This is a genomic window from Streptomyces sp. NPDC034099 (genome assembly GCF_055575415.1).
The window spans coordinates 1-56,576 of the sequence record NZ_JBVISR010000024.1; the positions used below are offsets into that span (position 1 = coordinate 1).

General features: G+C 73.5%; 44 protein-coding genes and 3 pseudogenes (1 of these 47 running past the window's edge). 23 read left to right on the forward strand and 24 right to left on the reverse strand.

Annotation, left to right across the window (positions count from 1 at the left end; genetic code table 11):
* Nucleotides 1-456: 456 nt before the first annotated feature.
* Both ACZ56V_RS37630 and ptsP read left to right on the forward strand, forming a co-directional pair.
* The gene (locus tag ACZ56V_RS37630; RefSeq protein ID WP_115741075.1) at nucleotides 457-906 is read left to right on the forward strand and encodes a PTS sugar transporter subunit IIA; all 450 of its coding nucleotides are present in this window, start codon (nucleotides 457-459) and stop codon (nucleotides 904-906) included.
* A gap of 86 nt (nucleotides 907-992) precedes the next feature.
* Nucleotides 993-2,663, forward strand: a complete 1,671-nt coding sequence (gene ptsP / locus ACZ56V_RS37635) for a phosphoenolpyruvate--protein phosphotransferase (RefSeq protein ID WP_356371923.1) — start codon at nucleotides 993-995, stop codon at nucleotides 2,661-2,663.
* Nucleotides 2,664-2,735: 72 nt separating this feature from the next.
* Here the strand turns inward: ptsP and ACZ56V_RS37640 are convergent, their stop codons facing one another.
* Together ACZ56V_RS37640 and ACZ56V_RS37645 are read right to left on the reverse strand one after the other, a co-directional pair.
* A complete protein-coding gene (locus ACZ56V_RS37640; RefSeq protein WP_468948178.1) occupies nucleotides 2,736-3,638 on the reverse strand; it encodes a hypothetical protein in 903 nt (300 codons plus the stop codon).
* Nucleotides 3,639-3,759: 121 nt separating this feature from the next.
* Nucleotides 3,760-5,736, reverse strand: coding sequence for an acetoacetate--CoA ligase (locus ACZ56V_RS37645; protein WP_468948180.1), 1,977 nt, complete (start codon nucleotides 5,734-5,736; stop codon nucleotides 3,760-3,762).
* A 213-nt stretch (nucleotides 5,737-5,949) separates the two neighbouring features.
* Between ACZ56V_RS37645 and ACZ56V_RS37650 the strand changes: the two genes are divergently transcribed.
* Nucleotides 5,950-8,322: a glycoside hydrolase family 31 protein gene (locus tag ACZ56V_RS37650; RefSeq protein ID WP_468948182.1), complete on the forward strand. Its 2,373-nt coding sequence runs from the start codon at nucleotides 5,950-5,952 to the stop codon at nucleotides 8,320-8,322.
* Here the strand turns inward: ACZ56V_RS37650 and ACZ56V_RS37655 are convergent.
* Entirely contained in the window at nucleotides 8,313-8,849 is a 537-nt protein-coding gene (locus ACZ56V_RS37655; protein ID WP_398918411.1) for an NUDIX domain-containing protein, read from the reverse strand. The two genes, ACZ56V_RS37650 and ACZ56V_RS37655, sit on opposite strands and share 10 nt — an antisense overlap.
* Nucleotides 8,850-8,897: 48 nt before the next feature.
* Nucleotides 8,898-9,722: a M15 family metallopeptidase gene (locus tag ACZ56V_RS37660; protein WP_398918409.1), complete on the reverse strand. Its 825-nt coding sequence runs from the start codon at nucleotides 9,720-9,722 to the stop codon at nucleotides 8,898-8,900.
* Nucleotides 9,723-9,871: 149 nt separating this feature from the next.
* On the opposite strand from ACZ56V_RS37660, the gene ACZ56V_RS37665 reads away from it, so the two are divergent.
* Complete coding sequence (locus ACZ56V_RS37665) at nucleotides 9,872-11,497, forward strand: EAL domain-containing protein (RefSeq protein ID WP_467381816.1); 1,626 nt, start codon at nucleotides 9,872-9,874, stop codon at nucleotides 11,495-11,497.
* Between the two features lie 46 nt (nucleotides 11,498-11,543).
* A pseudogene (locus ACZ56V_RS37670) lies at nucleotides 11,544-11,723 on the forward strand (glycerol kinase); the annotation flags it as partial.
* Between the two features lie 18 nt (nucleotides 11,724-11,741).
* On the opposite strand, the gene ACZ56V_RS37675 reads toward ACZ56V_RS37670, so the two are convergent.
* From ACZ56V_RS37675 to ACZ56V_RS37690, 4 genes are read right to left on the reverse strand one after another with little or no spacing between them, the layout of a single operon-like run.
* On the reverse strand, nucleotides 11,742-12,347 hold the full coding sequence (locus tag ACZ56V_RS37675) for a GTP-binding protein (RefSeq protein ID WP_398918404.1): 606 nt from the start codon (nucleotides 12,345-12,347) through the stop codon (nucleotides 11,742-11,744).
* 49 nt (nucleotides 12,348-12,396) lie between these two features.
* Nucleotides 12,397-12,792 carry a DUF742 domain-containing protein gene (locus ACZ56V_RS37680; RefSeq protein WP_076973432.1) on the reverse strand — a complete coding sequence of 132 codons (396 nt, stop codon included), beginning with the start codon at nucleotides 12,790-12,792 and terminating at the stop codon, nucleotides 12,397-12,399.
* Between the two features lie 10 nt (nucleotides 12,793-12,802).
* Nucleotides 12,803-13,237 carry a roadblock/LC7 domain-containing protein gene (locus ACZ56V_RS37685; protein ID WP_398918402.1) on the reverse strand — a complete coding sequence of 145 codons (435 nt, stop codon included), beginning with the start codon at nucleotides 13,235-13,237 and terminating at the stop codon, nucleotides 12,803-12,805.
* A complete protein-coding gene (locus tag ACZ56V_RS37690) occupies nucleotides 13,234-15,915 on the reverse strand; it encodes a sensor histidine kinase (protein ID WP_468948186.1) in 2,682 nt (893 codons plus the stop codon). Before ACZ56V_RS37690 ends, ACZ56V_RS37685 begins: the two co-directional genes overlap by 4 nt.
* Nucleotides 15,916-16,341: 426 nt before the next feature.
* Here ACZ56V_RS37690 and ACZ56V_RS37695 point away from each other — a divergent pair, with 426 nt between their 5' ends.
* Nucleotides 16,342-16,875, forward strand: a complete 534-nt coding sequence (locus tag ACZ56V_RS37695; protein ID WP_398918419.1) for a hypothetical protein — start codon at nucleotides 16,342-16,344, stop codon at nucleotides 16,873-16,875.
* A 33-nt stretch (nucleotides 16,876-16,908) separates the two neighbouring features.
* On the opposite strand, the pseudogene ACZ56V_RS37700 reads toward ACZ56V_RS37695, so the two are convergent.
* Together ACZ56V_RS37700 and ACZ56V_RS37705 are read right to left on the reverse strand one after the other, a co-directional pair.
* A pseudogene (locus ACZ56V_RS37700) lies at nucleotides 16,909-18,105 on the reverse strand (NAD(P)/FAD-dependent oxidoreductase); the annotation flags it as partial.
* Nucleotides 18,102-18,425, reverse strand: coding sequence for a bifunctional 3-phenylpropionate/cinnamic acid dioxygenase ferredoxin subunit (locus ACZ56V_RS37705; RefSeq protein ID WP_356371933.1), 324 nt, complete (start codon nucleotides 18,423-18,425; stop codon nucleotides 18,102-18,104). The gene ACZ56V_RS37705 and the pseudogene ACZ56V_RS37700, both read right to left, overlap by 4 nt.
* A gap of 309 nt (nucleotides 18,426-18,734) precedes the next feature.
* Here ACZ56V_RS37705 and ACZ56V_RS37710 point away from each other — a divergent pair, with 309 nt between their 5' ends.
* From ACZ56V_RS37710 to ACZ56V_RS37730, 5 genes are all read left to right on the forward strand, one after another.
* Complete coding sequence (locus ACZ56V_RS37710) at nucleotides 18,735-19,478, forward strand: IclR family transcriptional regulator (RefSeq protein ID WP_467382045.1); 744 nt, start codon at nucleotides 18,735-18,737, stop codon at nucleotides 19,476-19,478.
* A 172-nt stretch (nucleotides 19,479-19,650) separates the two neighbouring features.
* Nucleotides 19,651-20,736 (forward strand): S-(hydroxymethyl)mycothiol dehydrogenase, encoded by a 1,086-nt coding sequence (locus ACZ56V_RS37715; RefSeq protein WP_356371934.1) that lies wholly within the window; start codon nucleotides 19,651-19,653, stop codon nucleotides 20,734-20,736.
* Nucleotides 20,733-23,186 carry a GcvT family protein gene (locus ACZ56V_RS37720; protein WP_467381820.1) on the forward strand — a complete coding sequence of 818 codons (2,454 nt, stop codon included), beginning with the start codon at nucleotides 20,733-20,735 and terminating at the stop codon, nucleotides 23,184-23,186. Before ACZ56V_RS37715 ends, ACZ56V_RS37720 begins: the two co-directional genes overlap by 4 nt.
* A 21-nt stretch (nucleotides 23,187-23,207) precedes the next feature.
* Nucleotides 23,208-24,356: an N-methyl-L-tryptophan oxidase gene (solA, locus tag ACZ56V_RS37725; protein ID WP_468948189.1), complete on the forward strand. Its 1,149-nt coding sequence runs from the start codon at nucleotides 23,208-23,210 to the stop codon at nucleotides 24,354-24,356.
* Nucleotides 24,353-25,483: an aromatic ring-hydroxylating oxygenase subunit alpha gene (locus ACZ56V_RS37730; RefSeq protein WP_468948191.1), complete on the forward strand. Its 1,131-nt coding sequence runs from the start codon at nucleotides 24,353-24,355 to the stop codon at nucleotides 25,481-25,483. The genes solA and ACZ56V_RS37730 overlap by 4 nt, the downstream gene beginning before the upstream one ends.
* On the opposite strand, the gene ACZ56V_RS37735 is transcribed toward ACZ56V_RS37730, so the two are convergent.
* From ACZ56V_RS37735 to ACZ56V_RS37750, 4 genes are all read right to left on the reverse strand, one after another.
* Nucleotides 25,480-30,150 (reverse strand): hypothetical protein, encoded by a 4,671-nt coding sequence (locus tag ACZ56V_RS37735; protein ID WP_468948193.1) that lies wholly within the window; start codon nucleotides 30,148-30,150, stop codon nucleotides 25,480-25,482. The genes ACZ56V_RS37730 and ACZ56V_RS37735 overlap by 4 nt on opposite strands.
* A 57-nt stretch (nucleotides 30,151-30,207) precedes the next feature.
* Entirely contained in the window at nucleotides 30,208-31,089 is an 882-nt protein-coding gene (locus tag ACZ56V_RS37740; RefSeq protein ID WP_104633935.1) for a hypothetical protein, read from the reverse strand.
* An 85-nt stretch (nucleotides 31,090-31,174) separates the two neighbouring features.
* On the reverse strand, nucleotides 31,175-32,701 hold the full coding sequence (locus tag ACZ56V_RS37745) for a hypothetical protein (RefSeq protein ID WP_398918391.1): 1,527 nt from the start codon (nucleotides 32,699-32,701) through the stop codon (nucleotides 31,175-31,177).
* A gap of 117 nt (nucleotides 32,702-32,818) precedes the next feature.
* A complete protein-coding gene (locus ACZ56V_RS37750; RefSeq protein ID WP_104633937.1) occupies nucleotides 32,819-33,514 on the reverse strand; it encodes a GntR family transcriptional regulator in 696 nt (231 codons plus the stop codon).
* 129 nt (nucleotides 33,515-33,643) lie between these two features.
* Between ACZ56V_RS37750 and ACZ56V_RS37755 the strand changes: the two genes are divergently transcribed.
* The 3 genes and pseudogenes from ACZ56V_RS37755 to ACZ56V_RS37765 form a co-directional block, all read left to right on the forward strand.
* Nucleotides 33,644-34,966 carry an MFS transporter gene (locus tag ACZ56V_RS37755; RefSeq protein WP_467381827.1) on the forward strand — a complete coding sequence of 441 codons (1,323 nt, stop codon included), beginning with the start codon at nucleotides 33,644-33,646 and terminating at the stop codon, nucleotides 34,964-34,966.
* Nucleotides 34,963-35,796, forward strand: coding sequence for a putative hydro-lyase (locus tag ACZ56V_RS37760; RefSeq protein WP_468948197.1), 834 nt, complete (start codon nucleotides 34,963-34,965; stop codon nucleotides 35,794-35,796). Before ACZ56V_RS37755 ends, ACZ56V_RS37760 begins: the two co-directional genes overlap by 4 nt.
* 24 nt (nucleotides 35,797-35,820) lie before the next feature.
* Nucleotides 35,821-36,264, forward strand: a pseudogene (locus ACZ56V_RS37765) (5-oxoprolinase subunit C family protein); the annotation flags it as partial.
* 247 nt (nucleotides 36,265-36,511) lie between these two features.
* Here the strand turns inward: ACZ56V_RS37765 and ACZ56V_RS37770 are convergent.
* The 4 genes from ACZ56V_RS37770 to ACZ56V_RS37785 form a co-directional block, all read right to left on the reverse strand.
* Complete coding sequence (locus ACZ56V_RS37770; RefSeq protein WP_468948199.1) at nucleotides 36,512-37,669, reverse strand: glycosyltransferase; 1,158 nt, start codon at nucleotides 37,667-37,669, stop codon at nucleotides 36,512-36,514.
* Nucleotides 37,666-38,790, reverse strand: coding sequence for a glycosyltransferase family 4 protein (locus ACZ56V_RS37775; protein WP_468948201.1), 1,125 nt, complete (start codon nucleotides 38,788-38,790; stop codon nucleotides 37,666-37,668). The genes ACZ56V_RS37770 and ACZ56V_RS37775 overlap by 4 nt, the downstream gene beginning before the upstream one ends.
* A 137-nt stretch (nucleotides 38,791-38,927) precedes the next feature.
* Nucleotides 38,928-40,346, reverse strand: coding sequence for a HEAT repeat domain-containing protein (locus ACZ56V_RS37780; RefSeq protein WP_467381831.1), 1,419 nt, complete (start codon nucleotides 40,344-40,346; stop codon nucleotides 38,928-38,930).
* A 335-nt stretch (nucleotides 40,347-40,681) separates the two neighbouring features.
* Nucleotides 40,682-41,074 carry an ankyrin repeat domain-containing protein gene (locus tag ACZ56V_RS37785; protein ID WP_356365002.1) on the reverse strand — a complete coding sequence of 131 codons (393 nt, stop codon included), beginning with the start codon at nucleotides 41,072-41,074 and terminating at the stop codon, nucleotides 40,682-40,684.
* 201 nt (nucleotides 41,075-41,275) lie between these two features.
* Here ACZ56V_RS37785 and ACZ56V_RS37790 point away from each other — a divergent pair, with 201 nt between their 5' ends.
* Nucleotides 41,276-41,470: a hypothetical protein gene (locus ACZ56V_RS37790; protein ID WP_003977410.1), complete on the forward strand. Its 195-nt coding sequence runs from the start codon at nucleotides 41,276-41,278 to the stop codon at nucleotides 41,468-41,470.
* A gap of 53 nt (nucleotides 41,471-41,523) precedes the next feature.
* On the forward strand, nucleotides 41,524-43,302 hold the full coding sequence (locus ACZ56V_RS37795) for a P-loop NTPase family protein (protein WP_468948204.1): 1,779 nt from the start codon (nucleotides 41,524-41,526) through the stop codon (nucleotides 43,300-43,302).
* 156 nt (nucleotides 43,303-43,458) lie between these two features.
* Here ACZ56V_RS37795 and ACZ56V_RS37800 read toward each other — a convergent pair whose 3' ends face one another.
* Complete coding sequence (locus ACZ56V_RS37800; protein WP_468948206.1) at nucleotides 43,459-44,958, reverse strand: SCO1417 family PLP biosynthesis transcription factor; 1,500 nt, start codon at nucleotides 44,956-44,958, stop codon at nucleotides 43,459-43,461.
* A gap of 101 nt (nucleotides 44,959-45,059) precedes the next feature.
* On the opposite strand from ACZ56V_RS37800, the gene yczE reads away from it, so the two are divergent.
* From yczE to ACZ56V_RS37820, 4 genes are all read left to right on the forward strand, one after another.
* Nucleotides 45,060-45,725, forward strand: a complete 666-nt coding sequence (gene yczE / locus ACZ56V_RS37805) for a membrane protein YczE (RefSeq protein ID WP_398918379.1) — start codon at nucleotides 45,060-45,062, stop codon at nucleotides 45,723-45,725.
* Entirely contained in the window at nucleotides 45,722-46,489 is a 768-nt protein-coding gene (locus ACZ56V_RS37810) for a glycerophosphodiester phosphodiesterase (protein WP_398918377.1), read from the forward strand. The genes yczE and ACZ56V_RS37810 overlap by 4 nt, the downstream gene beginning before the upstream one ends.
* Before the next feature lie 53 nt (nucleotides 46,490-46,542).
* Nucleotides 46,543-47,898 (forward strand): MFS transporter, encoded by a 1,356-nt coding sequence (locus tag ACZ56V_RS37815; protein WP_104633950.1) that lies wholly within the window; start codon nucleotides 46,543-46,545, stop codon nucleotides 47,896-47,898.
* A 277-nt stretch (nucleotides 47,899-48,175) separates the two neighbouring features.
* On the forward strand, nucleotides 48,176-48,550 hold the full coding sequence (locus ACZ56V_RS37820) for an RNA polymerase-binding protein RbpA (protein WP_003977404.1): 375 nt from the start codon (nucleotides 48,176-48,178) through the stop codon (nucleotides 48,548-48,550).
* Between the two features lie 82 nt (nucleotides 48,551-48,632).
* On the opposite strand, the gene fxsA is transcribed toward ACZ56V_RS37820, so the two are convergent.
* The 4 genes from fxsA to ACZ56V_RS37840 form a co-directional block, all read right to left on the reverse strand.
* Nucleotides 48,633-49,220, reverse strand: coding sequence for an FxsA family membrane protein (gene fxsA, locus ACZ56V_RS37825; RefSeq protein WP_467381837.1), 588 nt, complete (start codon nucleotides 49,218-49,220; stop codon nucleotides 48,633-48,635).
* A 46-nt stretch (nucleotides 49,221-49,266) separates the two neighbouring features.
* Nucleotides 49,267-50,190 carry a polyprenol monophosphomannose synthase gene (locus ACZ56V_RS37830; protein WP_398918371.1) on the reverse strand — a complete coding sequence of 308 codons (924 nt, stop codon included), beginning with the start codon at nucleotides 50,188-50,190 and terminating at the stop codon, nucleotides 49,267-49,269.
* Between the two features lie 525 nt (nucleotides 50,191-50,715).
* Entirely contained in the window at nucleotides 50,716-52,320 is a 1,605-nt protein-coding gene (locus ACZ56V_RS37835; RefSeq protein ID WP_467381839.1) for an amidohydrolase, read from the reverse strand.
* Between the two features lie 89 nt (nucleotides 52,321-52,409).
* Nucleotides 52,410-52,850 carry an Lrp/AsnC family transcriptional regulator gene (locus tag ACZ56V_RS37840; RefSeq protein ID WP_019983923.1) on the reverse strand — a complete coding sequence of 147 codons (441 nt, stop codon included), beginning with the start codon at nucleotides 52,848-52,850 and terminating at the stop codon, nucleotides 52,410-52,412.
* Nucleotides 52,851-53,117: 267 nt separating this feature from the next.
* Between ACZ56V_RS37840 and ACZ56V_RS37845 the strand changes: the two genes are divergently transcribed.
* Nucleotides 53,118-53,555, forward strand: a complete 438-nt coding sequence (locus ACZ56V_RS37845) for a hypothetical protein (protein WP_104633954.1) — start codon at nucleotides 53,118-53,120, stop codon at nucleotides 53,553-53,555.
* Nucleotides 53,556-53,720: 165 nt separating this feature from the next.
* Complete coding sequence (locus ACZ56V_RS37850; RefSeq protein ID WP_468948212.1) at nucleotides 53,721-54,038, forward strand: hypothetical protein; 318 nt, start codon at nucleotides 53,721-53,723, stop codon at nucleotides 54,036-54,038.
* Here the strand turns inward: ACZ56V_RS37850 and ACZ56V_RS37855 are convergent.
* Nucleotides 54,001-55,176 carry an acyl-CoA dehydrogenase family protein gene (locus tag ACZ56V_RS37855; protein ID WP_468948214.1) on the reverse strand — a complete coding sequence of 392 codons (1,176 nt, stop codon included), beginning with the start codon at nucleotides 55,174-55,176 and terminating at the stop codon, nucleotides 54,001-54,003. The two genes, ACZ56V_RS37850 and ACZ56V_RS37855, sit on opposite strands and share 38 nt — an antisense overlap.
* A gap of 367 nt (nucleotides 55,177-55,543) precedes the next feature.
* Here ACZ56V_RS37855 and ACZ56V_RS37860 point away from each other — a divergent pair, with 367 nt between their 5' ends.
* Nucleotides 55,544-56,576: the 5' portion of a glycoside hydrolase family 18 protein gene (locus ACZ56V_RS37860; protein ID WP_468948216.1), read on the forward strand. 212 nt of this gene lie beyond the right edge of the window; only the first 1,033 of its 1,245 coding nucleotides appear in the window; the start codon lies at nucleotides 55,544-55,546; its stop codon lies off the right edge, out of view.

The window sequence follows — 56,576 nt, forward strand, 5'->3', positions numbered from 1 at the left end:
AAGTACCGATCAGGTCGGGGTATCAACATATCTGGCGTTGACTTTTGGCACGCTGTTGAGTTCTCAAGGAACGGACGCTTCCTTTGTACTCACCCGAGATAATCTCGCGGGCTTTCCTCCGGGCGCTTCCCTTCGGTGTTTCCAACACTATCAGGCTTTCCCGGTGCTTCTGACCACCGTCCTGCGGACATGCAGAAGGTGATCCAGCGATAGGATCTGATGAGTTGGGTACTGCCGGGGCGAGGACGCCTTGCTGCGCATGCTCAACCTCAGGCAGGACTAACGACTCTACACCGGGCCGCAGAACGGGTGCAAATCCGTGAGGAGTGTGGTCTAGACCTCTAATCGGAACACTCATGCGGAACCGGTACTTCCTATGACATACCCTGCTGCTCAGTGTGCCGTCCGGGACAGGCAGTGACGGCCCGTACAGATCTCCGCCCTGGGAGGCTTCCCATGACCACCGTCTCGTCCCCGCTCGCAGGACGCGCCATCGGCCTGGCCGCTGTGCCCGATCCCGTCTTCTCCGGGGCCATGGTCGGCCCGGGCACCGCCATCGACCCCGTTCGGGAGCCCTCCGAGGCGGTGGCCCCGGTCGACGGCGTCATCGTTTCCCTGCACCCGCACGCCTTCGTCGTCGTCGACGAGAGCGGACACGGTGTGCTGACCCATCTCGGCATCGACACCGTGCAGCTCAACGGCGAGGGCTTCGAGCTGCTCGTGAACAAGGGGGACACCGTCGTGCGCGGTCAGGGCGTGGTGCGCTGGGACCCTGCCGCGGTCGAGGCCGCGGGCAAGTCTCCGATCTGCCCGATCGTGGCCCTGGAGGCCACCGCCGAGGCGCTCACCGACCTCCGTGAGGACGGCGACGTGAAGGCCGGCGAGAGCCTCTTCCTCTGGAAGTGACGTCCGTGCCGTCACACGGCGGCATCGACGGCTGGTAGGACAACCACCGCGGCGGCGGGACCCGCCGCATGATCGGGACGGGTGAGATGGAGACAACGCTGCGAGGCGTCGGCGTGAGTCACGGTGTGGCGATCGGTGAGGTTCGGCACATGGGGACGGCGGTCCTGGAACCGCCGGCGAAGCAGATCCCGGCCGAGGACGCGGAGCGTGAGCAGGGGCGCGCCCGCAAGGCCGTGGAAGCTGTGGCGGCCGATTTGATGGCGCGCGGCAATCTGGCCGGAGGCGAGGCCCAGGCCGTGCTCGAGGCGCAGGCCATGATGGCCCAGGACCCCGAGCTGATGGCCGACGTGGAGCGGCGGATCACCGTCGGGAGCACCGCCGAGCGCGCCGTGTACGACGCCTTCGCCGCGTACCGTGCCCTACTGGCCGGTGCCGGTGAGTACCTGGCCGGCCGCGTGGCGGACCTCGACGACGTGCGGAATCGTATCGTCGCCCGTCTGCTCGGGGTGCCGATGCCGGGTGTCCCGGACAGCGACGAGCCGTACGTGCTCATCGCGCGGGATCTGGCGCCGGCCGACACCGCGCTGCTCGACCCGACGCTCGTGCTGGGTTTCGTCACCGAGGAGGGTGGGCCGACCAGTCACAGCGCGATTCTCGCGCGGGCGCTCGGCGTGCCCGCCGTGGTAGCCCTGCCGGGCGCCGGTGAGCTTCCCGAGGGCACCGTCGTCGCGGTCGACGGCAGTACCGGGGAGATCTTCGTGAACCCGGGTGAGGAGAAGAAGGCACGGCTGACGGCCGAGGCCGCCGAGCGCAAGGCCGCGCTGGCCGCCGCGACCGGGCCGGGTGCGACCTCGGACGGTCACAAGGTGCCGCTGCTGGCGAACATCGGTGGTCCCGCCGACGTGCCCGCGGCGGTCGAGGCGGGCGCGGAGGGTGTCGGCCTGTTCCGCACCGAGTTCCTGTTCCTCGACGACAGCGAAAACGCGCCGTCGGAGGAGAAGCAGGTCACCGCCTACCGCCAGGTGCTGGAGGCGTTCCCGGAGGGCCGGGTCGTCGTGCGGGTGCTGGACGCCGGCGCGGACAAGCCGCTGGACTTCCTCACCCCGGGTGACGAGCCGAACCCCGCACTCGGAGTGCGGGGCCTGCGGACGCTGCTCGACCACCCGGACGTGCTGCGTACGCAGCTGACGGCGCTGGCGAAGGCGGCGGAGGGGCTGCCGGTCTACCTCGAGGTCATGGCGCCGATGGTGGCGGACCGGGCCGATGCCAAGGCGTTCGCCGACGCCTGCCGGGAGGCCGGGCTGCGGGCGAAGTTCGGCGCGATGGTGGAGATTCCGTCGGCCGCGCTGCGGGCCCGCTCGGTGCTGCAGGAGGTCGAGTTCCTGTCGCTGGGGACGAACGACCTCGCGCAGTACACCTTCGCCGCCGACCGCCAGGTGGGCGCGGTGTCCCGGCTGCAGGACCCCTGGCAGCCGGCGCTGCTCGACCTGGTCGCGCTGTCGGCGGAGGCGGCGAAGGCCGAGGGCAAGAGCTGCGGTGTCTGCGGTGAGGCCGCTTCGGATCCGCTGCTCGCGTGTGTGCTGACCGGTCTCGGTGTCACCTCCCTGTCGATGGGTGCGGCGTCGCTGCCGTACGTGCGGGCGACGCTGGCGAAGTTCACGCTGGCGCAGTGCGAGCGTGCCGCGGCTGCCGCCAGGGCCGCGGACAGTGCCGAGGAGGCGCGGACCGCCGCGCAGGCGGTGCTGTCCGGCGAGTAGGGGCCGGGTGCGGTTGCCGTTGTCGCCGCGGTGCGGGGCGTTCCACCTTCGGGTGGGGCGCCCCGCACGCGTTCAGTGGTGGTGTCCCGGCGGCAGGCGGTCGTCTCCGAGGTCGGGCGGTGCGCAGTAGTCGACGTTGGACTCCGGGGAGACGAGGTCGCCGGACTCGACGTCGGTGCAGTAGGCGTCGAAGACCTCGGCGGCGGTGAGCGGTTGGAGGCCGTATCCGCGCAGGCGCCAGCCGTGGATGCGGTCGGGGCCGTTCGGTGGGCTGACGCGCATCACGAGTCCGCCGGGGCTGTGGGTGGCCAGGCCGAGGGCGAGGACGCTGGTGAACTCCAGGGCCTCGGCCTCGTCGAAGTGCGGGATGCCGTCGGTCTCCTCGTCGACGAGGAGGGCGGAGACCAGGGTTTCGTCCGGGTGCCCGGAGACGCTGCAGACCAGGTGTCGGCTGCCCGGTGGAGCCGTTTCGAGGACGCGGCCCAGGAGTCGGGAGGCCCGGGTGAAGGCGGCCCGGCCGAGGTCCTCGCCGCAGGTGGCGCAGCTGCCCAGGCGGGCGAGCACGCTCGACGTGTACTCCCAGGTGGCCTGGCGGACGGCTTCGTCGACGAGGGCCGGGAGCAGGTCGGTGAGGGGCTGGCCCTCGTAGGGCACGGTGGGGCCGTGGGCGGCGAGTTCGGCGGTGAAGCGGGCGCGGCTGGCGACGGCGTCGGCGTCGAGGCCCGCCGCCGTGCAGAAGGCGGCGTACTCCTCCGGGTCGAAGAGCGCGACCGTGGTGTGGGTGCCCTGTGCCGCGCGGGCCCTGAGGAGGGCCTCTACCTGGTGGAGGTAGGCGGCGTGGTCGTGGAAGGTGAAGCTTCGGTAGCGCCGCATGGCGCGGAAGTCGTGTTCGTCGGTGAGCAGTCCGATGGTGCCCGCGATCTCGCGGCGCAGCACGCGTCGCATGGTGTGGTCGGTCTGGTCGGTGTGCGCCATGTTTCCCCCTGTGCACGGTCGATCAATGCTCACTCACAGTAATCGGAGGCACTGACAACGGCGTCGGGCGGGCGCGGGGAGCCGGCCGCCGCCCGGGGCGGCCGGCTCGTCGGTGTGCTGGTCAGGAGCGTTTGCGGGCGAGGTCCTCGTAGAAGTGGAGCAGGTCGAGGTTGTCGATGGAGCCGGGGTTGACGGCCTTTTCCAGCGGGGTGCCCTGGAGGAGGCGCTTGACCGGGACCTCGATGCGTTTGCCGGTCAGGGTGTGCGGGATGCCGGGCACCTCGATGACCTCGTCGGGGACGTGGCGCGGGGACAGGTTGGCGCGGATGGTCCGCTTGATGCGGTCGAGGAGGGCGTCGTCGAGGGCGGCTCCGGGTGCGAGGTGGACGAAGAGGGGCATCCAGTAACCGCCGTCGGGCTGTTCGATGCCGATGACGAGGGATTCCCTGATCTCGGGGAGTCGCTCGACGGCTTCGTAGATGTCGGCCGAGCCCATGCGGACGCCCTGCCGGTTGAGGGTGGAGTCGGAGCGTCCGTGGATGACGACCGAGCCGCGTGAGGTGAGGGTGATCCAGTCGCCGTGCCGCCAGACGCCGGGGTAGGTGTCGAAGTAGCTGTCGTGGTAGCGGCTGCCGTCGGGGTCGTTCCAGAAGCGGATCGGCATCGAGGGCATGGGCTTGGTGACGACCAGCTCGCCGACCGCGTCGGTGAGGGGGTTGCCGCTCGGGTCCCAGGACTGGAGGTCGGTGCCGAGGCCGGGGGCCTGGAGTTCACCGATGTGCACGGGGAGGGTGGGGACGGCGCCCGCGAAGCAGGAGCAGACGTCGGTGCCGCCGCTGACGGAGGCGATCCACAGGTCGGCGCCGCTCGCGGCGAACTCGTCGTGCAGCCAGCGGAAGCCGTCGGGCGGGAGCGGGGAGCCGGTGGTGGCGACGCACTGGACGGCGGAGAGGTCCAGGTCCCGGGCCGGGTGCACCTCGGCCTTGCGGCAGGCCATGACGTAGGCGGCGGAGGTGCCGAAGAGGGTGGCACCGGTGCGTTCCGCGATGCGCCACTGGGCGTCGGTGGACGGGAAGCCGGGGCTGCCGTCGTAGAGGACGATCGTGGTGCCGGTGAGCAGGCCGGAGACGAGGAAGTTCCACATCATCCAGCCGGTCGAGGTGTACCAGAAGAAGCGGTCCTCGGGGCCGAGGTCGCAGTGCAGGCCGAGCTGTTTGAGGTGTTCGACCAGGATGCCGCCCTGGGACTGGACGATGGCCTTGGGCAGGCCGGTGGTGCCGGAGGAGTAGAGCACCCACAAGGGGTGGTCGAAGGGCACCTGCTCGAAGGCGGGCTCCGTGTCGCCGGCCGTCAGGGTGTCCCATTCCAGGGCGCCGTCCGGGGCCCCGGTGCCGAGGAGCGGGATGTGGATCACCGCGCGCAGGGTGGGCAGTTCCCGGCGCAGTTCGGCGACGGTGTCGCGGCGGTCGTGTTCCTTGCCGCCGTACCGGTAGCCGTCGACGGTGAACAGGACGACGGGTTCGACCTGCTGGAAGCGGTCCAGGACGCTGCGGGCGCCGAAGTCGGGCGCGCAGGAGGTCCAGACGCCGCCCACGGCGGCGGTGGCCAGGAGGGCGACCACGGCCTGCGGGATGTTCGGGAGGTAGCCGCTGACGCGGTCGCCCGGGCGTACGCCGAGGGCGCGCAGTCCGGCGGCGAGAGAGCCGACCTGGCGGCGCAGTTCGGCCCAGGTGACGGGGGCCGGCTCGTGGGTCTCGTCGACGTACAGGAGGGCCGGTTCGTCCGCGCGGGTGGCGGCCGCGCGCAGGGCGTGTTCGGCGTAGTTCAGCGTGGCGCCGGGGAACCACTGGGCGCCGGGCATCGACCGGTCGCCCAGCACGCGCGCGTGGGGGGTCGAGAAGTGGACGTCGAACCACTCCGTGACGGCTTTCCAGAAGGTGTCCAGGTCGTCGACGGACCAGCGGTGCAGGGCGGCGTACCCGCCCTCGGCGGGGGCTGCGTGGTGCTCGGCCGCCCAGGTCTGGAACCTGGTGATGCGTGCCTGGGCGATGCGTCCCGCATCCGGCTGCCAGAGCGGCTGGGGGTTCTCGGTCGACATGGGGCGGCTCCCGGACTGTGCGCGTCGTGTGCGTCCTCCGCGCACGGGCTGGGGTGTGCGCGTGACGCGGCTGACAGGGACGATGCCATGTGATCGACTTCCGCACCAGGGCGCGCCCCACATAGTCGGTGACATGAAGATGTGGTCCGGTCACGGGTGAACGGCAGTTGAACGACGCCTCTGTGCGCGCTGGTCGATGGCAGGGTGAGCAGCATGGACGGTCGTGACCTGGTGCGTTCGATGAAGACGGTCGGTTCCGCGGGCGTGGCGCAGGGGTTGCGTACGGTTCGGGCGGCGTGGCGCAGGCGGCGTGTCGATGCGGCGGGGCTGCCGCCGCGGGGTGCGGAGCGGGCGCGGGTGCCGGGTCCGATGCGGGAGGTGGAACCGGGGCCCGGGGGTGGTGTGGTCCGGTTCGACCGCTCGGAGCTGCGCATCCTCGTGGCGGTGAACGGAGCCGTGTTCTGGGGCTGGGACGGGGCGGGGCCGGAGCCTTCGTACGCGTTGGCGGGCCGTTGTCCGGAGGCTGATCCGCGGGCGGTGCTGGAGCCGGACAAGGACGGCGGCTGGCGGGTGGTGGCGGAGCGGGCGACGGTGGCCGTGTCCCGGCACGGCGCGGTCGAGGTGCGTACGCCGGGGGGTGTGGTGCTGCGCCGTGAGCTGCCGCCCCGCTGGTGGGAGCCGGTCGACGGCGGTCCCGCGCGCTGGACGCAGCGGTCGGAGGTGGCGGCCGACGCCCGGTTCTTCGGGCTCGGCGGGCGGTCTGCCGGGCCCCGGCTGCGCAACGGCACGTACCGGCTGTGGAACACCGGTCCCGGCCTGCCGTTCGCCGCCGACGAGGACGCGTCGTCGGTCACGATGCCGGTGCAGCTGGTGGTGGCGGACGCGGGGACCCACCTGGTCTTCCACGACAGCGCGTGGGACGGCACGGTGGCGTTGCGGGAGGGTGCGGAGGGAGCCGGGTCGGGGCACGACCGGCCGGGGCGGAGTGTGCTGCGGATGGACGGCGGTCCGCTGCGTTGCTGGGTGACGGTGGGTACCCCCGCGCGCGTGCTGCTGGCCTGGGCGTCGCTGACCGGGGCGCCCGCGCTGCCGCCGACGTGGGCGCTCGGGCATCACCACGCGCAGGCGGGTGTCGGCGACGAGCAGGAGCTGAGGCGGGTCGTGGCCGGCCATCAGGAGCGTGAGCTGCCACTGGACGCGGTGCATCTGGGCATCGGGCACGGCGCCGGCCGGCGGGTGTTCACGGTCGACGAGGAGCGGTTCCCGAAGCTGTCCGTGCTCGCCGAGGAGCTGCGCAGGGAGGGCGTGCGGCTGGTGTCGGCCGTCGAGCCCGCGGTCGCGGCCGCGCCCGGCAACGCGGTGTACGACGGCGGGACGCGCGCGGACGTGTTCGTGCGGGACGCCACCGGGGCGGTCGTGCGGGGTGTAGGGCGGCCCGGGGACGTGGTCTTCCCGGACTTCACGCACGCGGGTGCGCGCGAGTGGTGGGGCGGGCTCTACGAGGAGCGGCTCGGGCGGGGGTTCGCCGGAGTCTGGCACGACCTGGACGCGCCCACGTCGTTCGCCGCCTTCGGGGAGCCGACGCTGCCGCGGTCGGCCCGGCACGCGCTGGAGGGCAGGGGCGGCGACCACCGGGAGGCGCACAACGTCTACGCGTTGGGCATGGCGCGGGCCGGGTACGAGGGGCTGCGGGCGCTGACGCCCGACGAGCGGCCGTTCGTCGTCTCCCGTTCCGGATGGGCCGGCCAGCAGCGCTACGGCGGCGTCTGGTCCGGGGACGTGGCCACGGGCTGGCCGGGGTTGCGGGCGTCGCTGGCGCAGGTGTTGGGGCTCGGGCTGTGCGGGGTGCCGTACGCGGGTCCTGAGGTGGGCGGGGCCGACGGGAGTCCGTCGGCCGAGCTTTATCTGCGGTGGTTCCAGCTGGCCGCCTGTCTGCCGTTGTTCCGCACCTCCGGCGGTTCGGGGCGGCGGGAGCCGTGGGAGTTCGGGGCCGAGGTGCTGGAGCACGCGCGCGTGGCGCTCGTCGAGCGGCGGCGGCTGCTGCCGTACTTCGTGACGCTGGCGCATCTGGCCCGGCGTACGGGTGCTCCCTATGTGCGTCCCCTGTGGTGGCAGGCGCCGGAGGACCGGGCGTTGCGGGACTGCGAGGACGCCTTTCTGCTGGGCGACTGTCTGCTGGTGGCCCCGGTGCTCAGTGCCGGGGCGGACCGGCGAGCGGTGCGGTTGCCGCGGGGGCGCTGGTACGACGTGGTGACGGAGCGGGCGTACGAGGGTCCGGCGCAGGTGCTGGTCGACGCTCCCCGGGCGCGGATTCCGGTGTTCGCGCGCGCGGGAGCGGTGGTTCCGGTGCGCGGGGAGGACGGGTTGCCGGAACTCGAGGTGTGGGCGCCCGCGCGGGGGCGGACCGGCGGTGGGCTGGTCGTGCCGGACGCGGGCGACGGCTGGGCGGAACCGGAGATCGAACGGTACGTGTGCCGCTGGGAGGGTCCTCGGGTGGTCGTGGAGCGGGAGGGCGAGGACGGTCTGAGCGAGCCGTCCTGCCCCGTCCGCGTCCGGGGGCTGGCCGAGCGCGCGGCTCAGATGTAGCGGCCCTCGAAGAAGGCCCGTACGGCCCGGGTGTGGAGCGGGAAGGCGAGCTCTTCCGGCCTGCGCAGCAGGTGCCATCCCTCGGTCTCGTCCGTGGCGGTGGAGGGCGGCAGTTGCTCGGCCGGCCGCTCGGGCAGCAGCCCGAAGAGCAGCAGGTGGCCGTCGGGCGAGCTCATGGCGTCGGCGAGCCGTACGTCGCGGCCGGCCGCGTCGATGCCCGTCTCCTCCTTGAGTTCGCGGACGACGGCCTGCCGCCAGTCCTCCCGGTCGTCGACGTAGCCGCCGGGCAGGGCGACGCCTCCGCGTGCGGGGGTCACGGTGCGGGTGATGACGACCAGGGCGGTGCCCTGTGTGTCGTACACGGGCTGGAGGGCCACCGCGACCGGCAGCGGGTTGCGGTAGGCCGCGGTGCCGCACGCGGGGCAGGTGCGGGGCCAGCCGGAGACGCCCTCTCCGTAGGGCGATCCACAGCTCGAACAGTGGGAGTCGGGCGCGGAGTTGGGAACGGAGGTTTCATTTTCGGACACGCGGCGGACTGTATCCGATCAGCGGAGGGGGCGGCTCCGGCAGGCCGGTCAGCGGCGGCCGGCGAGCGACGTCGCGGAGACCGGGAAGTCGAAGTAGGTGTCCGGGTAGGACTCGGGCTTGTAGGTGAAGTGCCACCACTCCTCGGGGAGGTTCACCAGGCCGGCGTCCTCCAGGGTGTTCTTGAGCAGCAGCCGGTTGGCGCGCTGGACGCCCTGGATGCGGGGGTCGAGGGTGTGCGAGCGGGTGTCGAAGCAGTCGTAGCCGGTGCCCATGTCGACGGAGTTGTCCGGGAATCGCTCGCCCTGCGGCGCGAAGCAGGGCACCAGGGGCTGGCCGGGGTGGTACGGGCGGGTGGGCCTGGCGGGGAGCCGCACGAGGGTGAGGTCCATGGTCGAGCCGCGGCTGTGGCCGGACTTCTCCGCGATGTAGCCGTCTGCGAAGAGGCGGGTCTTGTCGACGTCCGGGTAGAACTCGGCCTTCATGTCCTGGTCGCCGAGGTCTTCGGCCCAGCGCACGAAGTGGTCGACGGCGCGCTGGGGCCGGTAGCAGTCGTACACCTTGAGGGAGTAGCCCTGGCGCAGCAGCCGGGTCTGGGCGCGGTGGAGGGCCTCGGCCGCGGGGCGGGTGAGGATGCACAGGGGCTGCCGGTAGCCGTCGACGCGCTCGCCGACGAAGTTGTGCGCGGTGACGTAGCGCATCTCCTCGATGATCGTCGGGTCGACGCTCCGCAGGGCGACGAAGTCCTCCGGGGCCCTCGGTTCGGGCCGCGCCTGCGCGGTGGCGGGGGCTGCCGTGGCGGGGAGGGCGGTGGCGGCGAGCAGGGCGGCGAAGGTGGTGACCAGCCCGCGGAGCGCGGTGGAGAATCGTGTCATGTCCCCTGCATCTATCAGGGTGGGGCTCCGCGTGGGAAGGGGGCGGGCCCGCGACACGCCGGACCGACGCTGCGTGAGCGCGCCGGAATCCTGCGTGAACGTCGCGTGAACTGGACCCGGTTGGGAGGCCGCCGCGCCATCCTGCTCCCGTGCGCTCCTGGACGGACACTCTCCGCTTCGCCTTCCAACCGGTGGTCAACCTGATGACCGGCGGGGTCGCGGCGCTGGAGATACTGGCCCGGCCGGAGACCGGCGACGTGCTCGCCGAGGCGCGCCGCGATCCCGAACTCGACGGTCTGCTCGCGGTGTCGGCGCTGCGCGCGGCGGTGCGCCGGGAGACGCTGCTGCCGCTGCACGTCAACGTGTTCGCGGGCACGCTCGCCGACCTCGGAGGGCTCCAGCCCCTGCACGACGCCGTGCGCGAGGCGGGCCGGCTCCCGTGGGAGGTGACGCTGGACGTGTGTCCGCCCTACACGCACGTGCCGCGGCGGGCCCTGCTCGACGCCGTGGCCGTGCTGCGGCGGCAGGGCTTCCGGATCTCGGCGGACGGGGTAGGTGACGGGGACGCGCCGTTGCGGCTGCTGACGGATCTGGCGCCGGAGTTGGTGAAGCTCGACGCCTCGCTGCTGGCGCGGCCGGCGGCCGTGCGGGCGATGCGGGTGCTGTGCGAGGAGTCGGGGGCGCTGCTGGCCGTCGAGGGCGTGGAGACGGAGGCGCACTGCGCCGTCGCGCGGGCGGCCGGGGCGCAGTTGGCGCAGGGCGAGCTGTTCGCGCCGCCCGCGCGGCTGCCCACGGTGGACGTCTACGTGCCGCCCGGCTCCCCCGGCCTCGCGCCGGCGCCTCGGTCGGGGCCGCCGGTACGGCAGTTCGTCCGGCCGGCCGCGTTGTTGCCGGCGACGGCCTCGGCAGGGCGGGTGCGGGCGCTGCTGACCGGGGCGCCGGACGTGTCCGGGGTGCTGCTCGTGGACCGGGACGGGGTTCCGGTGCGCTCGGTGCACCGCTCCCGCTTCCTGCTGTCGATGTCGGGGCGCTACGGCCACGCCCTGTACGCCGACCGGCCGGCCGCCAAGCTCGGCGACCCGCCGCGGACGGTGGGCGTCGACGCGACGGCCTGGGAGGTGCTGGACGTGGTGGCCGTGGGCGGCCCCGACCGTACGTCGGACGACGTGGCCGTCGTGGACGCGCGCGGGCGGTGCGTGGGCGTCGTACGGCTCGCGGACCTGGTGCGGGCGCTGGCGGAGAGCCGCGTGGAGGAGGCGGCCGGGCTCAATCCGCTGACGCGGCTGCCCGGTTCGGACGCGATCACGGCCGAGGTGGACCGGCGCATCGCGGCCGGGCGGGCGTTCGCGCTGAGCTGGCTCGACGTGGACCGCTTCAAGCAGGTCAACGACGGAGCCGGGTTCGCCGCGGGCGACGAGCTGATCCGAGCGGTGGGACGGGCGCTGCTCCAGGCGGCGGCCGGGGAGACCCGGGTGGGGCACATCGGCGGTGACGACTTCCTGGTGCTCACCGATCCGGAAGGGCTGGATCCGCTGGCCGCCTCGGTGCTGGACGTACCGTGGTCGGCCGGCGGACGGCCCGTGACGCTGTCCCTGGCGACGGTCCTGTGCGCGCCCGGCAGCGTGCCGGACCACCGGCGGGCGGCGGCCCGCCTGGCGCCGTTGAAGAAGGCTGCGAAGGCGCTGCGCGGGGCGAGCTGGGTGGTGGGCCGGGCGGACGCCCCGGGTCACGAGGTCCGGCGCGGCACGGACCGGACGACGGCGCCGGCGGGCTGAGCGGTCGACCGCAACCGCCGTACGCCGGCCGTCCGGGGGCGCTCTCCGGGCGGGCGTGCCGGGCGTGCCGGTGATCCGCCCCCGGGTCCCCGGGACGACCCGTCCCGATGCCGCCTACGCGGCCGGCCCGGCCACCGGTGTGTGGGGCGGCCTCGACGAACTCGGGGCGCACTGGCGGCGGAACGCCGAGTGGCCGCCCGTCAGCCGCTCTTCGGCCGACGACCGATCACGTGCCGGCGGTCGCTCACGTCGTGACGGCTCGGCGGCGGTCCGCCGCCTGGGCCATCGCGTGCTGGACGACGCCGATGAGGACCTCCTTGACGGACTCACGGTCCCGGGCGTCGCACATCACCAGGGGCACGTCCTCGTCGAGGTCGAGGGCCCGGCGGACGGTGTCGGCCGGGTAGCGCGCCGATCCCTCGAAGCGGTTGACGCCGACCACGAACGGGATGGAGCGCCGCTCGAAGTAGTCGACGGCGGCGAAGCAGTCCTCCAGGCGCCGGGTGTCGGCCAGCACGACGGCGCCCAACGCGCCCTCGGACAGCTCGTCCCACATGAACCAGAACCGCTCCTGGCCGGGCGTGCCGAAGAGGTACAGCACCAGGTCCTCGCGCAGGGTGATCCGCCCGAAGTCCATGGCGACCGTGGTGGTGTGCTTGCCCTCCACCCCGCTGACGTCGTCGACGGGCCGCCCGGCCTCGGTGAGTAGTTCCTCGGTGCGCAGCGGCCTGATCTCGCTGACCGCGCCGACGAGGGTGGTCTTGCCCACGCCGAACCCGCCGGCCACCAGGATCTTGAGGGTGACGGGCTCGACCGGCGGCTTGCCGCGCTGGGAACGCCCGAAGATCATCGGTTTCTTCTCCTTAACGTGCCGCCGCCCGACCTGAACGGGGGCCGGCTCACAGCGCCCTCAACCCGTTGATCACGTCGCGCAGGATGTTCTCGTCCGGCAGCTCGGCCGGGGGCACGGGCCGGTTGACGTGGACGAGTTCGATGTCCACGAGGTCGCCGACCAGCACCCGTACGACCCCGACGGGGAGGTCGAGTTCGGCGGCGAGTTCGGCGACCGACTGCGGGGTGTCGCGGCACAGGCCGACGATGTCCACGTGCTCCGGGGAGAGCGTGACGTCCGCCTCGGGGTCGTCCGCGTGGGGTTCCGTGACGACCACCGCGATCAGGTCGAGGCGGTGCTGGGCCGCGCTGGTGGTGCGGCCGCGCGTCATGGCGTACGGACGGACGACGGGACCGGCCTCGTCGTCGAACCAGTGGTTTCTTCCCTGACCGTCTGCGCTCATGTCATCCCACTTACCCGCCCGAGGGCGGATCGGTGCGGGGCGCGGTACCCAGGTGCACGCCGACCCGCTTGACGAGCAGGGTCATCTCGTAGGCGACCTGTCCGACGTCCGAGTCGGCGTCGGACAGGACGGCCAGGCAGCTCCCGTCGCCGGCGGCGGTGACGAACAGGAAGGCGTCGTCGAGTTCGACGACCGTCTGCCGGACGCTGCCCGCCTCGAAGTGCCGGCCCACGCCCTTGGCGAGGCTGTGGAAGCCGGACGCCACGGCGGCCAGGTGCTCGCTGTCCTCCCTGGTCAGGTCCTTGGACACGCCCGTTGCCAGGCCGTCCCCGGACAGGACGACGGCCTTGCGGATGCTCGCGACACGGTCCACCAGGTCGTCGAGGAGCCAGTTCAGCTCCCCGGACTTGGTCGCGGTGTGGCCGGTCGCCTTCGGTGCGGTCATCGACCGTCCCCCTTAGTCGTTCCTCGTGGTGCTGATGGTGCTGTGCCGCCGGGTGGGTCCTCACCCGTGGCGTTCTCCTTGCGGCCGCGCTGCCAGCCGCGCTGGAGCGAGGCCATACGGCTGCGTACCTCGTCGGCGTCGCGGTCGGCGGGGTCGGAGCGGTCCTCGGCGGCCGGTTCGGGGCTCTGCCTGAGCTGCGGGGCCAGGCTGGCCTGCCGTACCCGTCGGGGCAGCGCGCCGGTCCCGGCGTCCGCGGACGGAGCGTCCCCGCGCGCGGAGGGCGCGCCGCCACCGCGTTCGGCGGTGGGGTCGGCGGTGTCCTTCGGGCGACGGCGGGCGGGCAGCGCGGGGAGTTCGTCGGCGGTGTCCCGGGCGGTCCGTTCGGGGACGGGGCGCCCGTGCGAGCTGACCAGCTTGGGGGTGCGGCGGCGGGGCAGCGCGACCGGCGCGCTCGCCTCGGTTCCGTCCTCGGCCGCCGGCTCGTCACCGTCACGGGAGTCGGGGCGTCGTGGTCCGCTGCGGCGGGCGGCCTGGTCGTCGTCGGCCGCGGCCAGGGAGCGGCGGGGGCGGAACAGGCCGCCGTGTTCGCTGTCCTGGTCGTCGAGGGCGTCCAGGTCGACGGGCGCCTCCAGCTCGACCGGGCCGTCCAGCAGCGCGGCGGGGCGCTCAGGGAGGCGTGCGGGCACGTGGGAGAGGGCGGAACGGCGGCTCGCCTCCCGCTCCTTGTCCTTGACGTGCTGGGGGCGGTCGAGGCGGAAGCCGACGCCGTTGGTGTCCGGGGCGTCGTCGCTGAGCAGCGCGTCGGGGACGAAGACGACCGCGGTGGTGCCGCCGTACGGCGAGGGCTGCAGGGAGACCCGGACGTTCTGCCGCTGGGCGAGCCGGCTGACCACGAACAGGCCGAGCCGGTCGGTGTCGGACAGCTCGAACTCGGGTGTCTCGGCCAGCCGGAGGTTGGCGTCGAGCAGGGCGTCGGCGGCCATGCCGAGGCCGCGGTCGTGGATCTCCAGGGTGAAGCCGTTGGCGACGCGCTCGCCCAGCACCTGCACGGCGGTGTGCGGCGGCGAGAACACCGTGGCGTTCTCCAGGAGTTCGGCCACCAGGTGGGTGAGGTCGGCGACCGCGGGTCCGGTGACGGCGACGCGCGGCAGCCTGCGGACCTCGATGCGCTCGTAGTCCTCGACCTCGGCGACGGCGGCCCGCACCACGTCCATGAGCTGGACGGGCTTGCGCCACTGCCGGGAGGGCGCGGCGCCGGAGAGAATGACCAGGCCCTCGGCGTGCCGGCGCATACGGGTGGTCAGGTGGTCCAGGCGGAACAGGTCGGCGAGTTCCTCGGTGTCCTCGGTCCTGCGTTCCATGGTGTCGAGCAGGGTGAGCTGCTTGTGCAGGAGCACCTGGCTGCGGCGCGCGAGGTTGACGAAGACCTCGGAGACGCCCGCGCGGAGTTCGGCCTGTTTGACGGCGGCCTCCACGGCGGCCCGCTGGAGGGTGTTGAGGGCCTGGCCGACCTCGCCGATCTCGTTCCGGTCGTACTCCAGGCGCGGCACCTCGGTCTCGACGTCGACCTCCTCGCCCGCCGACAGGCGGCGCATCACGCTGGGCAGCCGGACGCCTGACGCCTCGTGGGCGTCCAGGCGCAGCTGCTTGAGGTCGCGGATGAGGGAACGGCCGATGCGGACGGACAGGAAGAGGGAGTAGAGGAGGGCGATCAGGCCGAGCGCGCCGGCGACGACGGCCTTGGCGATGGTGCTGGTGGCGACCGGGTCGACACGGTCCTGATAGCGGTCGGCGGCGTTGTCGTCGAGGTCGCCGAGTTCCTTGAGGACGTTCCCGGCCGCGGTGTCCCAGCTCTGGGCGGTGACTCCGCTCGGCGTGCCGGTGCCGGTGCCGGAGGAGACGGCGGCCTGCTCGGCGACCCGGAGCGGGGCGGAGGAGGCGTTCTTCCAGAAGCGCTGGTAGCGGCCGCGTTCGGTGGCGGGCAGCAGCGGCAGGTTGATGTCGTACATCACGGTGCGCTGCGCGACGAGGTCGGAGACGTCCCGGATCTCGGCGCGGGTGAGTCGCCCGGTGACCAGGGCGGAGCCGAGGAGGGCGTCCTCGCGCGAGAGCAGTTCGCGGGCGCGGGAGACGTTGACGAGCGCGCGGTACTGCTTGTCGAGGCCCACGTCGTCGACGACGTTGAGGTTGGCGAGCAGGTCGTGGCAGGGGTCGACCAGGCGGTTGTAGAGGCCGAGGGCCTGGGCGCGGTCGACGGTGCCGTCCTCGACGCTGCGGCGCAGGGAGCCGAGGCCGTGGAAGGCGTCCAGTACGGCGGTGAGCCGTTCTTCCCCGGCCTGGCCGAGGTCGTCCCGCACGTCGGCGTCGGCGGCGTTGCGGCGGATCTCCGCGACGGCCTCGTCGGTGGCGGTGCGGCTGCGCTGCAGCGCGGCGAGCCCGTCGGAGGCGCGGGGGTCGGCGAGGTGGACGAGGGTCTGGCGGCGTTCCTGCTGGAGGACGCGGACGGTGTCCTCGATCGGGTAGCCGATCTCCTCGACGACGGTGGAGACGCTGAACAGCCGGGCCGCCTCACGGCCCGTCAGGATCGTGGCGAAGGCCCAGATCGCGGTCAGGGACACCAGCGGCACGAGGAGCAGCGCCACGATCTTCCGGCGGATCGACTTCCCGCGAAAGCGCATGGCCTCCCCCAGCTCGACCCCCACCGGCGGGGGGTACACATGTGCGTCAACAAACGGCGCGAGCCTACTACTGACGCACAGGTAACTCGAAGACCCGTCCGGAGGCCGAACTTCCGCGCCCAGGGTCGGCGATGGTCAGTTGTCCGGCCATTGCGGGAGATTGCCTCCCGGGATCGACGGGCGGACGCGGGGTCGGCGGGACGGCCTGACGGGCGGATTGGCCGAAATTATTCGACTGCGCGGGATTTTCGGGAATCTTGGGGACCCGCCGTTCGTCCTTCACTACGGGAAATGGAGGCGGAATCGGCCACAGGAGCCGCGTCCCGCCCCCGGGCGGCGTAAAGCAGCGCAAGCCGGGCAGCCAGAGGGGAGCCGTGTCTTCGGACACGGACGAGCGGGCTGCTGGCGGTGGGGAGTGACATGTTGATGGGCACGGCGGAGCGGAGCGGGGCGCCCGCGGACGAGGGTGCGACCGAGGTGACCGCAGGGACCGCACCGGTCCCCGAGGCGCCGGATCGCGACACTCCGGTGACCGGGCGGGAGACCCGGGCGAGCGGGCGGCAGTCGGCGTACCGGCCGTTGTGGCGCGAGGAGCCCGCGCGGCGTCGCCGGTTGCCGGATCCGGTGCGTACGGCGGCCGTGCGCGCGGTGCTGGTCGTCGCGGTGACGCTGATACTGGCGATGGTGGCCTTCCTGAGCACGCTGGCGGAGTCCTGGCTGGCGTTCCCGATGGTGCTCGCCAGTGTGGCGGGCACGGTGGTGGCCACCTGGGGCGTGCTGGACGTGTGGGTGACGCGCCAGGTGTGGAACCAGCGGCACGGTGTCGTGTCGGAGCCGAGCAGCACCGCGCGGGCCATGCGCCGCGAGCGTCGCCGGGCGAGGCGTCAGGCCCGGGCCGCCGAGCGGGGCCAGGAGCGGATAGGCCGGCGGGGCGGCGCGGGACAGCTGTCGCATCCCTGAGCGGCCGGGCGGCGGCCCGCGTACGGCGCCGGTCGCCGGCTGCACCGGCACCCGGTCGGCCTCGTGGGCGAGCTCGCGCCGGGCCCTCATGAAGGAGCGGGGGCGGTCCACGGCGAGCACGGCGGTGGTCCGGCCGTTGCGTTCGTAGCGGGCGAGGAGACCGTCCTCGCCCGGAGCGCCGTCGCTCGCCCCGCCCTCGACGACGCGGACGGAGTCGCCCTCCCGTCGTCGGCCGGCGAACTGGAGGCGCGCGCCGTACTGGTCGGACCAGAAGTACGGCACCGACCGCGCGCTCTCCACCGTGCGTCCGGCGAGCAGGTTGGCCACGGCGGCCCGGGGCTGCCGGGTGGCGGAGGTCCAGTGCTCCGCGCGGGTGCCGCCGACGCGGGCCACGTCACCGACCGCGACCACCTGCGGCAGGGACGTGACACAGCCGTCGTCGCACAGGACGCCGTCGTTCAGGACCAGTGCAGAGCCCGCCAGCCAGGCGGTGTTGGGCATGGCACCGATGCCTACGATCACCACCTCGGCGGGCAGTGTCCGGCCGTCGGTGAGGGTCACCCCGGTGACGGTCGCACCGCCCCGCAGTGTGCTCACGGAGGCGCCGGTGACCAGCCCGACGCCGCCGCGCCGGTGCAGCGCGGCGCACACCGCGGCCAGTTCGGGCCCGAGCTGGGGCACGAGCGGGAGCGGAGCGGCCTCGACGACGGTGACCTCGTGCCCGAGGGCGGCGCACGAGGAGGCGGTCTCCGCGCCGATGAACCCGCCGCCGACGACGACCACCCGGCGTGGCCCGCGGGTGAGTTCGGCGCGCAGGGCGCGTGCGTCGTCCAGGGTGCGCAGGGTGTGGACGCCGGACGGGCGGTCGCCGGACGGGCCGCCGCCGGTCAGGCGCCGGGCCGAGGCGCCGGTGGCGACGACGACGCCGTCGGTGGAGACGGTGCGGCCGTCGTCGAGCAGGACGGTACGGCCGGGGGCGTCCAGGCCCCGGGCACGGACGCCGAGCAGCCACTCGGCGTCCAGGTCGGCGGTCTCCTCGGCGTCGGTGAGCGCCAGCCGCTCCTCGTCGGCCAGGCCGGTGAGGTACTCCTTGGACAGGGGCGGCCGGTCGTAGGGCCGGTGCGGTTCGTCGCCGACGACCACCAGTCGGCCGTCGAATCCCTGGGCCCGCAGTTCCCGGGCGGCGTACAGGCCGGCCAGCGAGGCGCCGACGACGGTCACGGTCCTCATGCGGCGCTTCCCTCCTCGGCGGCGAGGTGGACGTGGACGACGCCGTCGTCGACGGTGACCCGGTGGGTGCGCACGGGCCGGCGGGCCGGGAGGCAGGTGGGCCGACCGGTACGCAGGTCGAACGAGGCGGCGTGCAGCGGGCATTCGACCAGGCAGCCCTCCAGCCAGCCCTCGGACAGGGAGGCGTCCTGGTGGCTGCAGGTGTCGTCGATGGCGTGGAGATCGCCGTCGTCGGTGTGGAAAACGGCGATCGGCGGATTCGTCGCGACGCGGGCGGACTCGCCCTTGGGGAGGTCTTCGAGACGGCAGACGGGAATCATGGTGCTCCCCTCTCGGTCCGGAACGCGTGTCCCGCCGGGCCGCGGGACGCGTACCCTTCCGGGATCCGGACGCTTCGGTAACATGATGTTTCACATGGCGCACTGGAGAGCGCTATGCGCAACAGAATCCGGGGCGGGTGCCCGTGGCGTCAAGGGCTTCCCGCAGATGCGGTCCCCACGGGGCCGTCAGGTGGTGAGAGTTGAGCCATGACCCGCACACAGAGGCAGCCCGACCATGGTGAGGACCACGTGCCGAACAAGCAGGGCGGCGGCAGCGGCGGCAGCGGCGGCAGGGGCGCGGCGAGCGCCGTGCAGTCGGTGGACCGCGCCGTGAGCGTGCTGGAGATCCTCGCCCGGCACGGCGAGGCGGGCGTCACCGAGATCGCCGACGAGCTGGAGGTGCACAAGTCCACGGCCTTCCGGCTGCTCGGTGTGCTGGAGAACCGCGGCCTGGTGGCCCAGGAGAAGGAGCGCGGCAAGTACTACCTGGGCGCCGGCGTGCTGCGCCTCGCGGGAGCGGCGGCGGTGCGCCTGGACATCTCGCAGGAGGGCGTGCCCGTCTGCCGCGAACTCGCCGACGAACTGGGCGAGACGGCGAACATCGCGGTCCTGGACGACGACGCGGCGGTCAACGTCATGCAGGCCCGCGGCACCGCCTCCGTGACCGCGCAGAACTGGCTCGGCCGGCGGACCCCGCTGCACGCCACCGCCAGTGGCAAGGTGCTGCTCGCCCATCTGCCGTCCACGCTGCGCGAGGGCCTGCTGGCCCGCCCGCTGCACCGGTTCACCGAGCACACCGTCACCGGCGCGGCGGTGCTGCGCGGGGAACTGGAGACCGTGACCGGGCAGGGCTACGCGATCACCCAGGAGGAGCTGGAGATCGGGCTGGCCGCCGTCGCCGCCCCCGTCCGGTCCCACGACGGCAAGGTGATCGCATCGATCAGCGTCTCGGGCCCGGTCTACCGGCTGACGCCGGACCGGCTGCCCGACCTGGCCAAGCGCACCCTGGCGGCGGGGGTCGAACTGTCCCGCCGGATGGGCTGGGGCGGCTGACCCGACGCCGGGGACGGCACGGGCGGAGGGCGGTCACGGCGCTGGTTTCAGCCGTCCCGTGTCCTTTTGCCGAGGGTTAACCCGCACCCCTTGACGACCACTTGATGGCATTCCCACTATGTTCCTCATCGCGCAACCCATCGTGCAATGCGCAACAGCAGAGGAGCTTGTCGTGCCACACGAGGTCCGTGCCGTAGTCGCTGTGAAGAGGGGCGCACCCGTGGAGGTGCGGACGATCGTCGTCCCGGACCCGGGGCCCGGCGAGGTGCTGGTCGCCGTACAGGCCTGCGGGGTCTGTCACACGGATCTGCACTACCGGGAGGGCGCGATCACGGACGACTTCCCGTTCCTGCTGGGCCACGAGGCGGCCGGCACGATCGAGGCGGTCGGTGAGGGCGTCGGCGGGCTCGCGCCGGGCGACTACGTGGTCCTGGCCTGGCGGGCTCCCTGCGGTGACTGCCGGTCCTGCCGGCGCGGCCGTCCCTGGTACTGCTTCGAGTCGCGCAACGCCGCACAGCCGATGACCCTGCCGGACGGCACCCCGCTGACCGCCGCCCTCGGTATCGGGGCCTTCGCCGAGAAGACCCTGGTCGCGGCCGGGCAGGCGGTGAAGGTCGACCCGGCCGCCCGGCCCGAGGCCGCCGGTCTCGTCGGCTGCGGGGTGATGGCCGGTTACGGCGCCGCCGTCAACACGGGCGGTGTGGGCCGCGGTGACTCGGTCGCCGTGATCGGCTGCGGCGGCGTCGGCGACGCGGCGATCGCGGGCGCCGCCCTGAACGGCGCCGTGAAGGTCATCGCGGTCGACGTGGACGGCGGGAAACTGGACCGGGCGGAACGGTTCGGCGCCACGCACACCGTCGACTCCCGCGGCACCGACCCGGTCGAAGCGGTCCGCGCGCTGACCGACGGACACGGCGTGGACCTCGCGATCGACGCCGTGGGGCTGCCGGAGACCTTCCGCCAGGCGTTCTACATGCGCGACCACGCGGGCGTACTGGTCCAGGTCGGGGTGCCCACCCCGGACACGACGGTCGAACTCCCGCTCCTCGACGTGTTCTCGCGCGGCGGCGCGATCAAGTCGTCCTGGTACGGGGACTGCCTGCCCAGCCGCGACTTCCCGTTCCTGATCGACCAGTACCTGCACGGGCTGCTGGACCTCGGCGCCTTCGTCTCGGAGACGACGGCGCTGGACGGGGTGGAGGAGGCGTTCGCAAAGATGCACCGCGGCGAGGTGCTGCGCTCGGTGGTGGTCCTGTGAGCACCCGTGCCCCCGGTCGTCCGCCCCGCGTGGTCGTCATCGGCGCCGGCATCGTCGGCTGCTCGCTCGCCGACGAACTGACCGCCCGCGGCTGGACGGACGTCACCGTCCTCGACCAGGGCCCGTTGCCCGCTCCCGGCGGCTCCACCTCGCACGCGCCCGGCCTCGTCTTCCGGACCAGTCCGTCCCGCACCCTGACGGCCTTCGCCCAGTACACCGTCCAGAAGTTCACCGCCCTCGCCTGGGACGGCGTCCCGTGCTTCCAGCAGGTCGGCGGCCTGGAACTGGCGACCACCCCGGAGCGCCTCGCCGACCTGCACCGCAGGGCCGGGTACGCCACCTCCTGGGGTGTGCACGGCGAGATCGTCGGCGCCGCCCGCTGCCGGGAACTGTGGCCGCTCCTCGACGAGTCGGTGATCCTCGGCGGCTTCCACACCCCGGGAGACGGCCTGGCCCGCGCCCTGCACGCCTGCCGCGCCCAGCTGGACCGCGCCGTCGCTCGGGGCGCGCGTGTGCTGGACCGGCACACGGTCACCGGCATCGAGCATGCGGACGGCGGGGTCACGGGAGTGGTCACCGACCGCGGCACCTTCCCCGCCGACCACGTCGTCTCCGCGGCGGGTTTCTGGGGGCCGGTCGTCGGCCGCATGGCCGGGGTCGACGTCCCGCTGCAACCGCTCGCCCACCAGTACGCGCGGACCGGGCCGCTGCCCGGACTGAGCGGTGCCACGGCGGACGCCTCGAAGCCGATCCTCCGCTTCCAGGACCGGGACCTGTACTTCCGGGAGCACGGCGACCGGCTCGGCATCGGTTCCTACGCCCACCGTCCGCTGCCCGTCGACCCGTTCGCCGTCCCCGGCTACGACGAGGCCCGCGCCCGGGACATGGACATGCCGTCGTCGTACCCCTTCACCCCCGAGGACTGGGCGCCCAGCTGGGAGGACTGCCGCCGGTTGATGCCCGCCCTGCGCGGGGCCGGGATCGAGTCGGGCTTCAACGGCGTCTTCTCCTTCACCCCGGACGGCATGCCGGTCCTCGGCGAGTCCCGTGCGCTGCGCGGCTTCTGGCTGGCGGAGGCGGTCTGGGTGACCCACTCGGCCGGGGCCGCCAGGGCCGTCGCCGAGTGGATGGTGGACGGCCGCCCGTCGCTCGACGTGCACGAGTGCGACCTCACGCGGTTCGAGGAGGCGCAGCGTTCACCGGCGTACATCCGTGAGCGCGGTGCGCAGCAGTTCGTGGAGGTGTACGACGTCGTCCACCCGCTCCAGCCGGTGGAGCGGCCACGCCCGCTCCGGGTCAGTCCCTTCCACGCCCGTCAGCAGCAACTCGGCGCGTACTTCCTGGAGGGCGGCGGCTGGGAGCGCCCGCACTGGTACGAGGCGAACGCCCCGCTCGCCGCGGACCTCGGGCTGCCCGGCCGCGACGCCTGGTCGGCCCGTCACTGGTCCCCGATCGCGGCGGCGGAGGCGCGCGCCACCCGCCAGCGGGTCGCCCTGTACGACATGACCCCGCTGCGCCGCCTGGAGGTCACCGGTCCCGGAGCCCTGGACTTCCTCGACCGCATGACCAGCAACAACCTCCGCAAGAAGCCCGGAGCGGTCACCTACACGCTCCTCCTGGACGAGACCGGCGGCATCCGCTCGGACCTCACCGTCGCCCGCCTCTCCCCCGGTCACTTCCAGGTCGGCGCCAACTCCCCCGCCGACCTCGACCACCTGCTTCGCCACGCGCCCGACGGTGTCCACGTCAGGGACATCACCTCCGGCACCTGCTGCGTCGGCGTCTGGGGCCCGCTGGCCCGCGACCTGGTCCAGCCGCTGACCCCGGACGACTTCTCGCACGAGGCGTTCGGCTACTTCCGCGCCAGGCAGACCTACGTAGGCCATGTGCCGGTCACCGCCCTGCGCCTGAGCTATGTCGGTGAGCTGGGCTGGGAGCTGTACACCACGGCCGACCTCGGGCTCCGGCTCTGGGACACCCTGTGGGAGGCCGGGCAACGGCTCGGCGTGATCGCGGCCGGGCGGTCGGCCTTCAACTCGCTGCGGCTGGAGAAGGGGTACCGGGCCTGGGGCACGGACATGACCGACGAGGACAACCCCTACGAGGCGGGCGTCGGCTTCGCCGTCCGCAGGGACAAGGCGGACTTCCTCGGCAGGGCCGCGCTGGAGCGCGCGGGCGCACCGGACCGGCGGCTGACGCCCCTCCTCCTCGACGACCCCGCCGCCGTGGTGCTCGGCAAGGAGCCGGTGTACGTGGACGGCGCCCCCGCCGGACATGTGACCAGCGCCGCGTACGGCTACACGCTCGGCCGCTGTGTCGCGTACGCCTGGCTGCCGGCCGCTCTGGCCTCCGGGACCGGCGTGCACGTGGAGTACTTCGGCGAGAAGGTGTCCGCCACGGTCGCCGAGGAGCCGCTGTTCGATCCCGGGATGACCCGCATCCGCCGTTGACCGCCCGCCAGGAGGCCCCTGTTGTCCCCCACCTACGACGTGATCGTCATCGGTCTCGGCGGCATGGGCAGCGCCGCCGCCCACCACCTCTCCGCGCGGGGTGTCCGCGTGCTGGGCCTGGAGAAGTTCGGCCCGGTGCACAACCGGGGCTCCAGCCACGGCGGTTCGCGGATCACCCGGCAGTCGTACTTCGAGGACCCGGCGTACGTACCCCTGCTGCTGCGCGCCTACGAGCTGTACGAGGAGCTGGAGCGGGCCACCGGCCGCGACATCGCGCTGCTCGGCGGCGGGGTGATGGTCGGCCGCCCCGACTCGTGGACCGTCTCCGGCTCGCTGCGCTCGGCCCGCGAGTGGGACCTGCCGCACGAGATGCTGGACGCCCGGGAGATCCGCCGCCGCTTCCCGACGCTCACGCCGGGCGACGACGAGGTCGCGCTGTACGAGGCCAGGGCCGGGCTGCTCCGCCCGGAGAACACCGTGGCCGCGCATCTCCAGCTCGCCACCCGGCAGGGCGCCGACCTGCACTTCGACGAACCGATGACCCGCTGGGAGCCGTACCGCGACGGCGTGCGGGTGCACACCGCCGAGAACACGTACACCGCTTCCCACCTGGTGATCTGCCCGGGTGCGTGGGCGCCGCGGCTGCTCGCCGACCTCGGGGTGCCGTTCACGGTCGAGCGGCAGGTCATGTACTGGTTCCAGCCGCGCGGCGGCATCCGCCCCTTCCGTCCCGCGAGCCAACCGATCTACGTCTGGGAGGACGCGGCCGGCGTCCAGGTCTACGGCTTCCCGGCCATCGACGGCCCCGACGACGGCGCCAAGGTCGCCTTCTTCCGCAAGGGTCGGGCCACGACCCCCGAGACCATCGACCGCACCGTGCACGACCACGAGGTCCGGGCCATGGCGGACCACATGTCGGCCCGCATCCCCGACCTGCCCGGCGCCTTCCGCAGGGCCGCGACCTGCATGTACACCACCACCCCCGACGAGCACTTCGTCATCGCCCGCCACCCGGCGCACCCCGACTCGGTCACCGTGGCCTGCGGCTTCTCCGGGCACGGGTTCAAGTTCGTGCCCGTCGTCGGCGAGATCCTCGCCGACCTGGCCCTGACCGGCACCACCGCGCACCCCATCGGCCTCTTCGACCCCGCCCGAGGAGTACGCACGTGACGACGACTCCCCCGTCCCCCAGCCTCGTCCCGACGCTGCCGGGCCGCTACTACACCGACCCGGACGTCTTCCGCCAGGAGCAGCGGCACGTCTTCGAGGCGATGTGGTTCTGCGCCGTGCGCGGTGCCGATCTGGAGCGGCCCGGCGCCTTCCGCACCGTGCAGGTCGGCCGCGAGAGCGTGATCGTCACGCGTACCCGGACCGGCGGGCTGCGCGCCTTCCTGAACATCTGCCGGCACCGCGGCGCCCGGCTGTGCCTGGAGGAGTCCGGCGAGGTGCGCCGCACCCTGCAGTGTCCGTACCACGCCTGGACGTACGACCTCGACGGAAGGCTGGTCGCCGCGCCCAACCTGACGAAGATGCCCGATGTGGACCGGTCGGCGTACGGGCTGGTCGAGGTCGCGCTGCGCGAGTGGCTCGGCTATGCCTGGGTGTGCCTGGCCGAGGAGCCGCCCTGCTTCGAGGAGACGGTGCGCGGCGCGACCGTCGAACGGCTCGGTGATCCGGCCGCCATCGAGCGGTACGGCACCGAGGGACTCGCACTCGGCCGACGTGTCCGGTACGACGTGCGGGCCAACTGGAAGCTGATCGTCGAGAACTTCATGGAGTGCTACCACTGCGCGACGATCCACCCCGAACTCACCGACGTGCTGCCCGAGTTCGCCGACGGCTACGCGGCGCAGTACTACGTGGGGCACGGGGCCGAGTTCGGCGACGGGGTGAAGGGCTTCACGGTCGACGGCAGCGAGGGCTTCGGCAGGCTGCCCGAGGTGCCGGACGGCCAGGACCGCCGCTACTACGCCGTCACCGTGCGGCCGACGGTCTTCGTCAACCTCGTGCCGGACCACGTGATCCTGCACCGCATGTTCCCGCTGGCCGAGGACCGCACGGTGGTCGAGTGTGACTGGCTGTACGCGCCCGAGGTCGTGGCGTCCGGCGCCGATCTGTCGAAGTCGGTCGAGCTGTTCCACCGGGTCAACACCCAGGACTTCGCGGCCTGCGAGCGGACCCAGCCGGCCATGGCGTCCCGGGCCTACCGGGCGGGCGGGGTGCTGGTGCCGACCGAGCACCACATCGGAAGCTTCCACGCCTGGCTGCTCGACCGGCTCGGCGAACAGCCCTCCTAGGCCGGTGACTGTGCGGGGCGTTTGTACATGCGGGTCGCCGTGATCTCGCTGTGCACCGGCTCGCCCTCCCCCTCGGCGGCCGGCGTCGGCTGCGGCAGGCCCGGCCGCAGGTGCTCCTCCACGCTGATGTACTTCAGTCCCGCCCTGAGGTCGGCGTCGTTGCGCAGCCGGATGACCAGCGGGAACTCTGCCAGCGCGGTCGTGTCGAACAGGCCGGTGGTGTACAGGAGCTGCACGCCGAGCGCGTCGGACACGGCCCGCTGGAGCTCCAGCAGGTAGGTGGCGTTGGCGCGGCCGATGGGGTTGTCGAGGAACAGGGTGCCGGCGTGGCGGTGCCGGTCGTGGCCCCGGTCGTTGCTGCGCAGCGCGGCCATCGTGCAGTACAGGGCGATGGCGGCGGTGAGCAGCTGGCCGCCGGAGAAGACGTCGCCCATCTGTCCGACGGGGACGCGCTCGGCGCGCAGTACGGCGTCGGGCTTGAGGATCTCGACGGCGACGCCCTTGGGCTGCAGGGCGGCGGCCACACCGCGCAGCAGCAGGGACATGCCGTCGCGGCGCAGGTCGGAGTTCTTCTTCACGGCCGCGCGGGTGGCCTCGTCGACGACCTCGCCGAGCCGCTCGGTGAGGGTGGCCTGGTCGGGCTCCTCGAAGCGGATGCGCAGGAACTCCTGCCCGGACCACTCGCCGAGGCCCTCCGGCAGCCGGGACAGCCGCTGGGCGGAGCGGAGGGTGGCGAGCGCGGACTCGACCAGGCCGCGCAGCCGGTCCACGATCGAGTCGCGGTTGCGCTCCAGCTGGGACAGCTCGTCGGTGAGGACGCGGAGCCGGGGCGCGAAGGCGTCGGCCCACTTGGCGGCGTGCTCGGGCAGCGCGGCGGCGGGCAGTTCGCGGATCTGCTGGCGGGCGGGCGTGCGGACCTGTTCGTAGCGGGTGGAGTTGGCGTGCCGGACGAGGACGTCGCTGGCCTCGCGCACGGCGGCCTCGGCGGCGGACAGGTCGGCGGCGCAGCCGCGCAGCGAGCGGCGGGCCTCGGCGGCGGACCGGCGGGCCTCCTCCAGGTCTCCGGCGTAGGGCTCGGGTTCCTCCTGCTCCTCCTCGGGCGCGTGTTCGCGCAGCAGGTCGCGGAGCAGGGCGGCGGTCTCGTCGAAGCCGCCGGCCGCGTCCTCGGCGGCGCGGTGCGCGTCGAGCAGTTCGGCGTGGGCCTCGCGGGCCTGGGCCAGGGCCTCGGTGCGGGCGGCGAGTTCGGCGGTCGCCGTGCGCAGCAGGGTCTGGGCGTGCTCGACGTCGCGCGGCTGGAGCTCCTCGGGGAGGTCGGTGTGGGTGTCGCCGTCCTCTGGCGCGTGCCGTTCGGCCTCGCCGCGCAGCCGGCCGAGCTGTTCGCTCGCGCTGGACATACGGGTCTCCAGGAGCTGCACCAGTTCCTCGGCGCGGGCGACGGCGGCCTGCCGGGAGGGCCCGTCGGAGCCGTCGGGCGATTCCAGGAGCTGCCCGGCGCGGGTGCGGACCTTGTTGCTGAGCCGGTCGAGATCCGCGCGGGCCGCGCTCTCGTCGCTCTCCGCGCGGGCCTGTTCGGCGCGCAGGTCGGCGCCGACGCCGACCTTCTCGTACACCTGGGAGGCGGCGCGGTAGGCCTCGCGCAGGTCGGGCAGGGACGCCTTCGCCTTCGGCGCCCCGGCACCGTCCCCGGGTGCCTCTTCGGGTACGTCGTCGGGGGCACCGGCGATCTCGGAGCGCTCGGCGCGCAGTGCCCGCGCGGTGCGGCGGGCGTCGTCGGCGGCGCGCTGGGCGGCGCGCCGGTCCTCGTCGGCGGCGCGGGCCCGCTCCAGGCAGGCCTGGGCGCGGGCCTCGGCCTCGGTGCCCTCGTCGGCCAGTTCACGGAGTCTGACCTGCCAGCCGGCGCGTTCGCGCAGCCGGAAGGCGAGTCCGGCGAGGGCGTCGGCGGCGCGGCGGGCCTTCTGTGCGGCCTCCTGCCGCTCGTCCCGCAGGTGGACGGCCTCAGCGGCGCTCTCGTCGGCCTCGGCCCGCACGGTGCGGGCCTCGGTCAGCTCGGCCTCGGCCTCCTCGGCGAAGGCGCGGGCCTCCTCGGCGGTCCTGGCGAGTTCCGCGAGGCGTCCGGCCGGGCAGCCGGTGCGCCAGGAGGCGAGCCGGGCCGCCAGCTCGCGGTCCTTGCCGAGGCGGGCGGCGAGGGTGCGGATCTCCTCGTCCCGCTCGCCCGCCCGCGCGCGCAGGGCGTGCCGCTCCTCGTCGGCGGCCTGCTCGTCGTGCATGGCCGGGTTCGGCGGTACGAGGAAGACGTCCCCGGTGCCGGACTCCGGGGCCGGGGTCGGGGCGAGGAGGGCTGCGGCGGTGCCGACGGCGACGGCGGAGCGCGGCAGCAGGGCCGCGTCGCCGAGGACCTCGCGGGCGCGGGTGTGCGAGTCCGGGTCGGTGATGATCACGCCGTCGACCAGCTCGGGGCGGGCGGCCAGCACGCGTGCGTGGTCGGCGGGGTCGACAGCCTGGGCGAGGTAGCGCCAGCCGGGCAGGGCGGGGATGCCGTGCTCGCCGAGGAACTCGACGGTGGCCAGCACGTCGGGTCCCGGCGGCAGCAGGCCGCCGTCGCCGAGGGCGCCGAGGATGCGGGAGTCGTCGGCGGCGGCGGTGCGCAGGTCGAACAGCTGGCGTTCGGCGGAGGAGACGGTGTCGTCGAGCAGTTCGCGCAGTTCGTCGGCGAAGCGGTCGAGTTCTTCGGGGGTCAGCGCGCCGTCCGTCGCGGTGGTGGCGGCGGTCCGGTCGGCGCGGTCGGCGTCCCGGCGGGGCTGGGGGATGCCCGGGCGGGACTCGGCGGCCAGGCCGAGCAGTTCGGCGAGGCGTTCCTCCGCGGCCAGTGCCTCGGCGGTGCGCCGCTCGCCCCGGTGGGCGCGCTCGGCGGCGGTGGCCGCGTCCGCCGCGCGGGCCGCGGTCAGTTCGGCGCGGCTCTCGGCGGCGGCGGCCTCGCGGGCGTGCTCGGTGGCCCGGTGGGCCGCCTCGCGGGCGGTGTCCCAGGCGGCGACGGTCGTCTTCTCGGCGTCGCTGGCCGCGAGGGCGGCGCGGGCCGGGTCGGCGTCGGGGGCGCTGTCGTCCAGCCAGCCGGCGCGGACGGCCTCGGCGGTCTCCTGCTCGACCTCGGTGAGGCGCTGGCGCAGGTGCCCGGCCTCGCTGCGGGCGCGCTGCGCCTCGGTGGCGGCGGTGGTGGAGTCCCGGTGGGCGGTGTCGCTGACCTCCTGGAGGGCGGCGGACCGCTCCTCCTCCTCGTTGGCGTGGTCCTCGGCCTTCGCGGCCGCCGCGTGCAGGGCGCGGACGAGGTCGACGGCGGCCTTGGTGCGGGCGGCGAGAGCGGGGGCGGCGTCCCGTTCGGCCTCCTGGATGGCGGCCGAGACGCGGGCGACGCGGTCGGCGGCGGCGCGGTGGCGCAGGACGGCCTCGGCGGCCTGCCAGGCGGAGTGCAGGGTGCGGGCCTCGGCCAGTTCGCGCTTCTGCGCGGCGGCGGACTTCTCGGCTCCGGTCAGGGCCAGGGAGGCGTGCCGGTAGGCGAGTTCGGCGGCGATGAGGTTGCTGCGGTCCCGGGCGGACTCGGCGTGCGTGACGGCGTACGCGGCGGCCGTGACCCGCTGGGCGAGGTCACCCGCACGGACCCGCTCCTGGGCGCCTCGGGCGGTGAGCCGGCGGGCCAGGTTCCTGGTGCGGCGTTCGGCGGCGGTGTGGATGTCGCGCGCGCGGGTGCGCGCCTCGGCGGCCTCGACGATCCGGCCTAGGAGGTCGACGGACCCGGCGGTGAAGTCGCGTTCGGCGATCAGCTCGGCGCGCCGGCCCAGCTTGTTGCCGAAGCCGCCGACCAGGTCGGCGAGGCCGTCGGTGTCGCGGGTGTCGGTGACGGCCCGCAGCAGCAGGTCGGTGAAGTCGGAGTCCTTCTTGACGGCGAAGAGGCCGGCGGCCTCGCCCTCGTCGGCGTTCATCTCGCGCTGGTAGCGGAAGAGTTCGGGGTCGAGTCCGAGGTCGCCGAGGTGCTCGATCCAGCGGTCGTGGATCTCCTCCCAGTGCACCACCAGGTGCGGGTAGGCCTTGCCTGCCTCGGTGAGCGCGTCGCGGAAGCCCTTCATGGTGCGTCGCCTGCCCTGCGCTCCGGAGGCGCCCTCGGCGGACGGGCGTACGGCGGTGGCCTCGGCGACCGGCAGGTTGTCCAGGGTCAGTCCGGGTCCTGGCCGGAAGGAGTACCAGGCCTCGGCGAACTTCCGCGGGTCGCCCGAGACCTGCCGTCCGCGCCACTCGCTGACCTTGCCGACGACGACGCACTCGCCGGTCTGGACGTGCTGCCACTCCAGCGCCACGTGTCCGCAGTCGTCGGCGAGCAGGAACTTGCGCAGCACGCCGGAACTGGCGCCGCCCAGGGTGTTGCGGTGGCCCGGCAGCATCACCGAGAAGATCAGCTTGAGGAGTACGGACTTGCCGCCGCCGTTCTCCAGGAAGAGCACGCCTGCGGGCGCGGGCCGGCGCGGCGGGCCGACGGGCTCCTCCTCGAAGAACTCCGCCTGCGTGGGCGCGGGATCGGGCACGGGCTCGCCCACACCGCGCAGGTCAAGCACGGTGTCGGCGTAGCGCGCACCGGCGGGTCCGATGGAGTAGAGGCGGACCCGGGACAGCTCGTACATGGCGGACTCTCGTAAGTCTTCGGACGTCGGGGACGGTCGGGGGCGGGGCGGGCGGGATCAGGAGGAGTGGAAGGGCAGGCCGGCGTCGGCTACCAGCTCCAGGTCGTCCGTCTCCTCGGCGGGTAGCAGCGTCGCGGTGCCGTCGGTGACCGGGACGACGCCCAGGTCGAGCAGCTCGGTCATGGCGGCGCTGCCCGCCATGTCGCGCACCTGGAGCTGGTAGCGGGCCGTCGTGCGGTAGGTGCCGCCGTGGTCGTCGCCGGTGCGCTGGAGGAAGCCGGACTCGGTGAGGAACGCGGCGGCCTTGCCGACGATGCCGGTGGTGGAGCCCGGGAGTCTGCGCGCGTCCTTGGTGGCGCCGGTCGCGCTGCGCCTGACCCAGATCCGCCAGGCGGCCTCCAGGCCCGGCGCGTCGGTGGCCGGGTCGGTGTTCTCGCCCTGCTGCTCCGCGCGTTCCTCGAGTCTGCGGCAGGCCTGGCGGACGAACGCGTCCACGCCGTTGACCGTGACGCGGCCGATGTAGCCGTCGTCGGCGAGGTCCTCGGGGCGCGGATAGGCCATGGCGGCGACGGCGAGGTGGGCGAGGCCGTGCAGGAAGCGGTCGCCGGAGTCGGTGGCGGCACGACGCGCGTAGTCGCCCATACGGACGGCGAACACGGAGTCCTCGGCGGCGGTCACGGCCATCCCCGCGCGCGGGGACACCTCCAGGACGATCAGCCCGAGGCCGGCCGCCACGGCGTCGGCGAGCCGCGCGAAGGGCGGGTCCTCGCGGTAGCGGCGCAGCAGGTCGGCGTACTCCTGGTCGCGGGCGGGCAGCAGCTTGGGCTGGAGACCGAAGGCGACGAGCCGCGCCGCGTCGGCGGCGTCGGCGGGCGTGACGGCCGCGGTGGTCGGCGCGGCACCCGCCTCCGGCTCGCTCCGGTCGGCGTGCTCGGTCACGGTCGGTACTCCTCGCTGTGCTGTCGCTCTGTGCTGCGGTGTCGGGTGGGGCGGTGAGTGGGGTGGGCGTGATGCGGGCCGGTCGTCATGCCGCCTCCGTCCGGTCCGCCGCCATCCCCGCCGCGTCCAGCAGCGCCGTGCCGACGATGAGGTCGGCGCCGCCGAACTCGGGGTCGTCCAGCTCGGTGCCGTCGTCGACGGCGAACAGCAGCTTCGGCTCGCCCTGGCGGTAGGCGGTGCCGACCGGCGGGCTGGCCGCGTGGACGGCGAGCAGGGCGACGAGGTACGGCAGTTCGGGGTCGCGGGCGCGGGCCTCGGCCAGCAGCCCGGACAGCCGGCGCGGGGCGTCGTGCGGCAGGTCGAGCAGCTCCATGGCGGCGGCGAGCTGCTCCTCGCTGAACCGGCTGTCGTCCGGGGTGGCGATCAGGTCGGGCTCCGGCATCTCGGCGCCCAGGTGCTCGCGCTCCACCGGCGGGGTGAGGAGTATGTCGACGAGGTCGCCGACCCGGACGGAGACGGGGGTGCGCAGCCCGGTGCCGTGGGCGAAGAAGGCGTCGGTGACGCGGAGCGCCCGCTCCACGGGCAACGGCAGCACGGGGGCGACGAGATGGCCGTACAGGTCGAGGCCGGAGGTGGTCAGGGGGGTGGCGAAGGCCTGCCGGTCCTGTTCCGCGCGGAAGAGCGGGCCGGCCTCCAGGAGGCGGGACTGGAGCTGGGTGTGGCGGCGGATGCAGTCCTTGACGATGTCGACCAGCTCGGCGGCGCGGCGCTTGTGCTCGGCGTCCTCGGTCTCGTCGCGGGCCTTGCGGATGTTGGTGAGGATCGCGTTCTCGTGCCGGTAGCGGTCGGCGACGTGGTCCAGGGCCTCGGCGATCATGTCGGGGACGGCGCTGAGCCAGTCCACCGCGCGGACGTTGCGCCGGGTGGCGTCCAGGGCGCGGCGCAGGGTCTCCGAGTACTGGACGGTGCGGTACCGGGCCTGTTCGGCGGCGAGCTGGGCGTCGGCGAGGCGGCCGCGGCTGATCAGCACCTCGAGCTTGACCTCGGCGGCGATCTGGGCGCTGGTGACGTCGGTGTCCAGGGCGCCGACGAGGACGTTGACCGCCTCGTCGGTGGTGCGCAGGTAGACGGTGCCGCCGGGTCCCGGGACCTCTTCGAGCAGCTTGAAGTCGTAGTCCCGCCGGACGTACGTGCCGTCGGGTCCGAAGGTGCCGTACACCGCGCGGAAGCCGCGGTCCACGCTGCCGACGTTGATCAGGTTCTCCAGGACCCACCGGGCCACCCGCTCGTGCTCGGCGGCGGGGCGGCGCGGGGCCTGGGCGGCGACGCGCGGGATCAGCCTGGCGACTATCTGGTCGTGGTCGGCGCCCGTGTCGAAGTCCATGTTCAGCGTGACGAGGTCGATGGCGGCCAGGGCGACCTCCGCCATGCCGTACACCGAGTACTCGCCGGCGAGGTTGGCCTTGCGCGCGTCGAGGTCGTGCAGCGGCGCCGTGCAGGCGAGCGCGCGCAGCCGCCGCGCCAGCCCCTCGTCGGCGGCCGGGCCCGGGGCGGGGCGCGGCCCCGCGCTGAGCTGGGGCGGAACACTGTCCGTCGATGCAGGCGAAGTCACGGTGCACAGACTAGGTCCTCGGTCTGACATCGGCCCAAACGACGCAGATGGGCCCCCGCGGACACGGTGGCCGGCCGCCGCGCCGCCGGGGCCCGGGGCCCTCCCGGCGGACCGTCCCTACCCTTCGTCCCCGACCCGCCGCAGGTAGACCTCCACGACGCGCTTCAGCGAGTCCTCCAGGTAGACCGCGAGCAGTCGCGCGGCCTTCTCCCGCTCGCCGCCCTCCAGGGTCGCGAGGAGCTCCGCGTTCCGGGCGATGTACGGCTCGTGCAGGCGCCGCGGGTCGTCCACGACGTGGAAGGCCAGGCGCAGTTCGGCGAAGACGCTGCGCATCAGTTCGTCGGTGCGTTCGCTGCCGGCGAGGGCCACCAGTTCCCGGTGGAAGTGGATGTTGGCCGTACCCACTCCTTTCCAGTCACCTTCGCGGGCCGACCGCCGCCCGTCCTCGACGGCCTCGGCTAGCCCGTCCAGCGGGTACGGCGGCTCGCCGAGGCCGCGGACGACGGCGCACTCGACGAGGGAGCGGGTGCGGTAGATGTCCTCGACGTCCTCGACGGTGAGGACCCGGACGAAGACGCCCCGGTTCAGTTCGTGGACGAGCAGGCGTTCGTGCGTGAGCAGGCGGAACGACTCGCGCAGGGTGTTGCGGGAGACGCCCAGGGCGCCGCCGATGCTGTCCTCCGACAACCGGGTCCCGGGTGGGAAGTAGCCCTCGGCGATCCGGCTCCTGAGGATGTCCGAGACCCGCTCGGCGGTGCTGGTCCGCCCGAGGAGGGCGCGATCGTCGGCCAGTCCCGTCAACTGCTCTGCCATGCCCGGAATTCAATCGCAGATACCAGAACGAAACAACAGGGGTATTGAGGGATCGTTGAACGATCCCCTACGGTGCCCTCAAGTTCCCGCTCGATCCGCACTCTCCGTCCTCCCCCTGCGAGGTGCACCATGAGCACACCCCCTCACCCACCGGCACTCCCCGCCGACACCCGTCCACCCGGCACGGCCGAACGCGCCTCGGAAGACGGCCCGTTCGGCTGGCTGCGCACCCTCGGCCCGCGGGGCCGCCGCGCCTTCGGCGGCGCGTTCGGCGGCTACGCCCTCGACTCGTACGACTACTTCACGCTGCCGCTGACCATGGTCGCGCTGGCCGCGTACTTCGGTCTGGACAGCGGTCAGACCGGCCTGCTCACGACGGTCACCCTGGTCGTCTCGGCGATCGGCGGCGCGCTCGCGGGTGTGCTGGCGGACCGCGTCGGCCGGGTCAGGGCGCTGCTGCTCACCGTGATCACCTACGCCGTCTTCACGGTGGCCTGCGGCTTCGCGCCCAACTACGAGACGCTGCTCGTCTTCCGCGCCCTCCAGGGCCTCGGCTTCGGCGGCGAGTGGGCGGTCGGCGCGATCCTGGTCGCCGAGTACGCGAGCCCTCGGCACCGCGGGCGCACGCTCGGCGCGGTCCAGAGCTCGTGGGCCGTGGGCTGGGCGCTCGCGGTGATCGTGTACACGTTGGTGTTCTCACTGGCCGGTGACGACCTGGCCTGGCGTGTCATGTTCTGGACGGGCGCGCTCCCGGCGCTGCTCGTGGTGTGGGTGCGGCGCAGCGTCCACGACGCGCCGCGGGCCGCCGAGGTCCGGGAGAAGGGCGCCGGCAGGGGTTCGTTCGCGGCGATCTTCAGGCCGGGCACGGCGGACTCACCGGGGCTGTTGCGCGTCACGTTCTTCGCGAGCCTGCTCTCCACCGGGGTCCAGGGCGGCTACTACACCCTCGCCACCTGGGTGCCGACGTATCTGAAGGACGAGCGCGACCTGTCGGTCGTCGGCACCGGCGGCTACCTGACCTTCCTCATCTCGGGCGCCTTCCTGGGCTACCTGACCGGCGGCGTGCTCACCGACGTGCTGGGCCGCAGGCGCAACATCTGGCTCTTCGCGCTGCTGTCGGCGCTCTGCATCCTGGCGTACGCCAACATCCCCGGCGGCGCCAACACCCTGCTCCTGGTGCTGGGCTTCCCGCTCGGCTTCTGCATGTCGGCCATCTTCAGCGGCTTCGGTTCCTACCTGAGCGAGCTGTACCCGACGGCGGTACGGGGCGCGGGCCAGGGCTTCACGTACAACACCGGACGCGCCGTGGGCGCCGTCTTCCCCACCACGGTCGGCTTCCTCGCCGACAGCTGGGGCGTGGGCGGCGCGCTGGTCTTCGGCGCCATCGGCTACGGCATCGCGGCACTGGCCCTGCTGGGGCTGCCGGAGACACGTGGAAAGGAACTGGCATGAACCACCCGCACCCCGCGAGCGGAGACCGCCCGATCACCCTGGTCGACGAGCACGCGCGCGCGTGGAGCCCGAAAACGGCCCGCGCCCGCTTCCGGAAGGGGCTGACCGGCCCCACGGCCGGGGTCGCCGCCGGCCACACCCAGGCCAACCTGATCTCGGTGCCCGCCGACTGGGCGTACGACATGCTGCTGTTCTGCACCCGCAACCCGCAGCCGTGCCCGGTGCTGGACGTGACGGACGCCGGGTCCTGGACCACCGTGCTCGCCGACGGCGCGGACCTGCGCACCGATCTGCCGCGCTACCGGGCGTGGCGGGACGGCGAGCTGGTGGAGGAGCCGACGGACGTGCTGGAGCACTGGCGGGACGACCTGGTGACCTTCCTGATCGGGTGCAGTTTCACCTTCGAGTGGGCGCTGGCCTCGGCGGGCGTCCCGATCCGCCACGTCGAGCAGGGCCGCAACGTCCCGATGTACGTCACCTCCCGCCGGTGCCGTCCGGCCGGGCGGCTGCGCGGGCCGATGGTGGTGTCGATGCGCCCGGTGCCGCCCGCGCACCTGTCGGCGGCGATCCGCGAGAGCAGTCTGCTCCCGGCGGTGCACGGCAGCCCGGTGCACTGCGGCGACCCGTCGGCGCTGGGCATCGCGGATCTGGACCGGCCCGACTTCGGCGACGCGGTGGACCGCGAACCGGACGACATCCCGGTGTTCTGGGCCTGCGGCGTGACCCCGCAGGCGGCGGTCATGGCCTCACGCCCGCCCTTCGCGCTCACCCACGCGCCGGGGCAGATGTTCCTCACCGACGCCCGTGACGAGCAGTACCGCGTGGCGTGATCCGGATGCCGCGACAGGGCTCCTGGACCGCCCGCGGCCACGGCACCGGGGACACTGGGCCGGCCGGGCGGGCAGTACGCGCGCGTGGACGTCGCTCCGCAGCCGGCGCCCCCGACGGAGCTGGTCCTGCGGGTGACGCCGGGTCCGCGCGCCGACTGGTTCACACCGGAGGCGGTACGGGCGTTCACCTCGCAGCCGTACCGGGTGTCGTCCGCGAGCAACCGCATCGGGCTGCGCGTGGACGGACCCGCGCTGGAACGCGCCCGTCCGGGCGAACTCCCCAGCGAGGGCACGGTGCTGGGCGCGGTGCAGGTGCCGCCCGACGGCCGGCCGGTGGTGTTCCTCGCCGACCACCCGACGACCGGCGGCTATCCGGTGATCGGCGTCGTGTGCACCACCGACCTCCCGGCGGCGGCCCAGGCGGTACCGGGCACACCGGTGCGCTTCTCGACGCCACACAGACACTGACCCCGCCCGTCGGGGTGGGGTACGACTGCGTCGCAGGCGGGCCGCCGCTGGCGGGCGCACCGCCCCACGCGGCGCGGGACCACGGCACTTCGGTCGGCGAATGGCGGGGCAGCGGGTCGAGTCGGGCGCCCCGCGCAGGGCCAGGCAGCAGGCAGCACCGTGCGCGGGGTCGGCGGCGGGCTGCGCAGCGGATCCGGGCGCGGCGGTTGTGTTCCACCGGGATGCCGGGCCGTGGAGCGGAGGCGTCTCACGGCACGGACTCCGGCAGCGCGGGGCGCGCCGGGTGGGTCGCGTCGTGTGCGGCCAGGAACGCCTCGACGGCCGTGTTCCAGCCGAAGCGTTCCGCACGCGCGCGTGCCGCCGCCCGCCGGTCCGTCCCCCGGCGTGCCAGGAGCAGTTCCACGGCGTCCGCGAAGGCGTCCCCGTGATCGGCGGCGACGGCTCCGGCCGCACCGATCACCTCGGGCAGCGCCGAGGACGCGCTCGCCACCACGGGCGTGCCGCACGCCATCGCCTCCAGCGCGGCGAGCCCGAAGGTCTCGGCCGGTCCGGGTGCCAGACACACGTCGGCGGACGCCTGGAGGGCGCCGAGCAGCCGGGGGTCGGCGACGTGGCCGAGGAAGGTCACCGGCAGCCCTTGGACCCGCGCCCGCTGTTCGAGCCGCGGGCGCAGCGGCCCGTCCCCGGCCACCACCAGCACCGCCCGCCCGCCGCGCCGCCGCAGCTGCATCAGCACGTCGAGCGCGGTGCCGGGCCGCTTCTCCACCGACAGCCGCGAGCACATCACCAGCAGCGTCTCGTCCCCGCGCGCGTACCGGGCCCGCAGCCCGGGGTCGCGCAGCCCGGGGTGCCGCCCGGTGAGGTCGACGCCGAGCGGGGCCCGTACGACGTTGCGGGCCCCGATGCGGACGAACTCCCGCTCGGCGAACTGCGTGGTGCACACCACGCGCGCGTAGGCGTGCGCGGTGCGGACGTTGAGGGCGTCGGCGGTGCGCCGGGCAGCGCCTTCGGGCAGGCCCCAGGTGCGCAGCACACCGTCGGTGGTCTCGTGGGAGACCATCACGGCGGGGACCCTGGCCCGCCGGGCCCACCTGCCGGTCCACCGCAGGGTGGTGCGGTCGGACACCTCCAGGCGGTCGGGAGCCAGCTCCTCCAGCAGGGCGGCCACGCGCCGCCTGTCGGTCAGTACGCGATAGCCGCCGGTACCCGGCAGCAGGGGCCCCGGGAGCGTGATCACCCGGCCCTGTCCGGTCTCCCGGTCGTCGGCGTGCCGGCCGGGGACGACGAGTACGGGGTCGTGCCCCGCGGCGCGGTATCCGCGGCCCAGTTCACGCAGCGCGGTGCGCAGTCCGCCGGACGCGGGGGCGACGAAGTTGGCGAGCCGGACGATCCGCAGCGCGCTCATGCCGGCACCGCCTTCCGGGGGGCGAGCACGTCCGTGTAGTGCCCGATCAGCCGGTCGCCGACGGCCGCCCAGGTGCGCCCCTCCACGGCGGCCCTCCCGGCCGCGCCGTAGGCGCCCCGCAGCCGGGGGTCCGCGGACAGGGACCATACGGCGTCCCGTACGGCGGCGGCGTCGCGCGGCGGCACGAGTAGCCCGGTGCGCCCGTGGGCGACGAGGTCCAGCGGTCCGCCCGCGGCGGGCGCGACGACGGGCACACCGCTCGCCATGGCCTCCTGCACGGTCTGGCAGAACGTCTCGAAGGGGCCGGTGTGCACGAAGACGTCCAGTGAGGCGAAGACCCGGGCGAGTTCGTCGCCGGTGCGGCGGCCGAGGAAGACGGCGCCCGGCAGCGTCCGCTCCAGACCGGGCCGGCCGGGTCCGTCGCCGACGACCACGACGCGCACGCCGTCCAGGGCGCAGGTGCCGGACAGCAGCTCGACCTGCTTCTCGGGGGCGAGGCGGCCGACGTAGCCGACGATCAGCTCGCCCTTGGGGGCGAGTGCGCGGCGCAACGTCTCGTCCCGCCGGCCGGGCCGGAAGCGGACGGTGTCCACTCCGCGCGGCCACAGCCCGACCCGGGGCACGCCGTGCGCCTCCAGGTCGCGCAGGGCCGCGCTGGACGGGGCGAGGGTGAGGTCGGCGGCCGCGTGCACGGAGCGGATGCGCCGCCAGGCGGCCGCCTCGCCCGCCCCCATGTACGTACGGGCGTAGCCGGCGAGGTCGGTCTGGTAGACGGCCACGGCGGGGACGCCGAGCCGGGCGGCGGCGGCCATGCCCCGGACGCCGAGGACGAAGGGTCCCGCCAGGTGGACGAGGTCGGCGCGGTGCTCGGCGATCGCGGCGGCGACGCGCCGGCTGGGCAGGGCGACGCGGACCTGCGGATAGCCGGGGAGCGGGAGGGAGGGGGTCCGGACGACGCGGCACGGAGCGTACGCGTCCGCCTCGTCGGCGGCGGAGGCGGCCGGCGCGACGACGACGCAGTCGTGACCGCGGCCCACGAGGTGCCGGACGGTCTGGAGCGCGCAGTGGGCGACGCCGTTGACATCGGGGGGAAAGGATTCGGTCACGATGACGACACGCATACCGGTGTTGTCGCCGGACTGGACGTGCTCGCGTCAACGACGATCTATCCGGCCGAGGAACGTCCCGTGAGCGTTGCCCCCGGGCGGCCGGGTGCCGGTGCGGCGCACGGCCCGCGCCGCACCGGCACCCCTGGCGCTCACACGGCGGGCGCGTCCGGTCCGAAGCGGCTGCGTACCGCCGTCTGGACCTCGTCCTCCTCGGCCGGGTCGGCGGCGAGCCTGCGCAGCCGTTCGACGACGCGGTTGTCGCCGGTCTCGGCATGGCGTGCGGCGAGTTCGCGGGTGGTCTCCTCGCAGTCCCACAGGCACTCGATGGCGAAGCCCGCCGCGAAGGACGGGTCGGTGGCGGCCAGCGCGCGGGCGGCCCGGCCACGCAGGTGGGAGGAGGCGGTTTCGCGGTAGATGTGGCGCAGTACGGGCGCGGCGCAGGTGATGCCGAGCCGTCCGGTGCCGTCGACGAGGGTCCACAGGGTCGGCGCGTCGGGGCCGTCGCCACGTACCGCCTCCCGCAGCGCCGCGAGGACGAGATCGCGATCCTGGGCGGCGCCCCGGCAGGCGAGCACCCGTCCGGCGGCGGCCCCCAGGGCATCGGGCCGGTGCACCCAGCCGCGGGCCCGGTCGACGGCGGCGAGGCTGCGCATGCGCTCGTACGCGGCGACGGCGGCCTCCACGACCGGTGCCGAGCCGGTGGCCACGGCACCCTCGACCAGGTCGAGGACGTCCGGATCATTGCTGTCGGCGAGATAGCGCAGGGCGGTGCAGCGGGCGCCCTCGGTGCCCGACCGCGCGGCCTCGACGATCTCGGGCCGGTCCTCGGGCCCGGCGACGGCCGTCAGGCAGCGCGCGGCCGGCGCGTGGAGCGGGGTGCCGCGCTCGACGCCCTGCTCGGCCCACTCGAACACGGCTCGCACGCTCCAGCCGGGACGCGGTCCGGTGGAGTTCATCTGGCGCTGCCAGCGGTCGAAGCAGCCCGCCTCCTGGGCGGCACGCACGCGCGCGGCGATCGATTCGCGGGGGTCGTCGGCCCACAGGCGCCAGGGCCGGGGTTCGAAGGCGTCCCGCACCGCGGCGGCCAGCTCGGCCTCGCCCTCGGCGTCGCGCGGGAAGCGGGCCAGGACGGGCGCGGCGAGGGAGCGCAGTCCCGCGTCGTCGTCGCGCAGCGCCAGCTCGTCCAGGGCCCACGCCCAGTTGACGCCGTGCGCGGCGTACCGGCGCAGCAGCTGGAGCGCGTCCAGCCTGCCGTAGGAGGCGAGGTGGCCGAGGACCGCGAGGGCCAGCCCGGTGCGCGACTCGTCGGCGTCCAGGACGTCCTCGGGGTCGAAGAGGTGGGCCTCGATCGCGTCCAGCTCGCCGTTCAGGTCGAGGTAGAGGCGGGCGTAGTAGAGGGAGCGGTTCTCGACCTGCCAGTCGTGGCGGGGGTCGTGGAGCACACAGTGGTTCAGCGCCGCGAGCGCTTCGGCGCGCGGAGCGGTGAGCGCGTGCAGCGTGCCGTCGCCGCGACCCCGCTGAAGCAGGCCGAGCAGCGTACCGCTGGGCGCTATGACCGGATCGAACATGGGAAACAGCCTCACATCAAGCGTCGACGCAACCGGGGAGCACGCGTTTACCTGGCCGTGCGCCAACACGTCGGAGCGCCCGCCGTCTCTTGCTTGCTGAAGACCATGTTCCTCTGCCTCTCGTCGGTGGCCCTTGCGAGCCGTGTCACGGCCCGCGCGGTGCGGCAACACCTGCCCAGCCATCACGTCCGTGAACCACGTCGTCATGATGGCCCGGCGGTCACATCTGCCGCGACCGAAATTTCGGCGGCCCTGTACCGCCTCCCCCGTTTCCAGTGTTTTCCCTGGTCAGAAAAATGTGGAGGGGGCCGGACAGGACCCTCTCCGCCGTCCCGTCACCGGGCGCCGAACAGCTCCAGCAGGTCCGTCCGGGCGAACATCCGCGCCGTGTCGACGGCGGACGGAGTGCCCGCCGCCGGGTCCGCGCCGGCCTCGAGCAACGCCTTGGTCACTTCCGTCTCACCCTTGAAGGCGGCTCCGGCGAGCGGCGTCTGCCCCCGGTCGTTGACGCGGTCGGCGTCGGCGCCACGGGCCAGCAGCGCACGCACCGCGTCGGCGTGCCCGTGGTAGGCGGCGAGCATGACGAGGGAGTCGCCGCGGTCGTTGGTGAGGTCGGCCGGTACACCGGCGTCCACGTACGCGACCAGCTCCTCGGTCCGCCCCTGCCGGGCCAGATCGAAGATCTTGGTCGCCAGCTCCACGACCTCGGGGTCGGGGGCTTCGCTCATCGGCCGGACCACCTCTCACTGCGAACATTCGGCAAATCGCCAGGGTACTGGCTCGCGGGGCACCCGAGCGGACCAAGGACCGATCCGCCACCTGAGGTAATTCGGTCGAATTTCCCCCATTTGCACCTTTTATCGTATGGATACATGCTGTGAGCCTGGAAGTACTCATGGTGACTGTCCCCGTGAACCAGGAGAACTCACATGATCCTCTCGATCTCAGGCGTGGTCCTGCTCGGCATCGTCGTCTTCATCTTCTTCCGCAAGGACGGCCTCAAGGCCTCGCACGCGCTGGTCGCCGTCCTGTTCGGGTTCTATCTCGCGAGTACGGCCATCGCCCCGAGCATCAAGGCGGGCGGCGAGAGCCTGGCGGGCCTCCTCGGCGGCATCAAGTTCTGACGGCCCGCTCCCCTCGTCCGACATCCGCACGTACGCACCTCCAGGAGGCAGCAGTGGCCCGGCGGCCCCTCCCCCGCATTCTGAGCAACGGCGGCGCACAGCTCGCCCGGAGCCGGGAGCTGGCCCGGACGGCGGCCGACAGCGCCACCGACGTCCTCCAGCCGCTGATCACGATCGGCCGCGGTCTGCGCCGACTGGCCGCGGCCGCGCGGCGCAGATGGACCGAGACCCCCAAGGACCGGCGCGGCGCGCTGCTGTTCCTGGTGGCCTCGGTGGTCCTGGTGGTGGCGCTCGTGCCGTACGGTCCGCTGCTCGCCGTCATCGCCCTGATGGCGGCGGCAGCCTGGCAGGGCAGGGAGCGCACCCCGGCGGTGCCCGAGGGCCCCGACGACTCCCAGACCCGGCGCCTGCAGTCGCTCTACGAGGCGCTGGTCCCGTACTTCTCCCTGCCGGAGGACCCCGACCCCCTGTACGCCCACGGCGGCGGCTGGGAGAAGGCGTTCCCGGCGTACGAGTTCGACGACGGCGGCCGCGTGGCCCACCTGGTGATCCGCTACCCCGCCTACTTCACCGACGGCGAGGCCGAGTCCCGGGCCCGGATCGAGCACCTGCTCACCGCGAAGTCCGGCCGGGGCCGCGAGTACCACTTCACGTGGGACGAGGAGGCCAACCACCTCTGCGTCGACGTACTGGCGGCGCTGCCCACCGACATCGCCGCCCAGCGCTTCGTGACGGCGCCCGGCGAGACCGTCCTCGGCTTCACCGACCCGACCCGGGTCCAGCGCACGCTCCCGCTCACCCACGGCGAGGAGCAGCGGGACGTACCGCCGGTCGTCTGGCGCACCGGCATCCGCTCGACGGAGCCCCACCTGCTGGTCCTCGGGCAGCCCGGCACCGGCACGTCCACCCTGCTGCGCTCGGTCGCCCTCCAGGCGCTGCACCAGGGCGACCTGCTGATCGTCGACGGCGGCGGCACCGGGGAGTACGCCTGCCTGGTCGGCCGGGACGGCGTCCTGGCCGTGGAGTGCGGCCTCACCGGTGCGCTGACCAGCCTGGAGTGGGCCGCCGCCGAGACGGAACGGCGGCTGATCTCCGTGAACCAGGCCCGTCAGCAGGGCCTGGCGGCGCCGGACGACACCCGGCGGCCCCTGTGGGTCTTCCTGGACCGTCCGACCGCGTTCACGCACCTCGCCACCACGGGCGGCCGCCGGGACCCGCAGACCCTGCTCCAGATCCCGCTGCGGCACGGCCGGGCCGCGAACGTGACCGTGGTCGTGGCCGACCAGCTAGACGCCCTGGACAGCCTCACCGACGCCGTACGGCAGCACACGCGCGCGCGGGTCGTGCTCGGCCCGGCCACCGCGGACGAGCTGGCGAAGGCGCTGGGCGCTCCCCCGCACACCACGCCCCTCGACCAGGTCCCGCCCGGACGCGGATACGCCCGCCTGGGCACCGGCCCGGTGCACCGCCTCCAGGTCCCGGCCACTCCCGACCCCTACGACGACGCGACGAGCGAGGCTCACCGGCAGGCGGTGCTCGACCTGCTCCCCCCGCGCACGACACCGGCGGACGGGGAGCAGGCTCCCCTTCCCCCGGAGGCGGAGGCGGAGGCCGAGGCGGAAGCGAAGGCGAAGGCCGTCTCCATGGAGAAGAACGCCTCCACGGACGACGAGGACGCCCCGGACGGCGCGGCCGCGAGCGAGCCGGAGGAGACCGCGGCGGACGCGGAGCCGACCCCGGTGACGGTGGAGAAGGCGACGGCCGGGACGCCGACCGAGCCGGCTCCCGCTGAGCCGGTCCCCGCCGAGGCCGTCGCGGCGGAGACCTCCTGACGCCGTGGCCGGGGCGGCTCGTCCCACCGCCCCGCCCCGGCCCCTCCCGCGTCCGCCGCCGGTCCGCGCCCGCTTCCGCGAGCCCCGGCGGCCCAACGCACCGGACTCGCCCACATACCCTCACGGGCGCCGGTGACTCCCCGCGAACCGCACCACCTAGGCCACGAACGTCCGCGGTGCCTCGCCGCCGCCGACGCCGCCTTTCTCCACCAGCCGGGCCGCGGCGGCCAGGCGTGCCGCCGCTTCCTCGGCCACCGCTCCGCCGACCGTGAACGGCAGGCGCACGTACCCCTCGAAGGCACCGTCGACCCCGAAGCGCGGCCCGGACGGGACGCGGACGCCCACCCGCTCCCCCGCCTCGGCGAGCCGGGAACCCGACAGGCCCCCGGTCCGCACCCACAGGGTGAGCCCGCCCCGCGGCACCTCGAACTCCCAGTCCGGCAGCTCCCGCCGCACCGCCGCCACCAGCTCGTCCCGGTTCTGCCGGGCCTGTTCGCGGCGCACCGTCACGGCCTGCGCCCAGCCGCCGGTGCTGAACAGCCAGTTCACGGCGAGCTGCTCCAGCACCGGGGTGCCCAGGTCGGCGTACGCCCGCGCGGCGACCAGGCTGCGGATCACGTCGGGCGCGGCGCGGACCCAGCCGATGCGCATCCCGGCCCAGAAGGCCTTGCTCGCCGAGCCGACGGTGATCACGGTGGACCCGGCCGGGTCGAAGGCGCACACGGGACGCGGCATCTCGACGTCGTCGTCCAGCCACAGCTCGCTCATCGTCTCGTCGGCCACGAGCACCGTCCCCGCGGACCGGGCCGCGTCCACCAGCCGCCGCCGCTGGTCGTCGTCGGCGAGCGCGCCGGTGGGGTTGTGGAAGTCGGCGACGACGTAGGCGATGCGGGGCGCGGCGTCGCGCAGGACCTGGCGCCAGCGGTCCACGTCCCAGCCGGTGAGCCCCTCGGCCATCGCGACCGGCACCAGCCGGGCCCCGGCCTCGCGCATCAGCTGGAGGATGTTGGCGTAACTGGGCGACTCCACGGCGATGCGCTCGCCGCGGCCTCCGAAGAGGTGGCAGATGGCGTCGATCGCGCCCATCGCCCCCGTGGTCACCATGATCTGCTCGGGCATGGTGGGGATGCCCCGCGCGGTGTACCGCTCGGCGATCATCGCGCGCAGCGCGGGCAGTCCGGCCGGATAGTCGCCGTGGGTGTGCGCGTACGGCGGCAGCTCCTCGAGGGCGCCCCGCACCGCGCGGGTGAGCCAGGGCTCGGGTGCGGGCAGCGCCGCGCAGCCCAGGTCGATCACCGAGCCGAGGGCCTCCGGCGGCAGCGGCTCGAGCCCGCGGGCCGGCAGCGGGTTCCCGGCCGGCACCGCGGTCCAGCTGCCCGCACCGCGCCGGGACTCCAGGAAGCCCTCGGCACGCAGCGCCTCGTAGGCGGCGGCGACGGTGGTGCGGCTGACGGTCAGGGCGAGGGCCAGTTCCCGTTCGGCGGGCAGCCGGGCGGCGACCGGGACACGGCCCTCCAGCACGAGCAGCCGGATGCCGTCGGCGAGCGCGCGGTAGGCCGGCGGGCGGCGCGTGCCGGGCCCGGCCGGGCGGTCCTGCTGGGAGCCGAGCAGCCGGGCGAGCTGCCCCGCCCCCACGGCCGAGGTCCACTGCGCCACGGAAATCAGTCCACCTTCCCCGAATTGGCCATGGTTGACTCTTCTTCTCAAGCCACAGGGTGTCATGTGGCAGGCCACTACCACCACCCAGGGGGCACCTCTTGTCCAGGCAGTCCAAGCAGTCCAGGCGGCTCGCGCGGCGGCTGACCCAGCTCTACGGCGGTCTGGCGCTCTACGGCGCGAGTTCGGCGCTGCTGGTCAGGTCCGGGCTCGGTCTCGAGCCGTGGAACGTGCTGCACCAGGGCCTCGCGGAGCACACCGGGCTGTCGATGGGTGTGGTGCTGACCATCGTGGGCGCGGCGGTCCTGCTGCTGTGGATCCCGCTGCGCCAGCGGCCGGGCCTCGGCACCGTCTCCAACGTGCTCGTGATCGGCGCGGCGATGGACGCCACGCTGGGGGTGGTGCCGGACGCCCACGGCTGGACGCCGCGGATCGCCGCGATGGTGGCGGGCATCGTCCTGAACGGCGCGGCGACCGGGCTGTACATCGCGGCGCGCTTCGGTCCGGGCCCGCGTGACGGGCTGATGACGGGGCTGAACCGGCGCACGGGGCTCTCGGTGCGTCTGGTGCGGACCGTCGTCGAGATCACCGTCGTGGTGACGGGCTTCGCCCTCGGCGGCACGGTCGGCCTCGGCACCCTGCTCTACGCCGTGTCGATCGGCCCGCTCGCCCAGGTGTTCCTGCGCGTGTTCGCCGTGCCGCCGTCACCGCAGGGCAGCACGGTGGTTGCCGCCGGTCGGCCACGGCGCGCGATACTGCGTCGGTGACCACGCCGATACGCCACCCGTACCTCGACCATCCCGGCCCGATCGCCTTCGCCCACCGGGGCGGGGCGGCGGACGGTCTGGAGAACACGGCGCGGCAGTTCCGCCGCGCGGTCGAGGCGGGCTACCGGTACATCGAGACCGATGTGCACGCGACGCGGGACGGGAGGCTCGTCGCCTTCCACGACGCGACCCTGGACCGGGTCACGGACGGGGCCGGGCGGATCGCCGACCTGCCGTGGCAGGAGGTGCGCCGCGCGCGCGTGGCGGGCGAGGAACCGGTGCCGCTCTTCGAGGAGCTCCTGGAGACCTTCCCCGAGGTGCGCTGGAACATCGACGTGAAGGCGGAGCCCGCGCTGCGGCCCCTCCTGGAGCTGATCGGGCGGACCGACGCCTGGGACCGGATCTGCGTCGGCTCGTTCTCCGAGGCACGCGTGGTCCGCGCCCAACGGCTCGCGGGCCCCCGCCTCGCCACCTCGTACGGCACCCGGGGCGTCCTCGGGCTGCGGCTGCGCTCCTGGGGCGTACCGGCCGCGTCGCGCCGCTCGGCGGTGGCCGCACAGGTCCCCGAGGCGCAGTCGGGCGTCCGGCTGGTGGACCACCGGTTCGTACGCGCCGCCCACGCGCGCGGGCTGCAGGTGCACGTCTGGACGGTGAACGATCCGGACCGTATGCACCGGCTCCTGGACCTGGGAGTGGATGGCATCATGACCGATCACATCGACACACTGCGCAAGGTCATGGAGGACCGCGGCGTCTGGGGATGAGCCCCGGCCGCGCCCCGGGGACGGTGCGCGTTCACGGGGAAGGCGAGGGCACGGTGGGCACCGACACCCTGCGGACGGACGCGGCAGACGGGGCCGACCCAGCGGCCGAACGGCGGCGTGAGCAGCGCGGCTGGTACTTCTACGACTGGGCGTGCTCCGTCTACTCGACGAGCGTGCTCACCGTGTTCCTGGGGCCCTATCTCACCTCGGTCGCCGAGTCGGCGGCGGACGCGGACGGCTACGTCCATCCGCTGGGCATACCGGTGCGCGCCGGGTCGTTCTTCGCGTACTCGGTGTCGCTGTCGGTGATCGTGGCGGTGCTGGTGATGCCGCTGGTGGGCGCGGCGGCCGACCGCTCGGGCCGCAAGAAGCCGCTGCTGGCCGCCGCCGCGTACACCGGCGCCGCGGCCACGACCGGCATGTTCTTCCTGGACGGCGACCGCTATCTGCTGGGCGGCCTGCTCCTGGTCGTCGCCAACGCGGCGCAGTCGGTCGCGATGATGCTCTACAACTCCTACCTGCCCCAGATCGCCCCGCCCGAGGAGCGCGACGCGGTCTCCTCCCGAGGCTGGGCCTTCGGCTACGCGGCCGGCTCGCTGGTCCTGATCGTCAACCTGGTCCTCTACACCGGCCACGACTCCTTCGGGCTGAGCGAGAGCGCGGCGGTCCGCGTCTGCCTGGCGTCGGCGGGCCTGTGGTGGGGCGCCTTCGCGCTCATTCCGCTGCGGCGGCTGCGCGATCGGCGTGCGGTGGCCCGGGAGGCCGCGCTGCCCGGGTTCCGGCAGCTCGCGGCGACCGTCCGGGACATGCGGCGCCGCCCGCTGACCCTGGCCTTCCTGCTGGCGTACCTGGTCTACAACGACGGCATCCAGACGGTGATCTCCCAGGCCTCGGTCTACGGTTCCGAGGAACTGGACCTCGGGCAGTCGACGCTGATCGTGGCGGTCCTGCTGGTCCAGGTGCTGGCGGTGGCGGGCGCACTGGGCCTGGGCCGGCTGGCCCGCAGGTACGGGGCCAAGCGCACGATCCTCGGCTCGCTGGTCGCCTGGACGGTGACCCTCGCGGCCGGGTACTTCCTGCCGGCCGGGGCACCGGTGTGGTTCTTCGTGCTGGCCGCCGGGATCGGGCTCGTCCTGGGCGGCAGCCAGGCGCTCTCCCGCTCCCTGTTCTCCCACCTGGTCCCGCCGGGCAAGGAGGCGGAGTACTTCTCGGCGTACGAGCTGAGCGACCGCGGGATGAGCTGGCTGGGGCCCTTGCTCTTCGGGCTGACCTACCAGCTGACCGGGAGCTACCGGGACGCGATCATCTCGCTGGTGGCGTTCTTCGTCATCGGGTTCGTGCTGCTCGCGCGGGTCCCGGTGCGGCGGGCGATCGGCGACGCGGGCAATCCGGTACCCGAAAGGATTTAGCACTCAGCGCGAAAGCGCTGTAGTGTACGCGTTTGGCCTGCCAGGCGTACCGTTACTGCGCGTCAAAGGTGCCGAATCGCTATGTCACGTCTGCCAGCAGAGGTGACAAACCGGACGTCGGCGGGTACTGCACTGGTTGCAAGGCTGCGGCTGCGACGGCGACGCAGGGCCCGGATCGGGAGTCGGGACGGGAATCTTTACCGCCGCCCGGACGTTGACCGGATGACGACGACAGCGACACCTGTCCTGTGGGCGACAAGCCCGGGAGGCACGATTCATGAGTGAGCGAGCTCTTCGCGGCACGCGCCTCGTGGTGACCAGCTACGAGACGGACCGCGGCATCGACCTGGCCCCGCGCCAGGCCGTGGAGTACGCATGCGAGAAGGGGCATCGATTCGAGATGCCCTTCTCGGTCGAGGCGGAGATCCCGCCGGAGTGGGAGTGCAAGGTCTGCGGGGCCCAGGCACTCCTGGTTGACGGCGACGGCCCTGAGGAGAAGAAGGCCAAGCCCGCGCGTACGCACTGGGACATGCTGATGGAGCGACGCACCCGCGAGGAACTCGAAGAGGTCCTCGAGGAGCGGCTGGCCGTTCTGCGCTCCGGCGCGATGAACATCGCGGTCCATCCGCGAGACAGCCGCAAGAGTGCGTAGCGGGAAACCCTAGGCGACACAACCGAACAACCGCGGGTGCCGTACATGAGCTTCATGTACGGCACCCGCGGTTTTGTCGTGCTCAGCGCGTCAGCGGGGGGCGGGGGCCCTGCGGGGCGTCGTCCGGGTCGTCCCGTATGACCTCGCCCTGGACGACCTTGCCGTCGGGGCGCTGCATCCGGGCCTGGCGGAAGGCGTCGCCCAGGGTGCCGGGACCGGCGTCCCGGAGCTTGCGCTCCACCGTCCGCTGGGCGTACCGGCTGACGGCCTTCTGCACCGGGGGCAGCAGCATGAGCAGGCCCAGGGCGTCCGAGATCAGGCCGGGCAGGATCAGGAGCAGACCGCCCAGCATCATCAGGCCGTTGCCCTCGCTGCTCGGGCGGACGGCCTCGGGCGGCATGCCCGACCGCACGGCCGACTGCTGCTGGTTGAGCGTCTCCGTGAGGTTGCGGAAGGCGCGGCGGCCCGCCGCCTTGATGACCACGGAGCCGAGGACCACGCCGGCGACCAGCAGCAGGAAGACCACGAAGCCGCTGGACGCCCCCGCGACCACGGTCAGCAGCCAGATCTCCAGCACCAGCCACGCGGCGAGGCCCAGCGGAAGGAACGTGCGCAGCCGGGAGCGCGGGGGCCGGGCGGGGGACCTGGGGGTCTGAGCGCCAGTCGTCATACTCCCAGTGTGCCTGGCCCCGGCTCAGTGCGGCATAAGAGGGCGATCATGCCTTGGTGTCGGACGCCTTCACCGACGCGTCACCGGACTTCGCGGACGCGTCACCGGTCTCCTCCGACGCGTCACCGGACTTCGCGGACGCGTCGCTGGAAGCCGCCTGCGCGTCGGCCGCCGTGCCGGGCCTCCGGTCGCGGCCCAGGACCTTGCCGACCCTCTCCCCCACGCCCCACGTGGTGACCCGCCACAGGGCCTCCACCAGGATGTCGCGGCTCATCTTGGAGTCGCCGAGTTCCCGCTCGACGAACGTGATCGGCACCTCCACGACGTGGTAACCGGCCTTGATCGCACGGCGGGCGAGGTCGACCTGGAAGCAGTACCCCTGGGAGGCGACCTCCTCGAGGCCGAGCCCCTCCAGGGTCTCGCGGCGGAAGGCGCGGTAGCCGCCGGTGATGTCGCGCAGCGGCAGATCGAGCGCGATCCGCGAGTACATGCTGCCGCCGCGCGAGATGATCTCGCGGGACTTGGGCCAGTTCACCACCCGGCCGCCGGGCACCCAGCGGGAGCCGAGCACGAGGTCGGCGCCCTTGAGGGCGGTCAGCAGCCGGGGCAGCTCCTCGGGCTGGTGGGAACCGTCGGCGTCCATCTCGATCAGCACGCCGTAGCCGTGCTCCAGGCCCCAGCGGAAGCCGGCGAGGTAGGCGGCACCCAGCCCTTCCTTGCCCTTGCGGTGCATGACCTGGACGTGGTCGTCCCCGGCCGCCAGTTCGTCGGCGATCCTGCCGGTGCCGTCGGGGCTGTTGTCGTCGGCCACGAGAACATGTGCCTCGGGGACGGCCTCGCGCACGCGCGTGACGATCGCCTTGATGTTCTCCGCCTCGTTGTAGGTCGGGATGATCACCAGGGCCGTGCCCAGGGGGCCGAACCGCCTCTCCCGCCCCGCAGCCGCGGGCGTCCCGTCGCCGTCGTTCACCACTGCCCCTTCGTGTCCGTACACAAAGGACCACCATAATCGCCACGGCCTGCGCAGACGTGCCAGGACGGTCGTACGGTGGTGTCGTTTCCCCAAAACCGGGGTAGGGATGGCCGATTCGGGCCGTTTGTGCGACGGATGGGGGCCCGGCGCCCTTCGGGCCGGCCCGGGACCCGCCGGCTGCGGATCGACCTGGGCCGTTGTCTACTGAGCGCCCGGGCCCCACCCGGGTCACACCTCCCGACCGGCCGGAACGTTCCCTCGTCGCGGTGCGGGCACTGAGCCTGGCTCCCAGTGGCGGTGCCCCGGTGCGGCACACCGTCCCTGACTCAGCGGCGCCGCGACGCGTGTGCGGAAGGTTCGCCGGTCGGGCGTCCGGTGGTGGACTCGGCCGAACCTACCGGCCCCCCGCCGTCGCCTGTCAACAGTCGTGCCACCTGCGCCTTTGATGCCAACGCGCAGGTCAGCGGGGAGGAGGCGCAGGTCGCGGCCGCCCGAAGATCATCGCCCCGTCGGCGGTGGAGATCACTCGCCCGGCCGTACGAAGACGGTCCGGCCGCCCACCACGGTACGCAGGCAGACGGGCAGGTCCCGGCCGGGGGTGAGGTCGGGCAGCCCCGGGGTGCCGGAGCGCGGGTCGGTCGACCAGCGCGCCACCCGGTCGTCCGGGGCCTGGACCACCAGTTCGCCGGTGCGCCACACGGCGTAGTCCGCGGGCACGCCCGGCACCAGGACACCCGCGTCGTCGCGGCCGATCGCCCGCCAGCCGCCACGCGTGTGCGCCGTGAACGCGGCGCGGACGGAGACCCGGTGCTCCGGAGTGCGGTGGAAAGCGGCGGCCCGGACGGTGCCCCACGGGTCGAGGGGTGTGACCGGACTGTCGGAGCCGAAGGCGAGCGGCACGCCGGCGCGCAGCAGGGCCGCGAAGGGGTTGAGCGTCCGGGCCCGCTCGGCGCCCAGCCGCCGGGCGTACATGCCGTCCTCGCCGCCCCAGAGCGCGTCGAAGGCGGGCTGTACGGAGGCGGTCAGGCCCAGCTCGGCGAAGGCCGCGACCGTCTCGGGCGTGAGCATCTCGGCGTGCTCGATCCGGTGGCGGGCGGCGCGCACGCGGGCGAGGCCGGTCTTGTCGGCGGCGGCGCGCACTCCCTCCACGACGGCGGTCACGGCTGCGTCGCCGATGGCGTGGAAGCCCGCCTGGAGACCGGCCTCGGTGCAGGCGACGACGTGCGCGGCGACGGCGGCGGCGTCCAGGTGGGCGGTGCCGGTGTGCCCGGCGTCGGCGTAGGGCTGGTGCAGGCAGGCGGTGTGCGAGCCGAGGGAGCCGTCGACGAAGAGGTCGCCGGCGGCCCCGACGGCGCCCAGTTCCCGCGCCTTGTCGACGTCCTGCTCGGCCCAGTAGCCGATCACCCGCGGTCCGGGCTCCTCGGCGGACAGGCGCAGCAGGCCGGTGAGGTCGTCCTCGGAGGAGATCTCCGGGCCTGCGCATTCGTGAACGGTTCCGATACCGAGGGAGGCGGCGTGCGCGAGGGCGGCGCGCTGGGCCCCGGCGCGCTGGGCGGGGGTGACGGCCCCGAGCGCCGCGGCGCGCACGGCGTGGTGGGCGTCGCCGGTGAGCGGGCCGTCCCCGCGTGCGAGGTCACCGGGTGCCAGGTCGAGCAGGGCGGTGGTGACGACGGCCGAGTGGACGTCGATACGACTGAGATAGAGGGGACGACCGCCGGTCGCCGCGTCCAGTTCGGCGCGCGTCGGGGGCTGTCCGTCCGGCCAGCGGGCGGCGTCCCAGCCGTGGCCCAGGAGCACCCGGTCGTCCGGACGGGCGGCGGCGAAGTCCCGTACGAGGGCGAGGGCCGCCTCACGGCTCGGGGCGCCGGACAGGTCGAGTCCGGTGAGGGCGAGGCCCGTGGCGGTGGTGTGCACGTGTGCGTCGGTGAACGCCGGGGTGACGAGCGCGCCGTCGAGGTCGATCACCTCGTCGACCCCGTCCGCGAAGGCGTCCGCGGCGCCCTCCGAGCCGACCCAGGCGACCTGGCCGCGTTCGACGACCATGGCCGTCGCGAAGGGGTCGGCGGGACTGTGGACCTCGCCGCGGCGCAGCAGGACGGTCGAGGACGGGGTGGTGGACTCACTCATGGACACCAGTCTCACCCCTCGCGGGCGCGGTCCGGCAGCCGGGGCGGCCCGGCAGCCGCCCCGTGGCCCCCGCTCCCGTGCGGGCGCCGTCAGATCCGCGGCGGCCGGGACTCGTAGGGGGTCGAGAGGACGACGGTGGTACGGGTCGACACACCCGCCAGCGAGCGGACCCGCGCGAGCAGTTCCTCCAGCTCGTGCGGGGTGGCCACCCGGACCTTGAGGATGTAGTTCTCGTCGCCCGCGACGCTGTGGCAGGCCTCGATCTCGGGGACCCCGGCGAGGCGGTCCGCGATGTCGTCGGGGGCGCTGGGGTCGAACGGTTTCACCGAGATGAACGCGGTCATCGGCAGCCCGACGGCCTCCGGGTCGACGACCGCGGCGTAACCGCGGATGACGCCACGCTGTTCCAGCCGCCGCACCCGCTGGTGCACGGCCGAAGTGGACAGGCCCGTGGCCTTGCCCAGGTCGGTGTAGCTCATCCGCCCGTCCTTGACGAGCAGCTGCACGATCTGTCGGTCCAGCTCCTCCATGGCGCAAGAACCTACAGTGCGGTTGATCTCCTCGGATACCTGAGCAGTCCGGGTCATGCCCCGTTCGTGATGTGACGGGGCGTCGGACGACGACCGGGCGGGGACAAACGGGCCGCACGGGGCATTCGCGAGCGGCATGTGACGAAGACCACACTGGTTGAACGTTCTCCGTGATGTTCCCGTGATTACCCCGGAGGGGGGACGGGAAGTGCTTGCTGTGGTCGAGGCCGCAGTGCCGTCACGACCCAGCCCGAGGGGGAGAATCCCATGCAGAGTCTTAAGCGCCCTGGTCGTACCGCGCCCAAGCGGCAGCAGCCGGTCGTCGAGCCCGTATCGGAGGGCGTCGAACCCGACGCCTTCGACGAAGAGGAACTCGACGCCTACGACACCTTCGAGATGTACCGGGTGTTCTGCCCGGACTGCGCTCAGCCCATCGCCCTGCTGGCGGACGAGGAGACGCTGCCGGAGCACGCGCTGTGCGCCTCGCCGTGGAACCCGTTCGGGCTCACGGTCTGCGCCGGCACCGGCCGCCGGGCCACCGAGGCCCGCCCCGCCGACGAGTCGTTCCAGCCCCACGAGCAGGACACCGCCCTGCTGTTGACGCTCCCCCGGGGCCTCGACTGGCGGACCCAGCCCTTCTCCCACGTCGGCGGCCCGGGCTCGCGCCCGATGCGGGTGCCGACGATGCGGCGCGAAGCGGCCTGAGGAGCGCGAGCGCCCGGCTCACGGGGCTCGCCCACTCGTTCCGTCACACCGGTCCGCGCCACGGCTCGCAGGACGCCGTGGCGCGGGTCGGTGGCGGACGCGCACGAACTCACTCTCGATTGCGTCCGCCGGTGACCTGTCCGCACTTCGCCGCGTTGCCCGGGTATGACCCCCACGTACTCGTCGACCGGGAGTCGGCGCCGCGTGTTCGTACCGGTGTCCGCGAGACCGGTTCCCCCGGCCCCGCAGATCCCCGACCCGCCGATCTACCGTGAGCTGATGCGGACCTGGGCCGACGGCGGCCGCACCCTGCCGGGGCGGCACGACCCGGAGTGGGTCAGGCTGGCGGAACCCCCGCGCGGGCTCGGCGACTTCTTCGCCACGGGTGACTCCTTCACCACCGGCGACTTCCGCGTCGGCGGCGACTTCACCGTCACCGCCGACTTCAGCGCTCCTCGGGACCAGCGAGGTGACGGGCGATGACCATCCGCTGGATCTGGTTGGTGCCCTCGACGATCTGGAGCACCTTGGCCTCGCGCATGTACCGCTCGGCCGGGAAGTCCGCGGTGTAGCCGTACCCGCCGAGGATCTGCACGGCGTCGGTGGTGACCCGCATCGCCGTGTCGGTGCAGTGCAGCTTGGCCATGGCGGCCTGCTTGGCGAACGGCAGTCCGGCGTCGCGCAGTCGTGCCGCCGTCAGGTACAGGGCGCGGCCGGCCTCGATCTGCGTCGCCATGTCGGCGAGCATGAAGCGCAGGCCCTGGAAGTCGGCGATCGGCTTGCCGAACTGCCGCCGTTCGGTCGCGTAGGACACCGCCGCGTCCAGCGCCGCCTGGGCCACGCCGATCGCGCAGGCGGCGATGCCGAGCCGGCCGGACTCGAGCGCGGACAGGGCGATCGCGAAGCCCTGTCCCTCGTCGCCGAGGCGGCGGGCGTCGGGGACCCGCACGCCGTCGAGGTGGAGCTGCGCGGTGGGCGAGCCCTTGAGCCCCATCTTCTTCTCCGGCACCGCGGGGGTCAGCCCCTCGGCGTCGCCGGGCACCAGGAAGGCGGTGATGCCGCGCGGTCCGTCCTCTCCGGTACGGGCCATGACGGTGTAGAAGTCGGCGATGCCGCCGTGCGTGATCCACGCCTTGGTGCCGGTGATCACCCAGTCTCCGCCGCTCTCCCGCACGGCCTTGGTGCGCAGCGAGGCGGCGTCGGAGCCGGAGGTCGGTTCGGAGAGGCAGTAGGCGCCGAGCAGGCCCCCGCCGAGCATCGCGGGCAGGTGCTCGGCCTGCTGCTCCTTGGTGCCGTACGCGGCCAGCGCGTAGGAGGCGAGCGTGTGCACGCTGACGCCGAGGCCGACGGTGAGCCGGGCCGCGGCCAGTTCCTCGAGGACCTGGAGGTAGACCTCGTAGGGCTGCTCGCCGCCGCCGAACTCGGCGTCGTAGGGCAGTCCGAGCAGGCTGGAGTCGGACAGGAGGGTGAAGACCTCGCGCGGGAAGCGTCCGGCGTCCTCCTCCTCGGCCGCGCTCGGGGCGATCTCACGCTGCGCGATGTCGCGGACGAGCGAGATCAGGTCCCTTGCCTCGTCCGTGGGCAGTTGCCGGTCCACCGGCTGCGGGGCGCGGTCGGGCATGGCGACGCTCTCCTCCCTGTCGGGCACATCGGCGGACGTGCGCCTTGGGTGGAGGCGGCTCCGCCGGGTCGTTCGGGCCTGGCCGATGCTCGCACTCCCGGGTCGCGGAAGCGGCTGACCAGCGGCTGTGCGCTGTGAGTATGCCCGATCGGACGCACGGAGTCACCAGTTAACGACCGCTTACTCAAAGAATTCCGAGAACCGGTCCGGACAGGCCCTGAGAGCGGGGATTTCCGTTTCGGAACCCGAGAATGGTCCGAACCATTGACCACACTGGTCTAGTCCTCCTACGGTGACGGATCGAACGCCTCACCGCGTTCATGCCAATCGGCGCGCGTTTCCCTCTTCCCCCACGAGGAGACACCCGATGCACGTCCCGCACCTCCCCCGCGTCCGCCCCATCCGGACGCTGTTCTCCGCCCTGTGCACCGTCGCCCTCGGCGCCGGGCTGCTGGCCGGTGCCGGCCCGGCCACGGCCACCGCCGCGGCACCCGCCGCGCAGGCCGCGGCCGGGTCCAAGGTCGTCGGCTACTTCACCGAATGGGGCGTCTACGACCGCAACTACCACGTCAAGAACATCGAGTCGTCGGGCTCCGCCGACCGACTCACCCACATCAACTACTCGTTCGGCAACGTCACCGGCGGAAAGTGCGCCATGGGCGACGCCTACGCGGCGACCGACCGGGCCTACACCGCCGCCGACTCAGTGGACGGCGTCGCCGACACCTGGGACCAGCCGCTGCGCGGCAACTTCAACCAGCTGCTCAAGCTGAAGAAGAAGCACCCAGACCTGAAGATCCTCTGGTCGTTCGGCGGCTGGACCTGGTCCGGCGGCTTCGCGCAGGCCGCGCAGAACCCGGAGGCGTTCGCCCAGTCCTGCTACGACCTGGTCGAGAACTCCAAGTGGGCCGACGTCTTCGACGGCATCGACATCGACTGGGAGTACCCGAATGCCTGCGGTCTGAGCTGTGACACCAGCGGCCGTGACGCCTTCCCGAAGCTGATGAGCGCCCTGCGCGCCAAGTTCGGCCAGGACTACCTGGTCACCGCGGCGATCACGGCCGACGCCACGGCCGGCGGCAAGATCGACGCGGCGGACTACGCGGGCGCCGCGCAGTACGTCGACTGGTACAACCCGATGACGTACGACTTCTTCGGTGCCTGGGACGCCACCGGGCCGACCGCTCCGCACTCGCCGCTGACCTCCTACCCGGGCATCCCGAAGGAGGACTTCCACACCTCGGCGACGATCGCGAAGCTCAAGGGGCTCGGCATTCCGTCCTCGAAGCTCCTGCTCGGAATCGGCTTCTACGGCCGCGGCTGGACCGGTGTCACCCAGTCGGAGCCGGGCGGCACCGCGACCGGACCGGCGAAGGGCACGTACGAGAACGGCATCGAGG

Excerpts from the sequence above, each read along its gene's own strand:
- ACZ56V_RS37735 (WP_468948193.1), bottom strand. The coding sequence starts at position 30,150 with ATGTACGAGCTGTCCCGGGTCCGCCTCTACTCCATCGGACCCGCCGGT.
- ptsP (WP_356371923.1), top strand. The coding sequence starts at position 993 with ATGGAGACAACGCTGCGAGGCGTCGGCGTGAGTCACGGTGTGGCGATC.
- ACZ56V_RS37675 (WP_398918404.1), bottom strand. The coding sequence starts at position 12,347 with ATGATCTTCGGGCGTTCCCAGCGCGGCAAGCCGCCGGTCGAGCCCGTC.
- ACZ56V_RS37770 (WP_468948199.1), bottom strand. The coding sequence starts at position 37,669 with ATGAGCGCGCTGCGGATCGTCCGGCTCGCCAACTTCGTCGCCCCCGCG.
- ACZ56V_RS37695 (WP_398918419.1), top strand. The coding sequence starts at position 16,342 with ATGGGCACGGCGGAGCGGAGCGGGGCGCCCGCGGACGAGGGTGCGACC.
- ACZ56V_RS37845 (WP_104633954.1), top strand. The coding sequence starts at position 53,118 with ATGCAGAGTCTTAAGCGCCCTGGTCGTACCGCGCCCAAGCGGCAGCAG.
- ACZ56V_RS37630 (WP_115741075.1), top strand. The coding sequence starts at position 457 with ATGACCACCGTCTCGTCCCCGCTCGCAGGACGCGCCATCGGCCTGGCC.
- ACZ56V_RS37855 (WP_468948214.1), bottom strand. The coding sequence starts at position 55,176 with ATGCCCGACCGCGCCCCGCAGCCGGTGGACCGGCAACTGCCCACGGAC.
- ACZ56V_RS37785 (WP_356365002.1), bottom strand. The coding sequence starts at position 41,074 with ATGAGCGAAGCCCCCGACCCCGAGGTCGTGGAGCTGGCGACCAAGATC.
- ACZ56V_RS37775 (WP_468948201.1), bottom strand. The coding sequence starts at position 38,790 with ATGCGTGTCGTCATCGTGACCGAATCCTTTCCCCCCGATGTCAACGGC.
- ACZ56V_RS37685 (WP_398918402.1), bottom strand. The coding sequence starts at position 13,237 with ATGACCGCACCGAAGGCGACCGGCCACACCGCGACCAAGTCCGGGGAG.
- ACZ56V_RS37660 (WP_398918409.1), bottom strand. The coding sequence starts at position 9,722 with ATGACACGATTCTCCACCGCGCTCCGCGGGCTGGTCACCACCTTCGCC.
- ACZ56V_RS37850 (WP_468948212.1), top strand. The coding sequence starts at position 53,721 with ATGACCCCCACGTACTCGTCGACCGGGAGTCGGCGCCGCGTGTTCGTA.
- ACZ56V_RS37755 (WP_467381827.1), top strand. The coding sequence starts at position 33,644 with ATGAGCACACCCCCTCACCCACCGGCACTCCCCGCCGACACCCGTCCA.
- ACZ56V_RS37640 (WP_468948178.1), bottom strand. The coding sequence starts at position 3,638 with ATGGCGCACACCGACCAGACCGACCACACCATGCGACGCGTGCTGCGC.
- ACZ56V_RS37780 (WP_467381831.1), bottom strand. The coding sequence starts at position 40,346 with ATGTTCGATCCGGTCATAGCGCCCAGCGGTACGCTGCTCGGCCTGCTT.
- ACZ56V_RS37760 (WP_468948197.1), top strand. The coding sequence starts at position 34,963 with ATGAACCACCCGCACCCCGCGAGCGGAGACCGCCCGATCACCCTGGTC.
- fxsA (WP_467381837.1), bottom strand. The coding sequence starts at position 49,220 with ATGACGACTGGCGCTCAGACCCCCAGGTCCCCCGCCCGGCCCCCGCGC.
- ACZ56V_RS37680 (WP_076973432.1), bottom strand. The coding sequence starts at position 12,792 with ATGAGCGCAGACGGTCAGGGAAGAAACCACTGGTTCGACGACGAGGCC.
- ACZ56V_RS37820 (WP_003977404.1), top strand. The coding sequence starts at position 48,176 with ATGAGTGAGCGAGCTCTTCGCGGCACGCGCCTCGTGGTGACCAGCTAC.
- ACZ56V_RS37840 (WP_019983923.1), bottom strand. The coding sequence starts at position 52,850 with ATGGAGGAGCTGGACCGACAGATCGTGCAGCTGCTCGTCAAGGACGGG.
- ACZ56V_RS37790 (WP_003977410.1), top strand. The coding sequence starts at position 41,276 with ATGATCCTCTCGATCTCAGGCGTGGTCCTGCTCGGCATCGTCGTCTTC.
- ACZ56V_RS37705 (WP_356371933.1), bottom strand. The coding sequence starts at position 18,425 with ATGATTCCCGTCTGCCGTCTCGAAGACCTCCCCAAGGGCGAGTCCGCC.
- ACZ56V_RS37645 (WP_468948180.1), bottom strand. The coding sequence starts at position 5,736 with ATGTCGACCGAGAACCCCCAGCCGCTCTGGCAGCCGGATGCGGGACGC.
- ACZ56V_RS37835 (WP_467381839.1), bottom strand. The coding sequence starts at position 52,320 with ATGAGTGAGTCCACCACCCCGTCCTCGACCGTCCTGCTGCGCCGCGGC.
- ACZ56V_RS37750 (WP_104633937.1), bottom strand. The coding sequence starts at position 33,514 with ATGGCAGAGCAGTTGACGGGACTGGCCGACGATCGCGCCCTCCTCGGG.
- ACZ56V_RS37650 (WP_468948182.1), top strand. The coding sequence starts at position 5,950 with ATGGACGGTCGTGACCTGGTGCGTTCGATGAAGACGGTCGGTTCCGCG.
- ACZ56V_RS37690 (WP_468948186.1), bottom strand. The coding sequence starts at position 15,915 with ATGCGCTTTCGCGGGAAGTCGATCCGCCGGAAGATCGTGGCGCTGCTC.